Source organism: Photobacterium sp. DNB23_23_1, from assembly GCF_052873815.1.
Genome location: NZ_JBNNXT010000037.1, coordinates 1 through 52,607, shown reverse-complemented (window position 1 = coordinate 52,607; position 52,607 = coordinate 1). Strand labels below are relative to the sequence as shown.

Below are 52,607 nucleotides of genomic sequence, written 5' to 3'. Positions count from 1 at the left end.
CCATCGCCCATCGCCCATCGCCCATCGCCCATCGCCCATCGCCCATCGCCCATCGCCCATCGCCCATCGCCCATCGTTTTGTTATAATCCCCCCTTAATTTGAAAATCGGCCTTTGGCCGCCAGCAAGACGAAGAATATTATGCGAATAGCTTTAGGTATTGAGTACGACGGTGCGAAATACTACGGTTGGCAACGCCAGCGTGACGTAGACAGTGTCCAAGAGCGCTTGGAAAAGGCGCTGAGCAAGATTGCCAATAAGCCGATTGAGGTGCAGTGTGCGGGACGGACTGATGCTGGGGTTCATGGCACCGGTCAGGTGGTTCACTTTGATGTTGACGTTGACCGTAAAATGGCTGCGTGGACCATGGGGGTGAATGCCCACTTACCTAAAGATATTGCGGTTCGTTGGGCCAAGGTTGTAGATGACGAGTTCCACGCCCGTTTTACGGCGACGGCACGTCGTTACCGCTATATTATTTATAATCATGCTTTGCGTCCTGCAATTTTAGCCAAAGGTGTGAGCCATTATCACGGTGAACTCGATGAAAAGGCGATGCACGAAGCGGGTCAATACTTGTTGGGTGAGAATGACTTCACATCCTTCCGTGCTGTGTATTGTCAATCTCGTAGCCCATGGCGTAACCTAATGCACTTGAACGTGTCGCGTCAGGGTAACTTTGTGATCATTGATATCAAGGCTAATGCCTTTGTTCATCATATGGTTCGCAACATAACTGGTAGCCTGATTAAAGTCGGCCGAGGCGAAGAAAAGCCGGAATGGATCCAGTGGTTGCTGGCCCAGAAAAATCGTACTTTGGCAGGAGCAACGGCAAAAGCGGAAGGTTTGTACTTGGTGGATGTTGACTACCCTCAAGAGCATGACTTGCCGAAAGTACCGGTCGGACCGCTGTTTTTACCCGATTAATCTGTTAGGTAACGGTCATATCTGCCTCGGGCTAACTTGTAGTACCAGTTTTTTATCTACAGTTAGACGAGTTTGTGCTTTAATTCCACCTTGGTAAATTAACGAATTTGTATTCTCTGCTGCAAAGACCCTAAGGGCAGGGAAATAAAAGATAAAAGGTCATTCATGAGCTGGCTGGAAAAGATCCTTACTAAAAGCAATATTGTTTCTTCTCGCAAAGCGTCTATCCCTGAAGGGGTGTGGACCAAATGTACTTCTTGCGAACAAGTGCTTTATCACGCCGATCTAGAACGTAACTTGGAAGTTTGCCCTAAATGTGACCATCACATGCGCATGAAAGCGCGTCGTCGCTTGGAAACATTCCTGGATGAAGAAGGGCAGGTTGAAATTGCCGCTGAGCTTGAGCCAAAAGATAAGCTTAAGTTCCGTGATTCCAAGAAATATAAAGACCGTCTATCTTCTGCTCAGAAAGCGAGTGGCGAGAAAGATGCACTGGTCGTGAAGAAAGGAACCTTGCTAGGCCAGCCGTTGGTTGCCTGTGCATTTGAATTCTCTTTCATGGGCGGCTCCATGGGCTCTGTCGTCGGCGCCAAGTTCGTTCACGCTGTTGACGAGGCGATTGCCAATAACTGTGGTTTGGTATGTTTTTCTGCCAGTGGTGGTGCCCGCATGCAAGAAGCGCTGATGTCGCTGATGCAGATGGCAAAAACCAGTGCTGCGCTTGAGCGCCTATCTAATGAAGGCTTGCCTTTCATTTCGGTACTGACTGACCCGACAATGGGTGGTGTGTCGGCAAGTTTGGCGATGCTGGGTGATATTAATATCGGTGAGCCAAAAGCCCTTATTGGCTTTGCCGGTCAGCGTGTTATTGAGCAAACGGTGCGTGAGAAGCTTCCTGAAGGCTTCCAGCGCAGTGAGTTCCTGCTTGATCATGGTGCGATTGACATGATTGTTGACCGTCGTGAAATGCGCCAGCGTATCGGCGGCATAGTTGCCAAGCTGACTCAGGTTGAATCACCGATGGTGGTACCTGTCCCTGTCGAGCAGCCGGTAAAAGAGGTAGAAGAGCCAGCTGAAGAGCAGAACGAGCAAGCAAAAAAGTAAGCGTATCGCTTGCTAATATTGACAGAAAACGGGGCTTAGGCCCCGTTTTGTTTTTGTATAAGCCCCTAACTATCAAGAATCAATACATTGCGGTTTGGTCTGGCCGCGTTCAATGGTAAATTAGGGCTCATATTGTTATAGCGAAATGAAATATGATGTCCGGACTGACAGCACCTCAAGCAAACTCCTCTTTGGCCTCATGGCTGACTTATCTTGAACAACTTCACACCAGTGCCATTGACCTTGGCCTTGATCGTGCCCAGGCGGTGGCTAAGAAAGCCGAGCTAATTAAGCCTGCTCCTTGCGTGATCACTGTCGCGGGGACCAATGGCAAGGGGTCGACCTGTGCCATGATGGAAGCGATCCTGCTTAAGGCCGGTTATCGTGTTGGGGTATACAGCTCTCCTCACCTTGTGCGTTATAACGAGCGGGTCCGCATCAACGGTGTTGAACTTCCAGACAGTGCCCATAGTGAAGCCTTCTCTTCAATTGAACAGCTGCGTGGTGAAACCAGCTTGAGCTTGTTTGAGTTTGGCACTTTAGCTGCCCTGCAGTTATTCAAGTCTCGCCAGGTTGATGTCGTTTTACTAGAGGTAGGACTTGGCGGTCGTTTGGATGCCACGAATATTGTTGATCATGATGTATCGGTGATCACCAGCTTGGCGGTTGATCATGTTGACTGGTTAGGTGATGACATCAATGTTATCGGTTACGAAAAGGCCGGTATTTTCCGTGGCGGCAAGCCAGCGGTCTGTGGTCAACCAAACCCCCCGGCAACCGTACCAGCTCATGCCGATGATATCGGCGCCAAGCTGTTTCAGGTTGGTTACCAGTTCGAGTACAGTGTCGAAGCTGATCATTGGAACTGGCAAAGCGGTTCCTTTACATTAGACCAACTTCCGCTTCCATCGCTACCTCTTCCCAATGCGGCAACAGCATTGATGGCACTGGCCGTTGCTGAGCTCAACATCACTGATGAAAACGTCATTGAGGGGTTGGCGGACGCGACGTTGCCGGGACGGATGCAGACAGTGTCAGAGCAGCCTTTGGTGATCATGGATGTGGCTCATAATCCACATTCGGCACAGTATTTTACCGCGCAGCTAGAGGGCATTAAGAACAAGCTCGGCAAGAGACAGCTGCATGCCGTAGTGGCGATGCTTCACGACAAAGATATTGCTGCTACCATTGCTGAGATGAAAGAAGTGGTTGATTGTTGGTATCCGGCCTCGCTGACAGGCCCGAGAGCGGCGACAGCCGAAGAGATCCTCGCTTATTTACCATCGGGAACCGATACATACCAAACGCCTGAGGCCGCTTATGACAAAGCGCTGACACAGGCTCAGGCTGACGATATGGTAATTGTATTTGGCTCCTTTTACACTGTAGGTCAGATAACCAGTCACATTGAAGCAAAGAACCAGGAGTAACAGTGGCAAGTAAATTTCAGAGCCGGTTGGTCGGGACAATCATTTTGGTGGCAATCGGAGTGATATTCCTTCCCGATTTGTTCGACGGCAAAAAACAGCATTACCAAGAGCAATTTGCCAGTATTCCGCTACAGCCTGAAACCACCGCTGAAGTAGAGTATGAAACGATCCCTGCTCCGGAGTTTGCAGAGGTGGATTTACCTCCAGAACCCGTAACAGTCGTGATAGATGAGCCGAAGTCGGAAGAAGTGACAGCGGAGGCTATCGAGGCGGTTAATCAACCATTGAAGGTTGAACCTCAGCCAGTTACTGAGCCTCAAGTGGGTAATCAAGACACTGCTTGGGTGGTGCAATTGGGGGTTTTCCGCAATTTTGATAACGCCAACCAGTTGGTTGAGCGTCTTCGCAAGGCGGGTTATCAAGCGCATGTCTTTCCAAAGCAGCCGCAACAAGGCGCTCTTGCCAGAGTTGTTGTTGGTCCTGATGTGTCGAAGCAGAAGCTTTCGGCTGACATCAAGAAATTGGAAGAATTGACCGGATTAAAAGGCCGATTGGTCAGATTTAATCCACTTAACCCTTAGGTAAACGTTTGCGTTCTCATTTTTTCTGTTAGAATACGCATCAACAAAATGAATACAACCAATGATGATCTGGATTGATTACGTAATTTTAGGCGTAATAGGCTTCTCGGCTCTGATTAGTGTGATCCGAGGTTTTGTCAAGGAAGCACTTTCGTTAGTGATATGGTTTGCAGCCTTTTTTGTCGCAAGCAATTTTTATACTCAGCTGGCGGCTTACTTCACTAACATTGACGACGAGATGCTTCGTAACGGCAGCGCAATCGCTGCCTTGTTCATTGCCACGCTGATAGTCGGCGCAGTAGTGAACTATGTGATTGGACAACTGGTACAGAAAACAGGTCTGTCAGGGACAGATCGGGTACTGGGCATAGTGTTCGGAGGGATACGCGGCGTATTGATTGTTGCCGCGGTACTGTTCTTCATCGACGCCTTTACGGGGTTTGCAGATTCAGACTGGTGGTTACAGTCCCAGTTGATCCCCCAGTTTGGTGTGGTGATTGAATGGTTCTTCACGTACTTGAAGGACACATCAAGCTTTTTACCGGGCGCACTTTAGCGAACGGTGTGGAATGTAACGGGTTCAGTGTCTTAGTGTACTGATACCCAATGGAAAAGCTTTCAGCGGGTATTTGACACAGTCGAATACCCGCTGAAATTCAATTAAAGCGTGACGAGGATTTAGGACATGTGTGGTATTGTCGGAATCGTGGGTTCAACCCCGGTTAACCAGTCTATTTATGATGCATTGACCGTGTTGCAACACCGCGGCCAAGATGCGGCTGGTATTGTTACCTTAGAAAGCAATCGTTTTCGTCTGCGTAAAGCGAACGGTCTGGTCCGTGATGTGTTTGAAGCCAAGCACATGCAACGTTTGCAGGGTAATGTAGGGATCGGCCATGTGCGCTATCCGACTGCAGGTAGCTCTAGCGCCTCAGAAGCCCAGCCATTCTATGTTAATTCACCTTACGGTATTTCACTGGCTCACAATGGTAACCTGACCAACGCAGCCGAAATCAAAGAGCAGTTGTTCGAAAAAGCACGTCGTCACGTCAATACAACGTCTGACTCTGAAATTTTGCTGAACGTATTGGCAAACCAGCTGGAAAGTGCTCAAACCTATCCAATTACGCCTGAAGAAATCTTTGATGCGGTTGGCGAAGTGCACCGCATGGTTAAAGGTGCTTATGCCGTCGTTTCTATGGTGATTGGCCACGGTATGATCGCTTTTCGCGACCCGTATGGTATTCGTCCGTTGTGTCTGGGTAAACGTGAAATTGAAGGCCAGGTTGAATACATGGTTGCCTCAGAATCTGTTGCATTGGATGCGGTTGGTTTTGACTTCATGCGTGACGTTGCGCCGGGTGAAGCCGTTTACGTGACCTTTGATGGCCAACTGTTTACCCAGCAGTGTGCTGATAACCCAACCTTAAACCCTTGTGTGTTTGAATTCGTTTACTTTGCACGTCCTGATTCGTTTATCGATAAGGTATCGGTATACAGCGCACGCGTTTGCATGGGCCAGAAACTGGGTGAGAAGATCAAGCGCGAGTGGGCTGATGTAGATATCGATGTCGTTATCCCAATCCCTGAAACATCTTGTGATAGTGCATTGGAAATTGCTCGTACGCTAGACAAGCCATACCGTCAGGGCTTTGTGAAAAACCGCTATGTGGGCCGTACTTTCATTATGCCAGGCCAGCAAATGCGCCGTAAATCGGTGCGCCGTAAGCTTAATGCTATCCGCTCTGAGTTCAAGGGCAAGAGTGTACTGCTGGTGGACGATTCGATTGTCCGCGGAACAACATCAGAGCAGATTATCGAAATGGCCCGTGAAGCTGGTGCTCGCAAGGTTTACTTGGCTTCTGCTGCCCCTGAGGTACGCTTCCCGAACGTTTACGGTATCGATATGCCAACGGCAAACGAGCTGATTGCTCATGGTCGTGAAGTGGATGAGATCAGCAAGATGATCGGCGCTGACGGCTTGATCTTCCAAGATCTGCAAGATCTGGTTGATGCCGTAGCCGAAGGCAATCCTGAGATCCAAAAATTCGAAACATCTGTATTCAGTGGCTCTTATGTAACGGGTGATATTAATCAGTCGTATTTGGATTACCTGGAATCACTGCGCAGTGAAGATTCGAAAATACAGCGTGAAATCCAACAGGACTTGGCGAACCTAGAGTTGCACAACGAAGGGGTGTAATAGGCAGGCGAGAGCGGCTATCGGCACGGGCTCTAGGAAGAGATAAAACAAAAGCGAGAGCAACGTGCTCTCGCTTTTTTGTCTCTGAATCAAAAGGTATAACGAGTGAATTTTAATCTTGTTGTAAGAGTTACTAGCCTCTAGCCTCTAGCCTAATGACTAAACTGTGGCCCTATGCCCAAGTTCCACAAAATCACCGAGCCTGCGATAATGGATACCAATAGCACCAGCCCGCATGTCACGATAGAGCTGGCATAAATAAACCCTCGTTCTTCAGGAATGTGCATCAGGATAGGGACGCCGGTATACAGTAAGTAGACCGAGTATGCGATCCCAACAAGGCCGGCAATCATCAAGAACCAAACTTGCGGATAAATCGCCGCGATGCTGACCATGAAAAGTGGTGTTGCCGTATAAGCTGCCAGCTCAAGTGCTTGTGTGTATGTCGGCGTGGAGCCAAAGGTATGGCTCATCCAGTAGGTGAGATAGGCGAGGGCAAAGACCCCGGCGATTAGGGCAAAATACATGGCTACCGACATTGCCAACGCGCTGCTTTGGGTTAGGTAAATAGGTGAACCAACACCGATACGCCAACCAATAAAGACGCTGGAGATGAAGGCAAACGCTGGTGGCAGTAAGGCAACCAGTAAGATATGGCTTAAACTGCTTTGGACCCCTTCATGTTCCTTGTCAATTGCCCGCCACTCTTGCTTGGGGTGGGTGTACAAACCGAATAAATGTCCCAGAATCATAACGCTTCCTCATCGAGTCGTGCTTATTTTCGTCGGTTATCGAAGAACACAGCGTCAGTTCATCTCGTGCTATGGGTGCTCTTCTTGCTAGTTATGGCTTTGCCTACCAATAATACCCAACCTACATAAGTATTTGATTAATCTTGCTGGTTAAAATCGCTGTTAGCTGCGTTAGAGGTTTTGTAATTAGAGCCACTAGTTACTGCAACCTCCGCCTTGATAACAACAATTTTTCCTGTGCAATCTATAGATCAACTACTTATCCAGATTGGTATAAACACAAATTCAGGAAGGCTTTCGTGCCAGTACTATTAACATTTAGTCGGGGTTGAAACACTTCGCAAGGAAGTGCGGCATCTTATGGGAATTTATCCACTATGTGGGTATCTAGAATGAAGAAGGGGGGATTGGAGGAGTGCTCCCTTCCCGCATAATAAGCTGATACGGGAAGGTGGTTTTTACGGCTGAGAATCTAGAGTTTGAAGTACTCGCTGGCAAACTCAATGAAAATCCGCAGTTTCTCTGGCTGATAATCGCGGTGGTTATACATCAGGTATACATCACGCTGGTTCGATGACCAGTTTTCGAGGATTTGTACTAACTCGCCGGAGGAGATGTATTTCTCCAGCATCACGTCTGGCATTAGGGTAATCCCTAGTCCTGCCATACAGGCCTTGCGCACAACATTGAGTTCGTTAGCTTCATAACGGCCACGATCTGACACTGTCACAGTCTCACCATCACAGTTGGTCAGGCGCCAACGCAGCAGCGGTTTACCCTTTAGTAATGGGTGCTGATGTAGATCTTGAGCGTGCTTGGGTTCGGAGTTGTGGTTAAGGTAATTTGGGCTGGCGACCAAAATGTCTTTCACCGCATTGATTTTTCGTGCAATCAAGGTGGAGTCGCGCTGTGGACCGACCCGGAAAATGACATCCCAATCTGTTGGGTCGAGAACTTCTGGATCATTGCTCATCATCAGCTGGATATGGATCGCTGGATGCTCTTGCATGAAGGCATTGAGCAAAGGCTGTAGCATTACCTTGGTCAGGTTTGACGGGGCGGCAATCTTTAGCCTACCAGCTGCTCCTTTGCACTCTTCGCTGACATGCTCGGCCGTATCGACCAAACTCTGTAGCAACGGGCTGCATTCATCGTAAAATTTTTGTCCGGCTTCGGTCAGTGATAGCTTCCTTGCATGACGGTTTAGTAGGCGGATACTCAAACACTCTTCAAGTGCTTGGATACGCCGGGTCAGGGTGGCAACGGGCACCTGGGTCTTACGAGACGTCGCTGTGTAACTGCCATTTTCCACAACCATGCGGAATAAATTTAAATCGTCAAGCTTCATAACTTTACAACACTGAAAACTTATAATGGGGAATTGTATAACAAAACATATTAAAAGATGACGCTTTCAAGGCAACTTTTGCTGTAAATCAAGATAACGGGTATTTTTCTTTCAGCTATCTTCAAGCCACTTGAGGTTACTTTAGGGACAAATCTTAGTAATTGATAAATTTAAATTTTGATACTGTTAACAATTTCCAATATTTTCGTCACAGAACGTATTAATCCCCTGACGATCTGCGGATTTCGACCTATGCTTTTGATAGGTTAGTCAAGCCTGTGGTTAGCGTTGTCATGAGTACACATTCCCAGCAAGGCGGCACACGAGGTATCAAGCACCATTACCATTCTTCAGTCAGGGAGCAGGCTTTGCTTGAAGATAAAGACGTTCTGATCGTCGAAGATGATCCAGTATTTAGAACCATGCTTTCTGGCTTTCTTATCAGCCAGGGCTGCCGAGTGCGTGAGGCGGAAAATGGCTTGGAGGGGCTACAGGCATTACGAAATGATATGCCTGACATTTTGCTATGTGATTTAGCCATGCCAATATTGACGGGGATGGAGTTTGTTGAGGAGGTCTCCCTACATTATCCGATGGTACCCATCATCGTTATCTCCGGTACCGGGGATATGTCGGATGTGGCAGCAGCTTTGCGTCATGGGGTGAAGGATTTTCTCATTAAACCGCTCGATAACATCATGGTGCTTAAATCAGCGATTATGTCGGTACTTAAATCGGAAGATTCCGTGACGGAAAATCTTGGCTTTTCTAGCCAGTGGGTAAACATTGAAGAAGAAACCGTCGTTGATGAAGAGCTTGAGTGGCACATTGAAGAGCTTAAGGTTAACCCGAGAGCCGCTCGGGAGTTGCTGATCGGGCTGATGCCTGAAACACAGTCTTCACTCGGAGATTGGCAATTGAATTATTGTATATTGCAGGCAACCGATGTTCAGCCTGTTTTACTCGATTATACCTGGCTGATAGATGGCCGTTTGGCGTTTTATTTGGTCGACTCGGCAACGGGGGGCGACAACGGTACGGCAACAACGTTGTTGATACGAGCCTTCTTTAATGATTATTTACGTACCCGAATGGGCGATCAAAGCTCTATCTCAGGGCTCATTAAGCTAATTGAAAAAGGGATGCGCCACTCCGGCTATGCCTCTCCGATAAAGGCTATTTTTGGTATTTTTGATGTAACAGATAGAACGTTGAACATTGCGTCAGCGGGCCTCTCTGCACGGCTGCAAACCAGCGACGGGGAACAAGTTGTGACAGCCCAGCCATGGTTGGGTAACCAAGCGAGTAGCAATGATAGTGTGAGCCTCAAGCTTTCAGACTCTGGCGGGCGGCTGTCACTAAGCGAAACAGGCTCGGCCAGCTTTAGCTTAACCTTCAAGAGAAAAACCAAGAACTAATTTTGTTCAACCAAGTACCTCAAAATTAATTGGATGTCGCTGCCATAACCATCATATGAAAACGGAGAGCCATGGCTCTCCGTTTATTGTATGTTGCTCTTTATGATAAACAGCTTGTTGCGAAGAAATTACGCCTCTACTGGCTGAGGCTCCATCTCTTCTTCAATAACTTTACCTTCTGCACCGTGCATCCAGCGGATCAGTTGGTTAGAGCATAGTAGAAGAAGGACACCAGCAACGGTTGCAGCAATAGCAATACCACTAAAGATAGCCATAGGACCCGCTTCACCAACGTGGGCACCAATGATACCTGCCACATAGTTAGCGATAGCGTTGAAGCCGAACCATGCTCCCATCATCAAAGAAGCAAGACGTAGTGGAGCCAGCTTAGTGACCATTGATAGACCGATTGGCGACAGGCAAAGCTCACCCAAGGTATGGAAGAAGTATGCCGCGACTAGCCAGAACATGGATGTCTTCACAGTGATATCGCCACCTTGCTGCATCACAGCGCCCATCATGCAAACAAAGCCTGCTGCTAGGAAGAAAAGGCCCATAGCAAACTTGACTGGAGAGCTTGGCTCTTTAGGGCCCATTTTCACCCAGATAGACGCAATAAGTGGTGCGAGGGTGATAACAAAGAATGGGTTTAGAGACTGGAACCAGGCTGCAGGTACTTCAAAGCTACCGATCATACGGTCGGTGTATTGTTGCGAGAAGATGTTCATCAGGCCACCGGCTTGCTCGAAGCCTGCCCAGAAGATAACCACGAACAGACCCATGATCATGATAACTTTCAGACGATCTTTTTCCTGCTTGGTCAATGGCTCTTGTTTACCTGACTTGTTCATCGCTGCTGCACGTTTTGCCGCTGGCTCTTTGCCGATATCACCCAGTAGGCGCTCGGCAAAAATCATCTGAGTTACCAGGCTGATCAGCATACCGATACCTGCTGTCAGGAAACCAGCTTTCCAGCCGTAAGCGGCAGACGCGGTACCCGCAATAATACCGGCTAGCAATGAGCCAAGGTTGATACCCATGTAGAAGATAGTGAACGCACCGTCACGACGGTTATCACCGTCTTGGTAGAGATCGCCCACCATGGTTGAAATGTTCGGCTTAAACATACCATTACCAATGATCAGCAAGCCAAGGCCGAGATAAAAGGCTGTCACAGAATGTGGGTCGACCATGCTGTTTGGTAGTGCAAGGGTAAACTGGCCTAGGGCCATCAAGATACCACCAATGATTATTGAGCGGCGCTGGCCAAGGAAGTTATCGGCAATATAACCACCAATAAGCGGGGTGATATAAACCAAGCCAGTATAAATACCATAAAGGTTAAGGGCGTCTTGTGTCGACCAGCCAAGACCACCATTGATGGTTTTGTCGGTGAGGTAAAGCACCAGAATGGCACGCATTGCATAGTAAGAAAAACGTTCCCACAGTTCGGTTCCAAACAGTAAGAACAAACCTTTAGGGTGGCCTAACAACGTGCCACTGTTAAGATTGCTCATAATTATTCTCTAAATTTAATTGATTTTGTGTTTGCTAATGTCGCCCCTGTTATAAATGACAAATTATTAAACTGCAAATCGTTACAGAATGAATACAAAACAAAAACAATGTAACATTTTGATTAATAGGCAGTTGTTTGCTATTTGCTCAAAATTGAAATTTCAGATTTACTATACATGCTATAAATAAAATTCTTTCTGCAAGTGATTTTGTGGTGTTTTCATCCAAACTAGATCTTTTCTATGGGTTTTAATGTCGCAGCAGTTTTCTGTTAATGGTTGTTACATATTTGGCTGGTTATGCACTTGGGAGGTGAAGTGCTGACATATTGGCCTTGCAGATAGGCAAAACATTGTCGGTGAGAGTGGCTTAGGTATAATTAATGAATGCAAGAGGATTAACTGACTGAGATTGCTATGAAAGATTGGTACTTACTATATTGCAAGCGCAGTGAACAGGAACGTGCGGTGATCAATCTTGATCGTCAAGGTGTTGAGTGTTACTACCCTCAAGTGACAGTGGAGAAAATAGTTCGTGGAAAACGGATGACTACTTTTGAGCCCCTGTTCCCGAGCTATATGTTTGTCTATTTTGACCCAGAAAATATCAGTTATACCACAGTACGATCTACTCGTGGTGTTGCTGATTTTATTCGTCAAGGCGCGAGGCCACAGACTGTAAACCCGGACCTTATCTATAGCTTGATGATTAATGAAGACTCTGAAGAACAACAAACAAAATTATCAGCCCTTCCGAAGCCGGGTGAATCACTTAAGCTGACACAAGGCCAGTTCAAAGGGATTGAGGCTATTTATCAAGAACCTGACGGTGAAAAGCGCTCATTTATGATGATTCAACTACTGGGTAAACCGGTCAAGGTCAGTGTACAGAATGAAGATCTGGTGAAAAAGTAATCCACTCTTATTACAAGGTTGGATTCGTTTGCAGTGATTTTGTTATAGTGGCTTGAATAATTTTAAATGGAATAAAATATGTCTACATCTTCCCCTGTACGTAAAGCGGTTATCCCCGTTGCTGGTTTGGGGACCCGGATGCTTCCGGCAACCAAGGCGATCCCGAAGGAAATGCTGCCGATTGTTGATAAGCCGCTGATCCAGTATGTGGTGAACGAATGTGTGGCAGCTGGTATCAAAGAAATTGTATTGGTTACCCACTCATCGAAGAATTCAATCGAAAACCATTTCGATACCTCTTTCGAGCTTGAAGCGACGCTTGAAAAGCGTGTTAAACGTCAGCTGTTGGATGAAGTACAACAGATTTGCCCGAGAGATGTCACTATTATGCATGTGCGCCAGGGGCAGGCGAAAGGCCTAGGTCATGCAGTTCTTTGTGCCCGCCCTTTGGTTGGTGATGAGCCATTTGCTGTTGTGCTGCCAGATGTTATTTTGGATGACGTTGCTAGTGATCTTCGCCGTGAAAATATGGCAGCCATGGTCAATGCGTTTAATGATACCCAGATCAGCCAGGTTATGGTTGAGCCGGTACCTATGTCTGAGGTTTCTAACTACGGTGTGGCTGACATCAATGGTACAGCACTGAAACCGGGTGAAACGGCGGCGATGACAAAAGTGGTAGAAAAGCCAGCTCTTGAAGATGCGCCATCTAACTTGGCCATTGTTGGCCGCTATGTGCTACCCGCTGAAATTTGGTCTTTGTTAGCGCGTACGCCTATCGGTGCAGGTGATGAGATTCAGTTGACAGATGCGATCGATATGTTGATGGAAGATCAGCAAGTAAATGCTTTCCATATGTCGGGTAAGAGCCATGACTGCGGCAGCAAGCTAGGCTATATGCAGGCATTTGTTGAATACGGTATGCGTCATGAATCTCTTGGTGAAGACTTTACAGCGTTCTTGAAGGAACGACTTGGGGCTAAAGGCTAGGGGCCACAGGCTTTAGGAAAGATCAAAAGCAGGAGCATATTGCTCCTGCTTTTTCGTAAAGGCAATAATACTGTTGAAGTGAATCTTTACCTTGGTAAATTTCCAATCGCCACTAAATCACTTCTCGTGATACTGCTCACAGGCAAGCAGTGTATTCTCAATCAAGGTCGCCACTGTCATTGGGCCAACGCCACCCGGTACTGGGGTGATATGGCGGGCTCGCGCACGGGCAATATCATACTCAACATCACCGGCTAGCTTGCCATTGTCCAAGCGGTTGATGCCAACATCTACGATTGTCGCTCCTTCTTTGACCCAATCGCCGGGAATAAAGTTAGGCTTACCCACCGCGACGACCAGAATATCAGCTTGGCGAACGTGGCTTTCGAGATCTTGAGTGAAGCGATGACAAGTGGTGGTGGTCGCTCCTGCTAGTAATAATTCAAGCGTCATAGGACGGCCGACAATATTGGACGCGCCGACAATGACCGCATGCTTGCCACGAAGAGCAATATTATAGCGCTCAAGCAAGGTGATGATTCCTTTCGGGGTGCACGAGCGTAGCTTGGGGATACGCTGGCATAGTCGTCCGACATTGTAGGGATGGAAGCCATCGACGTCTTTTTCTGGCTCTATTCTCTCAAGTACTTTGGTGGTATCAATGCCTGCAGGGAGAGGAAGTTGGACCAAGATACCATCCACTTCGTTGTCATTGTTTAACTCGTCGATAAGAGCTAGCAATTCCGTTTCCGTTGTTGTGGCAGGAAAATCAAAGGACTTGGACACAAAACCCACCTCATCACAGGCTTTACGTTTGCTGCCGACGTAAATTTGCGAGGCGGGATCCTGACCTACCAGAACAACGGCTAACCCCGGAGCACGAAGGCCTGCATCGAGGCGCGCTTTGACTCGGGCGGCAACTTCTTGACGAACTGTTTGCGAAATGAGTTTCCCATCAATGATTTGAGCGGCCATGTTTATCCTTTGGACTTAAATTGATTGAACGTGAAGCGGGCAACGCGGGTCGTTGATTCCACTCTTGAGGGGAGCGGCACGAGTGCTGCCTAATTGTTGTATTGTCGCAGAGAATGTTACGAAGATCTATAGCGCAATCGTTTGCGTGTTGGTTTTGTTTACGTTTTGGTAATAGTTGCTGCTTCAGTGTGGGTATTTGTAATTTGTATGGATACGCCTAATGCTATATCACCATATCAAAAGGCACCATAGCCCATAGCCCATAGCCCATAGCCCATAGCCCATAGCCCATCCAATTTGCTCTATGTTTAGTCAGTTGAGCGCAAATGCAGAGAAAATAGGGGAAAAGGCATTGACGTTCGAATGTTGGGACGTATAATTCGTTCGGTAACTTAACGTTATGACTTATAAAGCGCCCTTAGCTCAGCTGGATAGAGCACGTCCCTTCTAAGGATGTGGTCGTAGGTTCGAATCCTACAGGGCGTGCCACTTCCCCCTCTATTTTTCTCTGTTATATCCATTTCTGTTATTTCTAGCGAATCAATCTTCCTGTATCAAAACCTGTTTTTCCTGTGCCTCCTTGGTGTTGCCTGCTACATCCCGCTATTTCATTAAGCAGGAATTGTTTCAGTGCTTGTTTTTCTCGCTCGTTAGTGGGTTGCCATGAGACAATCACAGTCGCTTTGTTCCTTCTCATTGTTTTTATCCTTACCTTGTACACAATATTGCAAATGAATGCCTTTAATGATTAAGCAACTGGTATCATAATGGTTGTGCGAATGTTTTTTGTGCTATCCATCGGCAATTTAGAATCTTTTAGTTTGTTTTTTGTCGCCGGAGTTTGGCTTTCCTTTTGCTCTATATCCTTAATACCAATCTGAATAAGTCGTTGATCAAGTATTTTAACCTGCAAGACTGATCAAATATTTATGTAGGTTGGTATAAGTCTGTAGCTAGTTTCAAATCTTCTCACCACGGAAGTGTTGTTCCATCCCAATGGAAAAACTGACCGGTATCTGCAGGAGTAAGGGTTGATAGCACTCGATAAATGCGCTCGGCCGAGAGCTGTGGTGAATAAAGCTTGTCACTATTAATATTATGCTGGAAAGGTGCTGAGAGTGATGTATTCGTTGTACCTGGGTGAATTGCGGCAATACAAGCTTGGGGAAAACGTCTTTGCCACTCAATACTTAGGGTTTTGACAAACATGTTTAGGGCTGCTTTGCTCATCCGGTAGCTGTACCAACCTCCTGAATCGTTGTCGGAGATAGAGCCGACCATGGCGGACAAGCACAAGAAGTGAAAAGGGTCTTTACGTTTGTATAGGGTGTCGAGAAGTTGGGCAATAGCGACATTGGTGTAGGCATTGGCATGGATGTTGTCTACCAGAAATGATTCGGTGATCTGCGACAGGCGTTTTTCCGGCATTTTGGCTTTGGGTGATTGCTTTGATTGAGGAGCATGTAATAGTCCTGCCGCATTAATGGTCCAGTCTGGGAGGCCATACTGCTCGAAAATGGCCATGAGCTGCGATTGGGTGTTAGAGCGTTGCTGACATAGATCACCCAAAACACAGGTCATTTGGGTGCTATGGCTTGCCTGTAACTGCAGCAGGGCTTGTGAGGTATGGCGTGTAGACACTGTGACCAAATGGCCCTGAGCGAGGATATGCTCGGTCAGAGCGAGTCCTAATCCACCGTTTGCCCCGGCAATCCAAACTTTCTTTTTCCCTTCGAACATCGTTAATTCCACTGGCTAAGGACATAATTTATTACGCATCACCATGCATCACTGATCACTGTTCATTCTAACTATCCAGTTGGATGATATTTATGCGGCAAAAATTCGGCGTTTAGGCGGGAAAAGAGACAGTTAAAACCGCGTACGGTCAAAAAAACGTAAAAGGAAACGTTTTTTTTGGGGTTTTCCCTTGTAAATGGAATTTTTGCCCCTATCTTGTGTGAAAGGTTTGATTGCGGTGCGGCCACTCTGTCTCGACGACAGGGCTGAGGACCGTTATAATACCGCGCTTCACAGAATTAAGGCGTTATGGTTTGGCCGTGGTTGCTGGCCATAACACGAAAGGATGCCACCGTCAGCATGACTGATCGGCAACATCACTCAGAGAATACTGAGTAAGTTTTGAGGTTAAATAAAATGCAAGTTACCGTTGAAACCACTGAAGGTCTAGAACGCCATCTAACTATCACAGTTCCAGCTGCAAACATCGAAGATGCTGTTGCTGCTGAGCTGAAGAAAATTGCTAAGAATCGTCGTTTCGATGGTTTCCGTCCTGGTAAAGCACCAATTAAAATGGTTGCTCGTATGTTCGGCGCTTCTGTACGCCAGGACATCCTAGGTGAAGTGATGCAGCGTCACTACATCGAGGCGATCGTTAAAGAAAAGATCAACCCAGCAGGCGCACCAACTTTCACTCCAGTTGAGATCGCTGAAGGTAAAGACCTTGTATTCAAAGCGTCTTTCGAAATCTTCCCAGAAATCGAGCTAGCTGGTCTAGAAAACATTACTGTTGAAAAACCAGCGGTAGAAGTGAAAGACGAAGACGTTGACACTATGCTAGACACGCTTCGCAAGCAACAAGCAACTTGGAGCGACGTTGAAGACGCTGCAGCTGCTGACAGCCGCGTAACTATCGACTTCACTGGCTCTATCGACGGTGAAGAATTCGAAGGCGGTAAAGCTGAAGGTTTCGCTCTTGCAATGGGCCAGGGCCGCATGATCCCAGGTTTTGAAGACGGTATCGTTGGTAAGAAAGCGGGCGAAGAGTTCTCTCTAGAAGTGACTTTCCCTGAAGATTACCACGCTGAAAACCTAAAAGGTAAAGCAGCGACTTTCGCTATCAAACTACACAAAGTTGAAGCTCAGGAACTACCAGAGTTGACTGAAGAGTTTGTTGCTAAGTTCGGTGTTGAAGACGGTTCTGTTGAAGGCCTGAAAGCTGAAGTTCGTAAGAACATGCAGCGTGAGCTGAAGCAAGCTGTTAAGAACCGCATCAAAGATCAGGTTCTAAATGGCCTAGTTGAGCAGAACGACATCGCTGTTCCTGCTGCTCTTATCGACCAAGAAATCAACGTTCTACGCCAGCAGGCAACTCAGCGCTTCGGCGGTGATGCTGCTAACGCACCTGAGCTTCCACGTGAGCTTTTCGAAGAGCAAGCGAAGCGTCGCGTAGTTGTTGGCCTACTTCTAGGTGAAGTGATCAAGTCTGAAGAGCTAAAAGCTGATGAAGAGCGCGTTAAAGCTATCATCGCTGAAATGGCTTCTGCTTACGAAGATCCAACAGAAGTAGTTTCTTACTACGAGAAGAACGAGCAGATGATGAACAACATGCGTAACGTTGCTCTAGAAGAGCAAGCTATCGATGCGCTACTAGCTAAAGCTCAGGTTTCAGATAAAGAAGTTAGCTTCAACGATCTGATGAACCAACAGCCAGCTGCATAATTTGCTGAAATTACTGTAGAGATTTGACTTTACTTCAAATCTTCTGCTAACAATGGTCCGTGTGAGAGTAATTTCATTCGGGCCATTTATTTTAGGGAAATAACGTTATGAGCTACCAAGAAAAAAACGCCATGTCGCCAATTTTGGATGCGCTGGTTCCTATGGTGGTCGAGCAGACTTCTCGTGGTGAACGTTCCTACGACATCTATTCCCGACTACTGAAAGAGCGTGTGATCTTCCTGACCGGTCAGGTAGAAGATCATATGGCCAATCTAGTCGTTGCGCAGCTTTTGTTCCTTGAGTCTGAAAACCCTGACAAGGACATTTTCCTGTATATCAATTCACCGGGCGGCTCGGTTACTGCAGGGATGTCTATCTACGACACCATGCAGTTCATCAAGCCAAACGTCAGCACCGTATGTATGGGTCAGGCATGCTCTATGGGTGCATTCCTGCTGGCTGGCGGCGCTAAAGGTAAGCGTTACTGTCTACCTAACTCCCGCGTGATGATCCACCAGCCACTAGGTGGCTTCCAGGGCCAGGCTTCTGATATCCAGATCCATGCTCAGGAAATTCTGACGATCAAACAGCGTTTGAACGGTTTGCTTGCAGAGCACACCGGCCAACCACTTGAAGTGGTTGAACGTGATACCGATCGTGATAACTTTATGTCATCAGAGCAGGCTGTAGAATACGGTTTGGTTGATGCAGTTTTGAGTCACCGTGATTAAGTTTTTTAGCCTCCGTGCAGCGACTTAGCCGTTTGCGCGGAGCAAAAAGACTTGAGTTGTTATACACTCAAAACAAAGGCAATGATGGGGTAAGACCCGAATAGAGGTTAGCGAATGACAGATAAGCGAAAAGAGAGTGGTAGTGGAAAACTGCTGTACTGCTCTTTCTGCGGCAAAAGTCAGCATGAAGTTCGCAAGCTGATTGCAGGCCCTTCTGTGTATATTTGCGATGAATGTGTTGACCTGTGCAACGACATCATTCGTGAAGAAATCAAAGAAGTAATGCCAAAGCGTGATGGCAATGAACTTCCGACACCACAGGAAATTCGTACAAACTTGGATGAATACGTTATTGGTCAGTCTCATGCGAAGAAAGTTCTCGCGGTAGCGGTATACAACCACTACAAGCGTCTTCGTAATGGCGATACCAATAGTGACGGTGTTGAGTTGGGCAAGAGTAACATCTTGTTGATCGGCCCAACGGGTAGCGGTAAGACGTTACTCGCAGAAACATTGGCACGCATGCTGGATGTACCGTTTACTATGGCGGATGCGACCACCCTGACCGAAGCCGGTTATGTGGGTGAGGATGTTGAAAACATCATCCAGAAGCTGCTGCAGAAATGTGATTACGATGTAGCCAAGGCCGAGCGCGGTATTGTATACATCGATGAGATCGACAAGATCTCTCGTAAGTCCGACAACCCATCAATTACTCGTGATGTTTCGGGTGAAGGTGTTCAGCAGGCGTTGCTGAAGCTGATTGAAGGTACGGTCGCATCGGTTCCGCCGCAAGGTGGCCGTAAGCATCCACAGCAGGAATTCCTGCAAGTGGATACGTCAAAAATCCTGTTCATCTGTGGCGGTGCATTCGCTGGGCTGGACAAGGTAGTTGACCAGCGTGTTGCAACCGGCACTGGTATTGGTTTCGGTGCGGATGTACGCTCGAAAGATCAGTCTCGTACTCTGAGTGATTTGTTCGAGAAGGTTGAGCCTGAAGATTTGGTTAAATACGGCCTGATCCCAGAGTTCATCGGTCGTCTTCCGGTAACAGCGATCCTTAGTGAGCTGGATGAAGACGCGCTGGTACAAATCCTGCGTGAACCGAAGAATGCCCTTACTAAGCAGTATGCGGCACTTCTTGAGCTTGAAAATGTTGAGCTTGAGTTCCGTGACGATGCGCTTGTCGCTATTGCCCGTAAGGCAATGGAACGCAAGACGGGTGCACGTGGTCTTCGTTCGATTGTTGAAGCAGTTCTGCTTGATACTATGTATGAGCTACCTTCAGCAGAGGGCGTAAGTAAGGTTGTTATTGATGAATCAGTTATCAAAGGCGAGTCTGAGCCTTTGCTGATTTATGAAAACACCGAAAGCCAAGCAGCAGGCGCTGAGTAAAATCTGCCCACAGCGGTTAAAAAAAGGAGGCAATCGCCTCCTTTTTTATTTTCTGCTACATATCCCGTTGAATCTTGCGCCCAAGCCCCCATATACTCATTAATAAGAGTGAACGGAAGAGAGAATAATATGAACCTGGAGCGTTCGGAACGCCTTGAGATCCCCGTTCTGCCACTGCGTGATGTGGTGGTCTACCCGCATATGGTCATTCCATTGTTTGTAGGCCGGGATAAATCTATTCGCTGCCTTGAAGCGGCGATGGATGATAACAAACAGATTTTGTTGGTTGCCCAGAAAGAAGCGGCGACCGACGAACCTTCAATTACCGACCTATACGATGTCGGTACGGTTGCGACTATTCTACAGCTACTTAAACTGCCTGACGGTACGGTGAAGGTGCTGGTGGAAGGTCAGCAGCGTGCTAAAGTCGAAAACCTGCGTGATGATGAGTTCTTCAGTGCTGAAGCCGAGTTTCTGGTTACCGAGGAAATGGATGAGCGCGAGCAGGAAGTGCTAGTTCGAACTGCAATCAACCAGTTCGAAGGGTTTATCAAGCTCAACAAGAAAATCCCGCCAGAGGTTCTAACCTCGCTAAATGGTATCGATGAAGCTGCCCGTCTGGCTGATACTATTGCTGCTCATATGCCGCTGAAGCTGGCAGATAAACAAAAAGTACTTGAAATTGTCGATGTCGTAGAGCGTCTAGAGTTCTTGATGGCGATGATGGAATCTGAAATTGATCTGCTGCAGGTGGAGAAACGTATCCGCGGCCGCGTTAAAAAGCAGATGGAAAAGAGCCAGCGCGAGTACTACCTCAATGAGCAGATGAAGGCTATCCAGAAAGAGTTGGGTGAGCTGGATGACGCGCCGGATGAATTCGAATCTTTGAAGAAGAAAATCGAAGAGTCGAAGATGCCAAAAGAGGCACGCGAGAAGACAGAGCAAGAGCTGCAGAAGCTTAAGATGATGTCGCCGATGTCTGCCGAGGCAACGGTTGTGCGTGGCTACATTGATTGGATGCTGAGTGTGCCATGGTTCAAGCGCTCCAAGGTGAAGAAGAACCTTGCCAAGGCAGAAGAAGTGCTGAATGCCGACCATTACGGCCTTGAGCGCGTCAAGGAGCGCATCCTTGAGTACTTGGCAGTGCAGAGCCGCATCAACAAGCTTAAAGGTCCTATCCTGTGTCTTGTTGGTCCTCCTGGTGTTGGTAAGACCTCGCTGGGTCAGTCTATTGCTGCTGCGACCGGACGTAAATATACCCGTATGGCGCTGGGCGGCGTGCGTGACGAAGCGGAAATCCGTGGTCACCGCCGTACCTATATCGGTTCGATGCCGGGCAAGCTGATCCAGAAAATGTCCAAGGTTGAGGTTAAGAACCCGCTGTTCCTGCTTGATGAAATCGACAAGATGTCATCAGACATGCGTGGCGATCCGTCTTCAGCGCTGCTAGAAGTTTTGGATCCGGAGCAAAACAACGCGTTCAATGACCACTACCTAGAAGTCGACTATGACCTTTCTGATGTCATGTTCGTGGCGACATCGAACTCGATGAACATCCCGGGACCTTTGCTTGACCGTATGGAAGTGATCCGTCTGTCGGGCTACACCGAAGATGAAAAGCTGAATATTGCCAAGCGCCACTTGCTAGAGAAGCAGGTTCAGCGCAATGGCCTTAAGCCACACGAGATCGAAGTGGATGACTCGGCACTGATTGGCATCATTCGTTACTACACCCGTGAAGCGGGCGTACGTAGCCTTGAGCGTGAAGTGTCTAAACTGTGCCGCAAAGCTGTAAAAGAGATCCTGCTGAATCCTGAGACCAAGAAAGTCGTTATTACTCAGGACAACCTGAAAGAATACTTAGGTGTCCAGCGTTTTGACTACGGTAAAGCCGAAGAGAACAACCGTATTGGCCAGGTTACTGGTTTGGCTTGGACTGAAGTGGGCGGCGATCTGCTAACCATCGAGACCGAGTCGATGCCGGGTAAAGGCAAGCTTGCCTACACCGGTTCACTGGGTGATGTGATGCAGGAGTCGATTCAGGCTGCGATGACGGTGGTACGTACCCGTGCTGAGCGTCTGGGTGTTGCGCCTGATTTTTACGAGAAGCGTGATATCCATGTCCATGTTCCAGAAGGGGCGACCCCGAAAGACGGCCCGAGTGCGGGTATCGCCATGTGTACGGCGCTGGTCTCTAGCCTGACAGGCAACCCTGTTCGCGGCGATGTTGCCATGACGGGTGAAATCACCCTACGTGGTGAGGTGCTACCAATCGGTGGCCTGAAAGAGAAACTGCTTGCCGCGCACCGAGGTGGGATCAAAACGGTGTTGATTCCGAAGGAAAACGAACGTGATCTGGAGGAAATTCCGGATAACGTGATTGCGGATCTGGAAGTGCGCCCAGTGCGTTGGATTGATGAAGTGCTAACCGTTGCATTGCAGAATAATCCAACGGGAATTGAGCTGGTAAACGCCCAAAACAGTGACGTGCAGCAAAGTTAAGATATGAAAAAACGCTTTCGAGGATAAAAACCTTGTCAGCGTTTTTTTGTGTGGCTATAAGTGAGTTCTAATTTGCCGTTAGCTCAATAAAATCAATGTCTACACGTGAACCTGTGTTCGCTGTAGATATAATGAAACTGATTCTTTTTTATCCGTGATGTAAATTTTGCCATGAGGCTGCAAACGGATAACGTTCTTAGAGGGGATAGATCGTGAACAAAACTCAACTAGTTGATAAAATCGCTGAAAATGCAGATATTTCTAAAGCGTCTGCGGGTCGTGCGCTAGATGCATTCATCGACGCTGTATCTGATAGCCTGAAAGAGGGTGATCAGGTTGCGCTTGTTGGCTTCGGCACTTTCTCTGTACGTGAGCGTGCAGCGCGTACTGGCCGTAACCCACAGACGGGTGCTGAAATTCAAATCGCTGCAGCGAAAGTACCTGGCTTTAAAGCAGGTAAAGCGCTTAAAGATTCTGTAAACTAAGCGCAGGGCTTAGCCCGCCGGTTTGTGTGAACAAACGAACATTCAGGTTGTCTTAATGGGCAATCTGGCATGATAAAGGGCGCATCCTGTCGGTGCGCTTTTTTTACTTTGGAAAAGTGTGAATTTTTCAGGTCTTCGCCTGTTAGCATTCTTCACTAATATCAATACAGTTAAGCGATAGTTTCGAAGCCAATCAGGCTTCATGAATCTTTATTTAGGCTTATCACAGATTGGTATTACCATGCCAAATCGAATAGGTAGGAGATACGGCAAATTATGATGGAGCGTATGCGCGAAGGCGCGAGCAGTATTTGGGTTAAGATTATTCTTGGTCTGATTATTTTTTCTTTTGTTTTCGCAGGGGTAGGTAGCTACCTAGCAGGCGGAAGCGAGCAAGTTGCCGCGAAAGTGGATGATCGTGAAATTAGTCAGCGCGAGTTCGAAATGGCTTATCAGAACGAGCGTAACCGCATGCAGGCGCAGTTGGGCGATTATTTCTCGACCCTGATGGGTGACCCAGCTTACGTGCAGCAGTTCCGCCGCAGTGTGCTAGACCGCATGGTCAATGACCTGCTGATTGAGCAGCGTGCCAATGAACTTGGTCTGCGTATCAGCGATCAGCAGGTAACTCAGGTTATTCTTTCTATGCCTGAGTTCCAGCGCGATGGTGCCTTTGATAATGAACAGTACAACGCACTGCTGCGTCGCTCAGGTCTAACACCTGATATGTTTGCGGAATCTATGCGAACCGATTTGCTGCGTCAGCAGCTGTTGTTGGCTATCCAAGGCAGTGATTTCGCGTTGGGTAACGAAGTGGCTGCATTGACTAAGCTTGAGCGCCAGGAGCGTGAAATTCGCACCCTGACACTGGATGTGGCTGAGTTTACCAACAAAGCCGAGGTTACTGATGAGGAAGCACTCGCATACTACGAGCAGAACCCGCAGCAGTTCACCCGCCCAGATCAAGTGAAAGCGGCTTACATCGAGTTGTCTGGCACCAACCTGAAAGAGACGCTAAGCGTTTCTGAAGATGATGCTAAAGCAAGCTATGACGAGAACCAAAATAAATACGGTACTGCTGAGCAACGCCAAGCAAGCCATATTCTGGTTCAAGGTAAAGGTAGCGAAGCGAAGACTAAAGCTGAAGATTTACTGGCAGAGCTAAACAGCGGTGCTGACTTTGCTGAATTAGCGAAGACATCTTCTGATGACACCTTCAGCGGTAAAGATGGCGGTAAGCTAGATTGGTTTGAACGCGGTGTGATGGATCCTGCCTTTGAAGATGCAGCATTTGCCCTGAACAAAGGTGAAGTTTCTGGTGTTGTTGAGTCTGACTTCGGTTACCACATCATCAAACTGGACGATATCAAAGAGCCGACAGTGAAGCCATTTGCTGAGGTTCGTGATGAAATCTTTGCTGAACTGCGTGAGCAGCGTGCGGCAGAAGCGTTTTACGATCTGCAGACCCAGCTAGCTGAGAAAGCGTTCGAAATGCCAGACACACTAGAGGATGCGGCGACAGCGGTTGATGCGACGATTCAGACCACTGACTTTATTTCTCAGTCAGATGCGCCGGGTGTGCTGGCCAACCCAGCGGTACTGCAGGCGTTGTACAGCCCTGAAGTGCGTGAAGATGGCCTGAACTCCGATATTATCGAGCTCGGTCCTGAGCATGTTGTTGTTGTACGTGTTGATGACTCTCGCCCTGAAATGGTATTGCCATTTGACGAGGTATCAGCAAACGTTAAACAGCAGCTATCAGCTGTCAAAGGCGAGGAAGCGGCTAACGCGAAAGCGGATGAACTGGTTGCCGCCCTACGAGCTGGCAACACACAAGTGTTGGCAGACGAAGGCCTGAGCTTCTCTGAGCCTGAAACCATCAACCGTATGGGGGCAGATCGCCAGATTGCTCAAGTTGCGTTTGGTCTTGCTAAGCCAGCAGACGATGCACCGGTATACGGTGTGACACGTGATATGACTGGCAACATGCTAATTATCGCGCTGGACAATGTGGTTGAAGCAGATGTTGATGGTGTTGATCAGCAGATGTCACAGCAGCTTGAGCAAATGCATGCTCAGCAGGATGTTATGGCTACCCTGGATGTACTGCGTAATGCAGCCAAGGTATCTTACCCAGTGTTGGATACAACAACGAATTAAGTGTAATTAATACGTTGCTAGACGGGCCGCCATTGTGCGGCCCGTCGTTTTTTTGTGCAAAGAAAAACATTCCCCATATACAGCCAGCGAGTGCTTCGCCACTCTAACCCCTGAATGTATACAAGGAGAAAAAGGATGAAGAAAGCGATTGTATCTATGTCGTTGGTTGTTGCGCTGGGGGTAGGCTTGGCATTACCTGCGGTTGCCAATGGTGAGAGTCATGAGGGCATTGAAATTACGATTAATATTAATGATGCCAATGCAGAAGAGCTGGATAAGTTACTGGTGGGAATTGGGCCGGACAAAGCTGCCAGTATTATTGAATATCGTGATACCAATGGGCCTTTTGCTACACCGGAAGATCTCATCAAAGTGAAGGGTATTGGTACGTCCACGGTTGAAAAGAATCGCGAGCGGATCAAGCTCCAATAATGGTTGCTGTACCTAACCTGCCGTAAGTTACCTAAAGGAGAGAGGTTAGTCGTTCTCCTTTATTTGTGAGCTATTAGCACGCACTGAAGGTAAAGCGTGGTCTGGCTGGAGTAAGATGGATCTGATAGCCATCATCTTCATAGGCTTTGGCTATTTGCTTAGCGGCTTCAAGTGGGAATTTGTATTTTCCTCTTGAACCCACTCTCACAATACCTGTCGGCAGAGAGACATTGATGCGATATAAAATTTCAGATTCCAAAGCCATTTTGATTCTCACTCATAAATACACTTAGCCAAACAAGACCGATACCATTAAGGTGTATTTTAAGTGCAACTAATTCTCAATTGCAATCTTCTTTTTAATTAGCTCCGCCGCGGCAAAGAGCAAGCCGCCTAAAACACCTGCTAGGTGAGCCTCTACAGCCACCCTGGCGCCAATCAGCTCGGCTGAGCTGGCTGAACCGCCTGCTATCTGTTCCCATAACACTTTGCCGATAACCGCTACCAGCAGTACCCAGCCGAATTTATCTTTCGCTTTCACATCCTGTATCGCGCCCCAGGCAAACAGTCCGTGGAGCACGCCTGACAGTCCTGCATACCAGCCCATCGGGCTGAGCCATAGGGTGACGCCAATAAATCCAGATATGGACAGGATCAGCAAGGCAAGGTGCGTTGAGGTAAGATAGCGGCGAAAGATGAAGGTAATGATTGCCAAGCCGAGACTGTTCATTATCATGTGTGGCCAATTGGTATGGGTTAGGTTGCCGCTGACGAGTCGCCAAATTTCACCATGCGCGATGTCAGGGCGCTGCCAGACGAGCAGTGGTTGGAGGCTGGGTAATTGGGCAACGGCCATTATACCGATGATAATGAAAACGAAGATGCGAATAGACAAGGCTACCTCGATGAGTCGATATTGTGAAAAGTGCGGTAAAGCAACCAAGGCATGTATTTGCCGCTGGATCCAACAGCTTGATGCTAAAACTGAATTGTGGATTTTACAACATCCAACGGAAGTAAAGCGTCCGATTGGTACCGCAAGGATCCTGACTTTATCGCTTCCTAACGCCAAACTGTGGGTGGGCGAAGACTTTTCACACCATGAAGAAATCAACCAATTGCTGGCCGAACAAGACCGTCAGGCCTGGGTGGTTTACCCGGGGGAAGAAGCTGTCCCTATTTCGAGCCTTGCTGGGTCTAATCAAACTCAAGCTGCGTTAACCAAACGGACGTTGATTATACTTGATGGTACCTGGAAGAAAGCCTATAAGATGTGGCAACTATCGACCAACTTGCAGCAGTTGCCTACGGTGGCGCTTGATAATGTCGATCAGGGTAACTACCGAATTCGAAAATCACCTAAATCAGAGGGGGTATCGACGGTAGAAGCCGGCTACCTCGCTCTTACCGCCTTGGAAGGGGAGGGTGATAAATTCGCCCCACTGCTCGAAGCGTTCAATCAAATGATCGAGTTCCAGATCCAGCAGATGCCTGAAGGGGTGTTTGAGAAAAATTATGGGAAGTAGCTTGGCGAGGGGCTAAAAGCGCCTATCGCCTGAAGCTTAATCCCCTCCGTGAAAACCAATGCCACTGGCCGAAGTGGGTTGGAATAAGGTGCTGTATAGCCGCTGGGCAAAGCCGTCGGTCATGCCTGAAATATAATCGGCGATGATCCGGTGGGAATTTTCCCCCTTGTCATTGCTTTGGCGCCAGCGTTCGCGGGTATTTTCCGGCAGTAAGCGCTCAGGATCCGACGCAAAGGCTTCGAACAACTCCATCACCAATTGTTGGCCTTTATACTCCAATAGCTGGATATCTGGCTTATGGACTACATATTGGCTGACGAACTGTTTGAGCACCTCCAGCACTTGCTCCATCGGCTCTGATAGAAAGGCGTTCCACTGTAAAAGGGGAGCTTCGAAGCTATCGATACCATTTTGGATCGTTGGGGCAATATGGATCGAGGTTAGCAGGGTATTGACCATCGCCCCAATTGAATCCTTGCGCTGGTGGTGGGTGCCAAACAATTGGTCACTCAATACCCCGATCCGCTCTTCCAGCCACGGCTCGCCGCAATCGGCCAGCTTGCTGGCAACCGCTTCTTGCCATTGCTCACGGGTGACAATTCCCATCACAATCGCATCTTCCAAGTCATGGACGCCGTAGGCGATGTCATCGGCCAGCTCCATGATAGAGCAGTCCAGTGATTTGTATTGGGTTTTCAAGTGCTCATTCGGCTTGGTGCGCTCACTGCGCATTTGGCTAAAGAGCTGGCGATCATGGTTGGATAATGGTGCCAATACCCAGTCAAAGGTCGTACTGTCATCATTGTAGATCCCCTTGGCGGGGTACCAATCCTTGGCCTTGAGGTGGCGGAAATGATGGACATCCGCAGGTAGCTCTGTCGCCCGGGTATGGCTAATAAAAGCGGGGTATTTCAGTAGCCCGAGCAAGGTTCGCCGTGACAGGTTCATACCAAAGTGCTCAGTATACGGTTCAAGCAGGGTGACTATTCTAAACGTCTGGGCATTGCCCTCGAACCCACCGTGCTCTCGCATCATGTAGTTAAGAGCAACTTCACCTCCGTGTCCGAAAGGGGGATGACCGATATCATGGGCAAGGCAAATACTTTCCATCAGGCTATTTGATGGAAGCAGTTCTCGAAATTTAGGCTGTTTGATCTTCAACTGGGCCACAATACCGGTGCCAATTTGTGAGGCTTCCAGTGAGTGGGTCAGGCGGGTACGGTAGAAGTCATGATGCCCGGCACCGTGGACTTGGGTTTTCGCTTGCAAACGACGAAACGCGGCGGAATGAAGGATCCTTGCTCGGTCACGCTGGTAAGCCGAGCGGTGGTCGTTGCGCCGCATTTTTTGCTCATTGCTTTTGCGTGCTTCCCACTGTTGGTTAAATTCAGGAGAGAGGGAGATAACTGTCATTAGCTGATCTCATCAAGGGTTAGATTAAAGCTGTCGACAAATGTCTTTAGGAAATATTCCATCTCTGGGGTCGTTCGGTTATGCAAGGTCTGCTCAAGATTGTTTTTGGCCGAGGTAAATTCGTGGTTCCCCGCATTGAGCTCTTCGAGGCATTTGAGGTAAGCACACAGGCTGTCTGCTTGCTTGACGATAGCGTAATCGTCTTTGTCTACCTGATGGCTATCGAGTAGCGGGGCGTAGTCATCACGAAATTCTTCGGGCAGCATAGACAGTAACTTCTTCTCGGCTGCGAGCTCTATTTTTTTATACTCCTCGGCAATAGCCGGATTGTAGTACTTGATAGGGGTTGGCATATCCCCAGTTAATACTTCGCTGCAGTCGTGGAACATGGCCAGTAGTGCTATCCGCTCAGGATTGGTATTGCCACTGAATTTACGGTTTTTGATCAAAGCGAGGGCATGGGCGACAAAAGCGACTTGAAGGCTATGCTCTGAGATGTTTTCGGTTTCGACACTGCGCATCAACGGCCAGCGTTGGATTAATTTCATTCGAGCAAGGTGAGCAAAAAAATGGCTTTGATTCATAGCGATACTTCTTGGCGGTGAGGACAGGGAACAAAATCAGATATCTATTAAAGGTAACAGAATTTACCGCGAAGCAAACGATAAAATGTTGGGAAGCAGGCTAGAGGCCAGGGGCAAGAGCGGCCAGAGGCTCTGGGTAAAAGAGCCCAAGATCTGTTATTTGTTAAGTAAAAGGGCAGGGTGTTGATTTTGACATCCTGCCCTATAGTTTTCTGAATCGCCAATCGCCAATCGCCAATCGCCAATCGCCAATCGCCAATCGCCAATCGCCAATCGCCAATCGCCAATCGCCACGTTACTGACGGTAACCGTGTAGGAAGCGCTCCAAACGTCCCATCGCCATTTCCAAGTCATCGACCCGTGGCAGGGTAACGATGCGGAAATGATCCGGTTGCTTCCAGTTGAAGCCGGTACCGTGAACAACCAGCACCTTCTCCTGCTGGAGGAAATCCAAGGCGAAGCGCTGGTCATCGGTGATGTTGAATTTTTTCTGATCCAGTTTCGGGAACAGGTACAAAGCCCCTTTAGGCTTCACACAGGACACACCCGGAATCGATGTCAGTAAATCATAGGCACGGTCACGCTGTTCTAGCAAACGGCCGCCCGGCAAGATCAGCTCATTGATACTCTGGTAGCCACCCAGTGCGGTCTGGATGGCGTGCTGCATCGGCACATTGGCACACAAGCGCATCGATGAGAGCATCTCTAGCCCTTCAATATAGCTTTTGGCCATATGCTTAGGGCCGGACAAGACCATCCACCCGGCCCGGAAGCCACATACCCGGTATGATTTGGATAGACCGTTGAAGGTCACACAGAATACGTCTTCGGCTAGTGGTGCAATCGAGGTGTGCTGGGCACCCTCGTATAAGATCTTGTCATAGATCTCATCGGCAAAAATGATCAGCTTGTGCTGGCGGGCGATTTCTACCACTTCCAGCAGGAAGTCTCGGCTGTAAACAGCCCCTGTCGGGTTGTTCGGGTTGATCAGTACAATCCCGCGGGTGTTCGGGGTGATTTTGCTGCGGATATCGTCGAGATCTGGATACCAGTCGGATTGCTCGTCACAGGTATAGTGTACGGCTTTGCCGCCAGATAGCGAGACTGCGGCAGTCCATAGCGGGTAATCCGGTGATGGAACCAGCATTTCATCATTGTTGTTGAGCAGCGCTTGCATCGCCATCACAATCAATTCGGAAACACCGTTGCCGATGTAGACATCTTCCACATCCAGATCAAGCATTCCGCGTTTTTGGTAATGCTGGACTACCGCTTTTCGGGCCGAGTAGATACCCTTGGAGTCACAGTAGCCTTGAGATGTCGGCAGGTTACGGATCACGTCCACCAGAATTTCATCAGGGGCATCAAAACCGAACGGCGCAGGGTTGCCGATATTAAGTTTGAGTATTTTATGCCCTTCCTCTTCCATGCGCTTGGCATGCTTCAGAACGGGACCTCGAATGTCGTAACAGACATTGTTGAGTTTTGATGACATCCCGATGTTTTGCATTAGTGGTGGTATCCTGTTTCAAGCCGTTAATTACAACAAATTACACTATAAAACCTTAATAAATAAACACCCAGCAGGAATAAGTAGCGTAAAATAGTTGTTTGTATAATTAAATTCTAACTTGTCAGGTGGGATCCACTGGATGGGTGACAAAACAGGGGGTATTCACCTCTTTGAGTAGAATAAAATATTACAATGCAGGGATTTGCTGGAGATTTAAACAAAAAATGCCGCTATTTGAGCCTGAATTGTCGAAATTGACGGCAAAATAATATCTCGTTCGCCTGCTATCAGCACTGCTCGGTCATTATGGGGCCGATGCATTGAGTTGTGATGAGATATGAAGACTCATGTTGAGTCATTACTTTATTAGTCAGAATAGGAGTTCTGAGGTAGAATGCCAGCATTCGTATGTGGTCTATTGTTTGCAGCTGTTTGATTTGCTGGAGGACCACATATAGGGCGAAAGATGCTAATTGATTAGCCATTTACCGTCAGCCAGGGATGAGCCAATTTTGTGCTTGAGAGCTGAGTGAGGTTACCTTGACCGCGTTACAAAAAGCCGTTGAGTTACTACTTGAAAAAATTCGACAATCCACGCCAACAACTCAACGAATCACGGTAAAGCTGGATCTGCCGGCTAATACCGATCTGATTGATTGGATGGAATCCCAACCCCTGTTTCCTAAGTTTTACTGGCAGTCCCGTGATTGCCGCGAGGAAGTAGTGGCGCTCGGGCAAATTAAAACATTTACCGATCCTAAAGCTGCCGAGAAAATCCTGGCAGATGATCAGCGTATTTGGGGAGGCCGCTCATTTGATGGTCGTACCCAGCGCAACAGACGATGCATGCCTTCTTTTTTCTTCCTGCCGTTGTTGGAAATCTTCCGTTTGGACGGTGGCTGGAATATTGCTGTGAACCTGTCTGCTGAGAGCCAAGTAAAAGTGGTTGAGGCGTTGGCCCAGCTAACGCTTGATGCAGTTGAAGTCCCGCTGATCACCAGCAAGATTTTAGGCCGGACATATAGCCCGGACTTCGCGGGCTGGTCACAGATGATAGGTAACGCCCTCGATGCAATTTCTCAGAAAGTGTTCGAGAAGGTGGTCTTGGCGCGTAAAACGACCCTAACCCTCGATACGCCTGTCTCTCCGGCCCAGTTGTTAAAAGCGAGCCGTGACAGTAACCATAACAGCTTCCATTTTATGATGGCACTCGATGCCAAGCATTGTTTTGTCGGCTCGACCCCTGAGCGGTTGTTCCTGCGCCAAGAGCAAGACCTGCTCACCGAGGCATTGGCAGGCACTATCGGCCGTGGTGTAGACATGGCGGAAGATAATCGCTTGGCACAATGGCTGCTTGATGACAACAAGAACCGTTATGAAAACCGCTTGGTGGTAGATGATATCGTTGACCGTTTGGTTCCTCGTTGCATCAGCATGAATGTGGCTCAGACGCCAGAGCTTATTCGCCTGCGCAAGGTACAGCACCTTAAGCGGGGAATCGATGCCCAACTTAATGACGGCGTTGAAAACTCGGAACTGCTCGATAGCTTACAGCCTACGGCGGCCATTGCGGGTCTGCCAAGGGATAAAGCGCTGGACTTTATCAGCGAGCATGAGCCCTTTGCCCGTGGTTGGTACAGTGGTGCGGTTGGTTTTCTGGGCGCGCGGCGCAGTGAATTTTGTGTCGCTATCCGTAGTGCGTTGATTATGGGTGACGAGTTACACCTGTTTGCCGGAGCCGGTATCGTTCCGGGATCGACCGCAGACAGTGAGTGGAAAGAGCTGGATCGTAAAACATCGACGCTTTGCAGTTTACTGGCCAGTGATGAGCCTGATTGGGAGCGCCAGACGGCATGAGCAATGGGGTTTCGACAAGAGCTGCCTTGAACCAGTTGTGGGCAGGGCTCATGCTTGAAGAGTTAGTACGCCATGGGGTCAAGCATATCTGTATTGCCCCTGGGTCTCGTTCTACACCGCTGACACTGGCTGCCGCTAAAAACGGTAAACTGGTCATTCACACTCACTTCGACGAGCGTGGGTTGGGTTTTCTCGCCCTTGGCCTCGCCAAAGCAACCAATGAGCCTGTCGCGGTAGTGGTTACATCCGGTACCGCCGTGGCCAACCTGCTACCTTCAGTCGCTGAAAGCGGCTTGACTGGGGAAAAGCTTGTGTTGCTCACTTCAGATCGCCCGGTTGAGCTGATCGATTGTGGGGCCAACCAAGCTATCCGTCAGCACGGGATATTCTCTACCCATGTCACCGCGTTTGAAGATATTCCTTCTCCGACCCAGGACATCAGTCCTGCATGGCTACTATCTACTGTAGATAAAGCCATGTACCAGCAGGCACAGCGTGGTGGTGCGGTCCATTTCAATTGTCATTACCCCGAGCCGCTCTATGGTGATGAAAGGGATTTTTCCGATTACCTCCAACCTGTCCAATATTGGCAAGAGAGCCATTCGCGCTTTACCCAGTACGTGGATGCCGAACGAAACGGCGTTGCTTTCGATGCTAAGCAGTGGCAAGACATGCAAGGTAAGAAAGGGATCGTGATTGCTGGCCGGGTAGCACCGGGTGAACTTGCCGCTGTGAGTGCGCTGGCGCAGGCGCTTGGCTGGCCGCTGCTAGCCGATCCACAAGCCGGTGGCAGCAGTGACTGGGCTGGATTCGATGTCTGGTTACAAAACGAAGCATGCCATCAGCATTTGTTGCAAGCGGACAATATTATTCAGTTTGGCGGTCGCTTGGTGTCCAAGCGATTAGGGCAGTTTATTAGCGCCAAGCACTGGCAGCATTATTGGCTGGTGGACCCATTGGCAGTAACGCTTGATCCAAGCTGTGCTGCAACGGCGCGCATTCAAGCCAATATCGCTGATTTTTCAGGTTTACTGACGGAACATACTGTCAGTGCTGCACACCTCAACCCGAATAGTGGCTGGGCGGATAGCCTTAAAGTCGCTTCGAACCATTGCCTGACAACGATCCGGAACAAGTACTCGGCATTGAATGAAGTGAGTCTGGCGGCCAATATGATGGATTGGGTTGGCCAATACACGACATTGTTTTTGGGCAATAGCTTGATTGTTCGCTTGTTGGACATGTGTGGCCGTATGCCGCAAAGCGCGACGTTTGCCAACCGCGGTGCATCGGGTATCGATGGTTTGATAGCCACAGCTGCCGGTGTGCAACGTGCGGGTAAGCAGCCTATGCTTTGTGTCTTGGGCGATACCTCGTTGCTTTATGACCTCAATTCGTTGGCTTTACTTAAAGAGATCGAACAGCCAGTAGTGGTATTGGTGACCAACAACGACGGTGGGGCGATTTTTGATTTGCTACCGGTACCGGATGCCCAGAAAGACAGCCTGTACCGCATGCCCCATGGCCTCAGCTTTGGTCATGCAGCGGCAATGTTTGGGTTGGAGTATGCCTGCCCGATCACCCTGGTTGACGCCAAGCTGTCTATTGAAAATGGTTTAGCAACGGTTGGCACGACGCTGATCGAAGTACAGACGCCGGCAGGAGAGAGTGGCGACTTGCTGCGCGAGATGTTTAGCGAGATCAAACATGCGACTTTATTCTGAAACTTTTTACTCTAAAGCCCCCGATTCCAAAGCTCAGGACCTGAGCCCCGAAGTCGCGCTGACTCCACCGACCCTGGTGTTTCTGCATGGCTTGTTGGGTTCTGGCCGTGACTGGTTACAGGTTACCAATCAACTGAGCGGGCAGTATCCCTGCCTGACTGTTGATTTACCCGGTCATGGTCATAGCCGACTAGCCCAAGCTGAAGGCTTTGAGCAAACCAGCCAATGGCTAACTGATACCTTGGTCGCTCGTGGTGTGAAACACTATATCCTGATTGGCTACTCGTTGGGCGCGAGGGTGGCGATGTACCATGCCTGTCATCAAGGTGTTGAACAGAAAGCAAAACTGGTTGGTTTGGTTTTGGAAGGAGGGCATTTCGGGCTACCGCAAAGCGAGCGGACTGCCAGGTTGGACAATGATCAGACGTGGGCGCAACGATTTTCTTCCTTGCCGATTGCTGATGTACTGGCCGATTGGTACCAGCAACCGGTCTTTTCATCGCTGAATCATGACCAAAGACAAGGTTTGATCGCTAAGCGCAGTGATAATCTTGGCTCATCTATAGCACATATGCTACTGGCTACATCGTTAGCCAAACAACCTCTCCTGCAGCCTCAGTTAACCGGGTTGACCATACCTGTGCATTATCTTTGCGGAGAGAAAGATCAAAAGTTTACGCGTCTGGCCGAAGACTCCGACTTATCTTATCAGGTGATTGAAGACGCAGGCCATAATGTTCATGTTGAGCAGCCATACGCTTTTGCCAGAGCAGTAGACGATTTTATTTTAAGTACATTATTTTAAGAATAAGGCCGATGGAGTTTTATGATGCGTAGCGCGAAACTATACCAATACCAGCTTCCTATGGACTCCGGTGTGATCCTGCGTACCCAGCGGTTAGTTAACCGTGAGGGTTGGGTTGTCGAACTGCAAGACGGCGATCAAAAAGGCTACGGTGAAATTGCGCCATTGCCTGAGTTTAGCCAAGAGAGTGCAGAGCAAGCTGGTGAGCAGGCGGAAGCATTGCTGGAGCAGTGGGTAGCAGGTCAGGCTATCGATTTAGAAAAAGCGCTTCCATCTGTTGCGTTTGGTCTGAGTATGGCAGAGCTTGAACTTCAAGGCGGTTTGCCACAAGCCGGTAACTATACAGTTGCTCCGCTTTGTTCGGGTGATCCCGATGATCTGGTTATTGCATTGAATGACATGCCGGGCGAGAAAGTGGCCAAAATAAAAGTCGGCATGTACGAAGCCGTGCGTGATGGCATGGTCGCGAATATGTTTATCGACTCTATTCCAGGGATCCGCCTGCGTTTGGATGCCAACCGCCAGTGGACACCACTGAAAGCCCAGCAGTTTGCCAAGTACGTGAAACCGGAAAACCGTGGCGGTATCGCTTTTCTTGAAGAGCCTTGCCAGTCGCCAGCCGACAGCTTGGCCTTTGCTCAGGAAACCGGGATTAATATTGCCTGGGATGAAACTGTGCGTGATGAAGGCTTCGAGGTAAGAGCTGAGCCGGGTGTGGTGGCGATTGTGATTAAGCCGACATTGGTCGGTAGTGTACAGCGTTGTATCGAACTGGTTAAACAGGCGAACGAACAAGGTTTGACTGCTGTGATCAGCTCAAGCATGGAAACCAGCCTTGGCTTGAACCAGCTAGCCCGTTTTGCTGAATGGCAGACGCCGGATGTGATCCCTGGTCTTGATACCATGCAGTTGTTCCTCAGCCAGCTGGAAACACCGTGGCCGCAGTGTAAGTTGCCGCTGAAAACCTTGGCTGAGCTGGATGTGGCATGGTCGAAGTAAGGCAAACTGTTCATGTGGAGGCCATCGCGGACGTGACGTTTTCCACATGGCCATGGCAACATTGGGCAAAAGAGCGACCTTCAGCGGTCGCTCTCTCATTTGGCGAGCAGCAATTCAGCTGGGCTGAATTGGCTGAACGAACTGATGAATATGCCCAAGGCTTGGTAGAGCAGGGCCTGAAACGAGATCAGCTGGTGGCCGTTATGGCACCTAACTCGGTATCGGTGATCTGGTTATTGTTGGCCATATTGCGAGCCGGGGCGCGCTATGTTGGGTTAAACCCACGCTTGAGTCAGCAGGAGCTATCTAACCAATTGGCACAACTTGAGTGTGACTTTGTTTGGTATCCGGCTAAATCCGGTATTGCGTTGGACAGTGTTCAAGGCTATGAACCGGACAGTAAACAAGCGCTACCACCGCGTTTACAACTGCTGCCACCGCAAACGCCGCGTATGGTGCCGGTTACTTGGCAAGCTTCTCGTGCCGCGACCATGACCATGACCTCAGGATCGACAGGTAACCCAAAAGCCGTAGTGCATAATGCGCAAAGTCATTTGGCTAGCGCAGCAGGTTTGCTGCAATGGATGTCGTTTGATGCTGAGGATAGTTGGCTGTTGTCACTGCCGTTATTTCATATATCCGGTATGGCGATTGTTTGGCGCTGGCTGTATCGCGGCGCGAAACTCGTTGTTGCCTCCTCGCAGGGTTTGGACGTGGCACTGGGGAAAGTTACCCACGCATCATTGGTACCTACCCAGCTCCAGCGGCTGCTGGAGAATAACCGTGGTGCATCTCTTTCATTGAAGCGAGTATTGCTGGGCGGGGCAGCGATCCCGGTTAGCCTTACAGAGTGTGCGAAACAAGCCGGTATTGAGTGCTGGTGCGGTTATGGTATGACTGAAATGGCCTCGACGGTCACGGTTAAGCCTGCCGATGGCAGTGCGGGTGTCGGCGCAGTATTGCCAAACCGTGAGCTAACGCTTAAAGATGGCGAAGTGCTGGTCAAAGGGCAGACCTTGGGAATGGGGTATTACCGCAACCGCACTATCTTTCCTTTTTCTGATCAAGAATGGTTTGCCACTAAAGATCTAGCCGATTGGCAAGATGAAGAGCTGTTCATCCGTGGCCGCAAGGACAATATGTTCATTTCCGGCGGTGAGAATATCCAGCCAGAAGAGGTTGAGAAAGTGCTATTGGCACACCCTGCGGTACAACAAGCCTTTATATTGCCAACGGACGATGTGGTATATGGCCAGCGTCCAGTCGCGATAGTTGCAACCTCTTGTGAGCTTGAAGCATCACTAACGACGGAGCTTGTTGATTATATGAAACAGCAAGTGACTGGCTTTCGTCGCCCGGTGAAGTACCTGCCTTTACCTACGCACCTTAGTGCCGGCGGTATTAAAATATCTCGCAAGCAATTGGCACAATGGCTCGCTGAACAAATCTAATACCAATCTGGATAAGCAGTTGAACAAATATTTATAGATTGCTATAAGCCCTTCAAATTAAAAAGGCCCGCAGTAAACACTTCGGGCCTTATTCTGTTCGCTTATTTCTAGGTTCTAGATTCTAGGGGTTTACCTGTTATCCCCACGCAGAGTCAGTACTTCTTCCCTAAGGTGGACACTGTTAGTCTCTTCAGGTGAAATAGGCTCACCGGCCACAATCGTCACTTTTGACCAGAAGCGCTTCGGTACCTTCAACAAAGCCCGGCCGCCTTCTCGGCTGAAAATACTTCCCCACAAACCCTGGATAGCCACGGGTATTACCGGAACGGGAGAGCGCTTGATAATAAGATCAATCCCCCGCATGAAAGGCCCCATTTCGCCATCATAGGTTAATTGGCCCTCGGGAAAGACACAGACCACATCACCACGTTCAAGCTGTTTACTGACATCAACGAAGGCTTTCATGATCGATCTTCTATCCGTTGCATCAATAGGTACCACTTTACAGGCACGGCAAAAGCTACGGATCATCGGTAAGTTATAGATGTCCCTATCCATCAAAAAGCGAATAGGGCGCGGACAAGCGCCGGCTAGCAGTAGGGCATCCATATAACTTACATGGTTACAAACAATCAGCGCGCCGCCTTTCTCTGGAATGTTGGTGAGGTTTTTATGGGTCACCCGGTACATGGTGTGACTGACGAGCCAAACCATAAAGCGCCAGAAAAAATCAGGTGCCTGAGCGTATAGGTAGATCACTACGACAAGGTTCAGCACCGAGAGGATCAGGAAGAACTGAGGTATGGTGAACTCCAGAACCGCCAGCACCACAATCCCACTGATTGCACTGATAACCATGAAAATCGCATTCCAAATATTGTTGGCCGCAATCACCTGGGCACGCTCGGTTTCCTTGGCTCGGTGTTGCATCATGGCATACAGCGGCACAATAAATATCCCGCCTGACACTCCAAGCATGGTTAGGCAAACAAAGACACTGAGCAATTGGGGATCTGTCACAAACGCGACAATGGATTGGGTTTCTGGCAGTGAACTTGGTGTACTGAACATCAGACCGGCACCAAAGAGGGTTATCCCCATGCTGCCCAGTGGAACGATACCCGGTTCGATGCGATGGCCCGACATGCGGTCACACAGTAGCGATCCGATAGCGATGCCTATTGAAAACAGTGTTAGTAGAAAAGAAACCGAGGCAGCATTACCGCCTAAGTGTAGTTTGGCAAAGTTCGGAAATTGTGTCAGGTAGCTGGCCCCGAGGAACCAGAACCAGCTGATCCCCAAAATGCATTGGAAAACGGTTTTATCTTTGCGGGCAATAGCCAAGGTTTTACGGGTCTGCCGTACCGGTTGCCATTTGAATTTCAGATCCGGGTTTCTCGGTTTAGTCGCGGGGATCCCTTGTGAACACAAATAGCCAATAACCGCAAAGCTAACCACACTGATTGCGGCGATATAGATTGCCTGCTCTTGATTGGCAATGACGCCGGCGAGCAAAGTACCAATAAGGATAGCCAGGAAGGTGCCGGTTTCGACCAAGGCGTTACCTGAGACCAGCTCTTCTTTTTTCAGCTGCTCGGGAAGCAGAGCATACTTGGCGGGGCCAAAAAATGCTGATTGGGTACCCATCAGGAACAGCAGGATCAGCAACATCAGGTAGTTTTCGCTGATAAAGGCAAAGGCTGCCAGTGACATTATGACAATCTCTGCCATTTTCACCACCCGCATGATGGTGGCCTTGTCGTACTTATCGGTGATCACACCTGCGGTCGCGGAGAATAGGAAAAATGGCAAAATAAATAAGCCCGCAGCCAAGTTGATGATCAGATCGCTATCTACCGGCAAGGCGCCAGGTGCCGCAAAGGCGAACAGAATAAGCAAAACATTTTTGTAGATATTGTCGTTGAAGGCCCCAAAGGCCTGTGTAAGGAAGTAGGGCAAGAAGCGCCGCTGGGTTAGAAGTCTAGACTGATCTGACATGAATGCTTTAGCCTGAGTTCGAATTGAGCATCGAAAGTAATCACCGCAGGTATTGCGGGTTGAAAAATGACGTTATCACTTGTTGACATGGGAGTATAGATATCTGGCCTTAAAGAAGGCCAGTAATAGCATAATTAAGCGTTGTTAATTAGCCTTTCCAAGCATTAAGGTAAGTGCTTAGTAGGTTATTAATTAATGCTTTGCCATCGACAGGGACTGAGGTGAACAGCTTGTCGTCAACTGACAGCAAGGTGATCCCATGTACACCAGACCAGATCACACGGCTTGCCTCAAGGGTTTCATCGCTGCTGAGCTGAGGGTTGATTTGTTGAATAAGGGTTTCCAACATACCTGTCATGTTGTTGATACGTTCCGACTGCCACTCAGGCAGTTCTTCACCGTTCATGGTGTGTTGGAAAATCAACTGCCAGCGGTATGGGTTTCGCGAGGCAAAGTTAAGGTAACAAAAGGCAAGGCGCTTTAGGGCATCTTCCGCTGATGAGGCTTCTTTCATTTCTGCTTCTGCTTCTGCGAACAGCTCATCAAGAGTCTGAGCAACAGCGTGTAGCAGTAGCAGGTTGTAGTTGCCGAACACGTTAACCAAAGTACTTGGCACATAACCAATCATAGCTGCGACTTTGCGCAGGCTAAGTTCATGGTGGGGGTGCTGGGCGAGAAAGTTTTTGACTTGCTCCAGTGTCATACTTACCAACTCTTCGCGAGTATGGTCGTTTCGTCTTGCCATCGAAGTTACTCTTAATCGAATAAGTCTTATTTTGCTTAATTGTAATATGCCCCACTCAAGTGGGTATGATGCAAAATAAGTTTTTTTGCAGAAAGGCAAAAAATAATTAGAACATTGTTCGATATTCTAGTGTTAACCACAATAATAGGTCAAGTACCTTATCTTTCTCGACAACTATTTCTAACAATTACTTGGTGAGTTGTGAGCCTAGTCATGGCAAATGCCAGCACTTTTCTGAATGCTAGCATCATTATTCACGACTTTGGCAGCGCAGTTAAGCCCGGCGCCGCTCTTGGTTTTGCATCGAGACTTGATCGTTGAGGGTCCAGAAATCGACCAAGATACCGATGAGGAAAAAGCCGAAGGTGCATAGGTACAAAATACCGGTGAGCCATTTCCCCATGTACATTCGGTGTAGGCCAAACACACCAAGGAACGTCAGCAGTAGCCAGGCGACGGTATAGTCGATCTCTCCGCCCTGGAAGCGCAGGTCTGCTTCTCTGTCCATGGAAGGGATCAGGAACAGGTCAATTAGCCACCCGATGCCTAACAGCCCCAGCGTGAAAAACCAGATAGTGCCGGTAACCGGCTTGCCGTAGTAAAAGCGGTGGGCACCGGTAAAACCGAAAATCCACAATAGATATCCGATCAGTTTGCTGTGAGTATCTTGCATATATGATCCCGTCTATATAAAAATTATTAACACTTTGAAGTTATTAAGGTTAAACCTTAGCCCAGTCTAGCATGACAAGACAGAATTTCATGGATACTAAATATTAGTAACAATTTGCTTATGTGGTTTGGTTGACATTCAGTTGAAGCGGTTTACGATGCAACGTTCAATATAAGGCAAAGGTAATTCATTCAAATGAAACGCATCTTCACAATATTTGCCCTGATCTTAACGGTCGCGTTTATCGCGCCAGAGGTTGAGGCAAAGAGATTTGGTGGCGGTAAATCATTTGGCAAAAGCTTTAAAACTGCGCCAGTGAAAAAGCAGCAACCGCAACAAACGGACAACTTGAGACAGCAGCAGCAACCTGGTGCTAATCAAGCAGCAAACTCAAGCAGGAAAGGACTGATGGGCGGCCTGATGGGCGGACTATTAGCGGGTGGATTGCTTGCAGCCTTCTTTGGCGGTGCGTTTGAAGGTATCCAGTTTATGGATATTTTGATTATGGGCTTGATTGCCTATGTTATCCTCAAATTATTCAAAACTATGCGCAGCGCGAAATCGACCCCAATGGGTCACCGCGAAGCGTATTCTGGTAACTCCCCGCGTCAGCCGCAGCAACCGAACCAGTTCCGCCAGCAGGCGAATCAGGGTGGTCAAGGTGGCATGGCACAGGATGAGTACGTATCAACCGATAGCGATGTACCATTCAATCTGCCTCCGGGCTTTAATATGAATGCATTCCTAAACGGTTCTCGCGAGCACTACCGTGTTCTCCAGGGTGCGTGGAACCATAATGAGCTAGACACAATCCGTGAGTATGTCAGCCCAGCATTGCTTGATGACTTGATTGCCGAACGTGCCAAGCTTGACGGCGAACAGCATACCGAAGTGATGTACGTTGATGCCGAGTTGGTGCGTGCTGACTACGATGCGAATATCGCGCAGTTGAGCATTAAGTTCTCTGGCCGTTACAAAGACCGACAGGACGGTGTTGAAGAGGATATTACTGATATCTGGCACCTTGAGCGTGATTTGCGTGCACCAAATGCACCTTGGTTGATTGTAGGTATCCAAGCATAACGGTTAAATGCAAAATTGAATAAGCCGCCCCTCCGGGCGGTTTTTTTATAGCAAAAATATGATCTTGCTCGCTTTCGCGATGTCACTGAATTGATCTCAACACCTACAAATATTCTGCCAAGCCGCTAGTATTATTGTTAGGTTAATTCAGTAAGAGAGAGAAGCATGCCGTACAATGCCGATTTAGTTCATGAGATGAATTTGCTAGTTAAATTCCCAATGCACAGTGATTTGGAGGGGATAAAAGTACGCAGTGATGCCATGCCTGAGCTGGTGCAAGCTGCACAGCGGTTGTATGCGAAAGGGTTGGTTACACAGGAAGATGGCGGTTACCTTACGCATTCTGGTCACCAGGCCGTTGAGCACGCCAAGTCTGTTTTGCGTATCTTAACCGGCAAGGTTGCGGTTTAGGTCAGAGTTTCCAATTCGGTAATATTATCCAATGCCTGCTTGTTACTGCTTCCACACAGTGACGGGCAGGCTTTAAATTGATGACAGACGGCAGGACGCTCTGGCTTACCGAAAATCTTACACAGGTTGTTATCATTGAGTTGAATGCAGCGAACGCCCGCGGGTTTACCTTTTGGCATACCGGGGATCGGCGAAGAAATACTTGGTGCAATACAGCACGCTCCACAGCCTAATCGACATTCCATCACTAACCACTCATCTACACTAATTAAAACGGTTGCGAACGTTACCACTCTCTCCGCTAGGGATCAAAAAAATGTAGCTTTATCGGCTATGGATAGGAGTGATTCTTATTACACGATGATATTGGTGCTAAAGGGGCGGAAGTACTTGCACTTTGTGGGTGTGAAAGCTATAAAACCGCCTCAATGATAGGCCTTGGCCCGTCGCAAGGTGAGAGCAACAGAAGGCAGAGTGATGACGCACTATTGGCAAGAGAAAGATTTAAAGGAAATGACCGACCAGGAGTGGGAAGCGCTCTGTGACGGCTGCGGTAAATGCTGCCTGCACAAACTGATCGATGATGATACCGATGAAATCTACTACACCAATGTTGCCTGTAGCTTGCTGGACAACAAGACCTGTTCTTGTAAAGACTACTCAAACCGCTTTGAATCCGGTGAAGAGTGCCTTAAGCTGACCCGCGACCGCATCGACGAGTTTGTCTGGCTACCGGAAACGTGTGCCTACCGTTTGCTGGCTGAAGGCAAAGCACTGCCTGAATGGCACCCATTGCTCACTGGCTCAAAAGATGCCATGCATGCCGCGAATGAGTCGGTACGTGATAGCGTGGTGTATGAGATTGATGTTATCGATTGGGAGGACCACATACAAAACCATCCTAATCGCTAACCTCAACGCTAATTTACCTTCCCTCTTTTATTGCGAATGATGCTCTGAGGGGAGGTGATGAGTCGGTGTAACCCCTCCTTCCTAGACTAAAAGCGTTCTAAGTCACATAACTACACACCTTCTTATATATTTTCTTTACCATCAAACTCTTGAAAAAATTGTCTGCATATGGATACTTACTCGAAATGATGATGTAGGGTAAGTGCAATGAGTGCTCTGAGGCGGGCATACAAGCCAAGAATTCCAATGCCAAGCCACCAGTGCTCAATGGTCAATCGGGAGACACTGCCGCGGGAGTGTGGGGTGTACGCCATTTCGCAGGGGTTCGAGTGCCTGCTGGTGGGGAGTGCGACTGATGTGGGGAAAGCATTGCAATCTCTGCATAAGGTGGGTGATGTCCAGATCACCCATGGTTGCACAGCACAATTCTGGCGTTGTCGGGAAGAAAACAGGCAAGCGATGGAGTTGTCGTTTATCTATTCGATGGATCCCAAGTTCAATATCCACCTGCCGGATGACTTCGTGAGAATTATGACGGACTACCTCAAGCCGGAATCGAGCTTGGCGGTAGAAGATATCGAACGTTTCTTCCAGCATTTTCAAGCCAACCGGGCGTACAAAGTGCATGAGCAGGAAGAGCGCCATCGTAAAACAGAAGTGACCCGACTTGCTTACTTGGCCGCGTTTAGTGAGCTGACTGATGATGAGTTGGATACGGTCCAAGACGCATTGGATCAGATCCGGCGTGAGCGCCGAGCGTAAAAAAAGCCAGCACATAGTTATGTCGCTGGCTTTTTTGTCTCTGGGTGCTGATTGAAATCAAGCAGCCAAACTGGCGTAGCTGCGCTGGAGAATATCAATAATAGGGGCCGCTTTGTTGTGCTTGCGGATATCGGCAAACAGCTCTTTGGCCTGCGGGTATTCATGGCGCAGGTAGGCAAACCACTGTTTGATACGGTTCGGGTAATACAGCCCTTTGTCCCCTTTGATTTCATAGGTCGAGTACTTCAGCAAAAGTTGAAGTACCGCCTCCCACTCCATGTGCTCTTCATTGTGTTTGATCACATTGCCAAGGTTTGGCAGGTTAATCGCACCGCGGCACACCATCAGGGCATCACTGCCAGTGGTCTCCATGCAGCGCTGGCCATCCTGGTAATTCCAGACCTCGCCATTGGCAATGATTGGTGTGGTGATTTTTTCTTTTAGCTGGTGGATGTAATCCCACTTAATGGTCTCTGCCTTGTAGCCATCGGTTTTGGTACGGGCATGGACTGCTATCTCATCGGCACCAGCTTGGGCTACGGCATCGGCAATTTCAAAGCAATGGTTAGGATCATCCCAGCCCAAACGGACTTTGGCCGTAACAGGAAAGCGGGGATCAGTGGCGGCACGTACCGCTTTGACAATGTCGTACATCAAGTCTGGGTCTTGGAGCAGCACTGCACCGCCACGGCTTTTATTTACCGACTTGGCCGGGCAGCCGAAGTTGATATCAATACCGGGAGAGCCAAGCGAAACGGCGCGGTGGGCGTTTTCGGCCAGCCAGTTTGGGTCTTGCCCCAAAAGCTGGACGCGAACCGGCGTACCCGAAACGGTTTTTCCGCCTTGGTGTAACTCGGGGCACAAGCGGTAGAACACACTGTTTGGCAAGAGCTGATCAACCACACGGATAAACTCCGTGACGCACAGATCATAATCATTGATGTCTGTCAGCATTTCCCGCATCAGATGATCAAGAACACCTTCCATCGGGCCTAGAATTACTCGCATGTGATTTCTCTTTTGTGCCAATGTGCAAAAGTATAGGCGAGGGCTGATCCGGTTTGTCAGCGCAGAGCCTGTTGGGAGCGAGATTCTAGTGGGTAATGACCGGCTTGTCCAATTCCAGAATATGACTCAACTTGAGGCAAGCATCCGACCCGAGAGGGTAAATACTTTCGGTAGTTCGTGCCTTTGGGCTTCTTGGGCAAGCGCTAACATTTTCTGGGCAACTTGTTCTGCTGGGATAGGGTCAAGATTAGCGAGAGGGCCAACAGCCAGCGGGTGCAAGGCATCGAAGATCCCTTGAACTAGCAGCTCGTCTTTTCTTGGTTTGCTGCGATCTCCCCTGAGTGGGCCAGGACGGACAAAGATGCAATGTTCAAAGCCCATTTTTACCAGTGCTTGCTCCATTTTCCCTTTGCAGCGCAGGTAGTGAGAGGGGGACCAAGGGCTGGCAAGTAGGCTGGATATCACCACGATATGCCTGACGCCCAGCATCTTCATGGTTTTTGCCACGTCTTTGACCAGCTGGAAATCCACCGCTTCCAGGGCTTTTTTGGTCCCTGCCTGCTTTTTGGTGGTACCTAGACAGATAAAACCCACGGTGGGAGTCGGGGAGGTATCTTCCCATTCGGTGATACGTAATTCGGGATGGATGATCTGACGTAGCTTGCTGCCATGCAGGGGCAGTTCACGCCGGGAAAGGGCGTAAACCGTCATTATTTCCGGTTGCTTGAGAAGAAGATGTAAAAGCTCATCACCGACCAACCCACTGCCGCCAGCGATGATTGCACTGCTACCTGTCATTTATTTCCACCATCCTGATGATAACTCCTTCTTTTTGCCACCAATTGCTGCAAAGTTCAACAGGTTTGTTTTTTTGTCAGCATTTTCCTGTTCTGGCGCAAAAAGCGATATGGACAAGTCAACTTTGAATCCTGCAACTTGCCGTGACTTGGGTATATAATCAGCCCACGAAACAGACAACGAGAACCGATCATGACAGAACTAATGACATTACCTGAAGCTTGGGAAGGAATGCCGGCAACCTTTATAGAAGGTGCCTTGCTGGCAGCCAATGCTAACCCAAAACCGCTAGCGCCAGAAACTTGGCTACCAGTACTGCTTACAGGTGGTGTTGACGAAGATGAGCCGGTTGCGCTGGGCCAAGACGACAAAATGGCGGTGTTGAACCATTTTGAACTGCAGTATCGCCATATCAAGGCTGGTGAGTACGTATTGCCATCAGAGTTGAACTTCGAAGAGGTGGGTGAACTGACTGAAGCCATGCAGCAATTTGCCGAAGGTTTCTTGTCCGTGTGGCCGCATATTGAGCCAAACTGGGCTGAGCAGCCACTAACCGACGGCACAATGCGAATGCTATCGGCGTTGATCACCACAGTGATGCTGATGATGGACGAGCAAAACACGCAAGCCCAGATGCAAGAGGCCGGTGTCACTGGGATGCCAGCTCCTGCAGAGCTGTATGTTCAGTTGCCGTTGATGTTAACTGAAGTCGTTATGGCGGCGGATGATCTACAACAGGGGAATGCCGCTAAAGCAGTGAATCCTTATAAAGAGATCGGCCGAAACGACCCTTGTCTGTGTGGTAGTGGCAAGAAATTCAAACAGTGCTGTGGTAAATAACATAATGGCACCTGAGTCAAAGATTGATAAATCCGTCATTTTGGTGGTGGCTGGCGTGATAGAGAAGCAGGGGAAGTACCTGCTTACTCAGCGTCATGATCACGCCAGCCAAGGTGGGTTGTGGGAATTTCCTGGTGGTAAAGTGGAAGCCGGAGAAAGTGAGACACAAGCACTGGAGCGTGAATTACACGAAGAGTTGGCAATTGAAACGATGACTGGAGAGTTTCTTGCCGACAGTGTGTTTGACTACGGTGATAAAGTCGTTCACCTGAAAGGCTATTTGACCCATTGGGTATCCGGTGAGCTGGTACTCCATAGTCATCAGGATGTGGCATGGGTTGAGCGTGATGAAATTAATGACTTTACGCTCTGTCCGGCAGATTACCCCATCGTTGAGGTACTTCTATCACTGCCACTAGAGTGACAGCTTGCATATCACGGCCCACACCCCAAGCCCTAGCTTTTACTGGGGCTTTTTATTGAATCATCCATGGCGAAAATCGACTAAATATTCTCACCTACCCTAAAGAGTTAACTGCCTTTTATTGCAGTTTGAGTTTGTTCTTTGCTCATAGGGTGAATAAATGATTACCTTTTATGTTTTTATTACCTGATATATGTAGCTTAAATTAGGGGAATTGACTGAAGTGAGCTATCCCTTGGAAGCATGGTTTGTTTTTATCTATATACTCTATATTAATCAGATGTTTAAATCTTAACCTTGCTATCCTATATAGCGTGATTGTTACTTTGCTTTCTAACCAGTCTTCATTGGTATCTTTACTGTAACCTTCAAAACAATGATCAAAAAGCTTCTTAAAGTACTTAAATTACCCAGTAAATGTTGATTTTTGAGTGCCAGAGATGCTGCTGATACAAGTTGTGGCACGTCAGTGGTGCCAGTGTAGCGTATCGTGCCAAATATTGAGCCAAAATCAGTTGTAAACTTACAAACAATAACGATCTTTGGTGTGTAATTCTTTAAATTTACTGTTCTAATACGCACATCAACTGGCTGGAAGTTAATTATCTAGTTCATCTAGCTGCTCAGATTTGAATGTCTGGTTATATTTACTGTTTTTGAGGTTTTGTTATGTCTGTTAAAGGGCAATTTAACGTAAGAAGTGCTGCCGCCGATACTTTTGCGATGGTAATTTTTAGTTTTATTACAGGCATGATGATAGAAGTGTTCATTTCTGGAATGACATTCGAACAGTCACTTGCATCAAGAACTCTGTCTATTCCGGTAAATATTGCGATAGCTTGGCCATACGGTGTTTTCCGCGACATGATGATCAGACAAGGAATGAAACTGTCATCCGCTGGTTGGATGAAAGGGCTATCAGACATGTTGGCCTATGTGATGTTCCAGTCGCCGGTTTATGCATGTATCTTGTTGGTCGTTGGAGCCGACATCGATCAGATCATAACAGCGGTTACAAGTAATGCTTTTGTATCCGGTGCACTAGGCGTGGTTTATGGTCAATTCCTCGAAATGTGTCGCCGTATGTTCCGAGTTCCGGGCTACTACCAGCAAGCGTAAAAGACAAAAAACAGCAATTTATATTTGCCCCTGAAGGTTTATGCCTTCAGGGGTTTTTTGCATTTATGTCTACAATGTCTGTAAATACCCCCTTGCTCACCATCTAAGTACGCATAAAAGCGCTCGGTTAAGCATTGAGCAAGCTATTTCTGTTTGTAAAAACATATCTCTGTTTGTAAAAACATATCTCTGTTTGTAAAAACATATCTCTGTTTGTGATGATTATTAAAGGATTTAAAGTTGATTTACATCAATGAAATGGTTGTCGTTATATCGAGTTGTTATGCACTTGTTGCCTTGATTTTGGGGGGTGGATTTTTTATTCCGAGTTAAATCAATTATTTATCCATGTTGTGCTGTTTTGTGTTAATGGTTTGTTTTCTTTCCATGTGTGAGATCTTTGATTTCATAAATGATTGGGCGTGAGCGGAAGTGATCAGTTCAGGATAAATTCAGTTACAGCCATAGGCATATTATTCATTAATTTATTGGCATAGTTACCTCAGTCAGTTCTGCAAGCAAAACAATAAAAAGTGGGGAAGTAAAATGATTGAGGTACATTGGTCGCTAGCAGCAATGTTAGGCGTTAGTCAGTTTGTCTTATGGTTGAAAATTGGCCTTTTCGGTCGCTTCTTTTCTTGGGTAGACCGCTGTTGCCAAGGCGTTGCGAGTAACATGATTCGTGTTCTCTACGTGCGGATGCGTCCGGCAAGCAAAGCGGCCGTAGCTCCTTCTGAGTTACCCTATATTCTGCGAGGCAAGCCCGCCTCGATGCATTTGGGTAGTTATATTCAAATGCAAAATGAACGCGCTGCAGGGCGAAGCAAGAATTAAAAAAAGCCCCGAAAGGGGCTTTTTTGATATTGGTGCAATCAAACCTACGATGTCGTCGTACGGCGACGCTTCATCTGTATTTCAAGCTGCGGGTTGGCTATTTGGATACCATGCAGGTTGAACTTCTCTTTGATTCGGTTGTGTAAGTCATGCGTCAAACTCAGGCGGTGCGACGTTTCTGCTGCATAGGCTCTGACCTCGAAGTTCTGGCTATCAGCGGTTAGGGTCAGGAAAAAGACTTCAGGAGCAGGATTGTCTAATACGAGATCGCACTCTTCTGTGGCTTCGAACAATAGCTTGGTGACCAGATCGGTATTGGCTGAGTAATTCACACTGATTGACAGGGTGACTCGGGTGATTGGATCTGACAGTGACCAGTTGACGAACTGCTCAGTAACAAATGCCTTGTTTGGCACGATCACTTCTTTACGGTCAAAGTCGACAATCGTTGTGGCGCGGGTATTGATCTTGGCAATGATCCCAGTCAGGTTGCGGATTGTGATGGTATCCCCGATCCGAATCGGCCGTTCGAATAAGATAATTAGGCCAGAAATAAAGTTGGCGAAGATTTCCTGAAGGCCAAAGCCCAAGCCGACACCGAGTGCAGCGACAAGCCATTGCATTTTGGACCAGTCAAATCCCACCAACCCCGAACTAATCAGGATCCCCATGATGATCGCGATATAACGTGTTAAAGAGGTAATGGCATAGCCCGTCCCCGGAGATAGTTCCAGGTGCTGGAGGATCAATAACTCCATTGCACCGGGCAGGTCGCGGGCAACGATAGCCGTCAGCCAAACAGCAATAAGCCCCAGCAATACGCTACTGACCGAAATGGCGCTGATCTCATTGATACCATCAATCTTGTTGGTCACGTCCCATAGTGTCACCTCACCAAGGTAGGATATTGCCTGATAGAAGTCGGCCCATACTGTAGAGAGGCAGGCTAAATAAATCAGTAGCAACAGCGAGCGTAACAAGCGAAGTGACTGGGCACTGATTTTATCTAAATCGACTTCCGGCTCTTCGATTTCAATTTGCATTTCGTTACTACCGAAATGCTCTTCTTTATCCTCTTCCACCTCTGCGATCCGCTGAGCGATGATTTCCTGACGTTTGGCTTTGGCGCGCTCAAAAGCCAGTCGTCGTTTTTGGATCAGCATCAGCCGCTTGACGAGGTAGTAAATCAAGATGGTGATCACCCCAATGACCGCCGAGAACTCCAGTTTGTGCATTACATCTTGCGATGAGGAAAGATAGCCTTTAAGCGCCGTGTAATTCAGTCCTTGTGGGACCAAGATCAGTGTCCACCAAAACAGGTGGTGGCCAATATGGGCTTTACCTTCCGGCAGGTTGCCGTAGGTCATCGGCAGCTTTTCCTTGCACATCCGCCACAAGAAATAACTGATCGAGATATTGCTGATGATAAATGCCAACCGACCCAAGGTGGCATTCACATCAATATCGCTGTAGAGGTGGGCAAATTGCTGGATCACCATCATCGGCAGATAGACCCATAGCAGTTGCTTGTAATGGGTAAAGCAGCGACCAATAAGGTCGTGCTCCCATTCGAAGTGGCTGACCAGCAAACCATTAGGGCGTACTAATTCACGTATGAAGCAGAACATGACAAGAGCCATCGGTAGTGTCAGGGCCTGGCCGAGGTGGTAGACAAACGGGTATTGCCAGCCACTGGAGAAAATCTGTCCCACTAAACCAACAATGATCGGGACCGGCCATGCCAGCAAAAACGAGAAGAAGACATTGTTATAGCTGTAGCGAAAACTATCTTGTGTGACCTTGCCGATTTTCTTACTGGTATAGGTAAGGTAGCGCTTCCAGGATTTGCGGCACCAGCTCAAGCCTAGGATGATGGCGGCAATAATGGTCAGTGCGAATGACAGTTTTACTTTGTCGACAACTACTGGAAACTTGATAAAGCCAACCCACTGATAAGGAGAAAAGAACCACTTGAGCTTTTCCCAGGTGACAATAACAAAGTTTATGTTGACCGGGTTGGTATCAGGCGCCCAGAACAACTGCTTGTTTGCCGAGGCATGCAAATCGTTGATATTACTGTTTAGCTGCTCGTAGGAGACTTTCAGTGTTGCTTGTTGATAGATCAGGGTATCGGTTTGGTCAATCAGCTTTTCGAGCAATATCTGATTGGCTTCAATGAGCGCGTGTTCTTGCAAGAGTTGCTCTTCATTCAAGTTGCCAGTACTTGGGGAAGAGTTGCTTTCTTTTAGAGAATCGGCCAGTTGCTGGTATTCGTATTTTTTTATTTGGTTTTGGGCGATATCTTTGTCCAGCTGCTCAATGGGCGGGTTGGCCGGTAAGCGGCTGATACGGGTACGTAAGTTTTCACTGAATGCGGGGCTGAGTTTGAGCCATTCCGCCATGGTTTCCAGATCGTCGGCAGTGCTTTCGACGTCGCGGATTTGTTGGCGGCTGGTGGTGAGACCTTGTTGGACCTGCTCGCTGAGTGATGAGATGCCCTTTAACGCCTCAATGTAACGTTTGTTGCTGATGGTCAACTGGCGAAGGCTATCAGGCTGGTTATCAAGGTCCAAATTAAACTGGCCGTTCTCCTCCGAGGTTATATCGGTATCAAGGCGTTGCTGGCGGGATAACTCACGTTGTAACGTATTTCGGTAAGCCAGCCGTGCATCGATTTCTAGATTTTGTAGCTGGATGTGTTGCTTGACTAGAGTGCGGCGGTTACCGGCACTGAGTTGCTCCGCTTCCAGCATGTACAGTTCACTGACATAATATTGATGGGATATTTGATGGACCAGTTGCTGGTTTGTGGTATTTGGCTGGTTTTCAATTTGCCTTAGCGCTTGTTCTTCTTGCTTGATCAAGTCACGCAGTTGGGTAGAGCGGCTAGAAAACTCATCAATCCCATTTTCAATCGACCCTAACTCGTTTTTGCTGCTGTTACGGTTTTGCTCTAGCTGCTTTATTTTAGCGTCTTGCTGTTTAATGGCATCTGCCAACTCTTTTTGCGACAGTTCCCTGAAGTCTGGAAATTTGGTGGTGGCAAAGTTATCGACTTGCTGTTTTAGTTTGTCACTCAGTGCCGGAAATTCTTCGATCAGTTGGCGGTAGCTTTGGGTTTTTTCATCAAAATCGACCGCGTTCTCAATCATCCCTTTAGCATTTTGTAGGGTATCAAGCTCTTTGACTATTTCTGGTGTGTTGTCTTGAGCACTGAGTTGTTTGATTTGCTCATCCAGCGTTTGGTTCCAAACGTCGTAATGCCCCTCTAGCGCATGGCTGAGGGGGGCTGCAAGGCTAAGCGTGAGGAAGACGAGAGCAGAAAATAGCCGGAAGATCATAACACTCCAAAAAGACAGAGACTCAAGCTTGAGTGAGATAGTTAAGTAAAATAGACTTGATAGATAATAGATTGATAATACGTGTTAAATTGTAGTGTATCTTGCGTATATAGCACATGCCATAGATATTTGGATTAGCGTTTTGCTGGACATTGGTACAATTTGATCCATTCCTCGCCACTTGAAAAAGAATTCGGTAAAAGCACTTGACCCTGAAACGCTAAGTGATTACATTAGCCGCCGTTGAGACGCAAGGCGTCAAAGCAACAATGTGGTGAGGTGTCCGAGTGGCTGAAGGAGCACGCCTGGAAAGTGTGTATACGGCAACGTATCGAGGGTTCGAATCCCTCCCTCACCGCCATCATCTTTTAAGGTGATACAATTCGGAGAGATGGCTGAGTGGTTGAAAGCACCGGTCTTGAAAACCGGCATACGTTTGTAGCGTATCTAGGGTTCAAATC

Annotated in this window: 48 protein-coding genes, 2 tRNA genes and 1 pseudogene; 32 read left to right on the top strand and 19 right to left on the bottom strand. The window is 48.2% G+C overall.

What is annotated here, in order from left to right; genetic code table 11:
• A pseudogene (locus tag ACVA53_RS19395) lies at positions 1-75 on the bottom strand (hypothetical protein); the annotation flags it as partial.
• Between the two features lie 65 nt (positions 76-140).
• On the opposite strand from ACVA53_RS19395, the gene truA reads away from it, so the two are divergent.
• The 6 genes from truA to purF all read left to right on the top strand — a co-directional run bounded on the left by truA (position 141) and on the right by purF (position 6,244).
• Positions 141-926, top strand: a complete 786-nt coding sequence (gene truA, locus ACVA53_RS19390) for a tRNA pseudouridine(38-40) synthase TruA (RefSeq protein WP_255043468.1) — start codon at positions 141-143, stop codon at positions 924-926.
• Between the two features lie 165 nt (positions 927-1,091).
• Positions 1,092-2,030 carry an acetyl-CoA carboxylase, carboxyltransferase subunit beta gene (gene accD, locus ACVA53_RS19385; protein WP_446505983.1) on the top strand — a complete coding sequence of 313 codons (939 nt, stop codon included), beginning with the start codon at positions 1,092-1,094 and terminating at the stop codon, positions 2,028-2,030.
• A 155-nt stretch (positions 2,031-2,185) separates the two neighbouring features.
• Positions 2,186-3,460: a bifunctional tetrahydrofolate synthase/dihydrofolate synthase gene (gene folC, locus ACVA53_RS19380; protein ID WP_446505986.1), complete on the top strand. Its 1,275-nt coding sequence runs from the start codon at positions 2,186-2,188 to the stop codon at positions 3,458-3,460.
• Between the two features lie 2 nt (positions 3,461-3,462).
• On the top strand, positions 3,463-4,041 hold the full coding sequence (locus tag ACVA53_RS19375) for an SPOR domain-containing protein (protein WP_446505982.1): 579 nt from the start codon (positions 3,463-3,465) through the stop codon (positions 4,039-4,041).
• Positions 4,042-4,105: 64 nt separating this feature from the next.
• A complete protein-coding gene (locus ACVA53_RS19370) occupies positions 4,106-4,597 on the top strand; it encodes a CvpA family protein (protein WP_255043474.1) in 492 nt (163 codons plus the stop codon).
• 129 nt (positions 4,598-4,726) lie between these two features.
• Positions 4,727-6,244: an amidophosphoribosyltransferase gene (gene purF, locus ACVA53_RS19365; RefSeq protein ID WP_446505981.1), complete on the top strand. Its 1,518-nt coding sequence runs from the start codon at positions 4,727-4,729 to the stop codon at positions 6,242-6,244.
• A 152-nt stretch (positions 6,245-6,396) separates the two neighbouring features.
• Here the strand turns inward: purF and ACVA53_RS19360 are convergent, their stop codons facing one another.
• Positions 6,397-6,996: a Yip1 family protein gene (locus tag ACVA53_RS19360; protein WP_255043464.1), complete on the bottom strand. Its 600-nt coding sequence runs from the start codon at positions 6,994-6,996 to the stop codon at positions 6,397-6,399.
• 472 nt (positions 6,997-7,468) lie between these two features.
• Positions 7,469-8,344 carry a LysR family transcriptional regulator gene (locus ACVA53_RS19355; protein ID WP_255043463.1) on the bottom strand — a complete coding sequence of 292 codons (876 nt, stop codon included), beginning with the start codon at positions 8,342-8,344 and terminating at the stop codon, positions 7,469-7,471.
• 368 nt (positions 8,345-8,712) lie between these two features.
• Here ACVA53_RS19355 and ACVA53_RS19350 point away from each other — a divergent pair, with 368 nt between their 5' ends.
• On the top strand, positions 8,713-9,762 hold the full coding sequence (locus tag ACVA53_RS19350; protein WP_255043473.1) for a response regulator: 1,050 nt from the start codon (positions 8,713-8,715) through the stop codon (positions 9,760-9,762).
• Positions 9,763-9,890: 128 nt separating this feature from the next.
• Here ACVA53_RS19350 and ACVA53_RS19345 read toward each other — a convergent pair whose 3' ends face one another.
• Complete coding sequence (locus ACVA53_RS19345; protein WP_255043462.1) at positions 9,891-11,279, bottom strand: peptide MFS transporter; 1,389 nt, start codon at positions 11,277-11,279, stop codon at positions 9,891-9,893.
• A 417-nt stretch (positions 11,280-11,696) separates the two neighbouring features.
• On the opposite strand from ACVA53_RS19345, the gene rfaH reads away from it, so the two are divergent.
• Positions 11,697-12,194 (top strand): transcription/translation regulatory transformer protein RfaH, encoded by a 498-nt coding sequence (rfaH, locus tag ACVA53_RS19340; RefSeq protein WP_255043461.1) that lies wholly within the window; start codon positions 11,697-11,699, stop codon positions 12,192-12,194.
• 78 nt (positions 12,195-12,272) lie between these two features.
• Positions 12,273-13,184, top strand: coding sequence for a UTP--glucose-1-phosphate uridylyltransferase GalU (gene galU / locus ACVA53_RS19335; protein WP_446505980.1), 912 nt, complete (start codon positions 12,273-12,275; stop codon positions 13,182-13,184).
• Between the two features lie 117 nt (positions 13,185-13,301).
• On the opposite strand, the gene folD is transcribed toward galU, so the two are convergent.
• Entirely contained in the window at positions 13,302-14,159 is an 858-nt protein-coding gene (folD, locus tag ACVA53_RS19330) for a bifunctional methylenetetrahydrofolate dehydrogenase/methenyltetrahydrofolate cyclohydrolase FolD (protein WP_446505979.1), read from the bottom strand.
• A gap of 412 nt (positions 14,160-14,571) precedes the next feature.
• Here folD and ACVA53_RS19325 point away from each other — a divergent pair.
• Positions 14,572-14,648: transfer RNA gene (locus tag ACVA53_RS19325), tRNA-Arg, on the top strand.
• A gap of 43 nt (positions 14,649-14,691) precedes the next feature.
• On the opposite strand, the gene ACVA53_RS19320 is transcribed toward ACVA53_RS19325, so the two are convergent.
• Together ACVA53_RS19320 and ACVA53_RS19315 are read right to left on the bottom strand one after the other, a co-directional pair.
• A complete protein-coding gene (locus ACVA53_RS19320; RefSeq protein ID WP_255043458.1) occupies positions 14,692-14,856 on the bottom strand; it encodes a hypothetical protein in 165 nt (54 codons plus the stop codon).
• Between the two features lie 272 nt (positions 14,857-15,128).
• Positions 15,129-15,899 carry an SDR family NAD(P)-dependent oxidoreductase gene (locus tag ACVA53_RS19315; RefSeq protein ID WP_446505978.1) on the bottom strand — a complete coding sequence of 257 codons (771 nt, stop codon included), beginning with the start codon at positions 15,897-15,899 and terminating at the stop codon, positions 15,129-15,131.
• Positions 15,900-16,316: 417 nt separating this feature from the next.
• Here ACVA53_RS19315 and tig point away from each other — a divergent pair, with 417 nt between their 5' ends.
• The 7 genes from tig to ACVA53_RS19280 all read left to right on the top strand — a co-directional run bounded on the left by tig (position 16,317) and on the right by ACVA53_RS19280 (position 25,326).
• On the top strand, positions 16,317-17,621 hold the full coding sequence (gene tig / locus ACVA53_RS19310; RefSeq protein ID WP_255043456.1) for a trigger factor: 1,305 nt from the start codon (positions 16,317-16,319) through the stop codon (positions 17,619-17,621).
• A 107-nt stretch (positions 17,622-17,728) separates the two neighbouring features.
• Positions 17,729-18,352 carry an ATP-dependent Clp endopeptidase proteolytic subunit ClpP gene (clpP, locus tag ACVA53_RS19305; RefSeq protein ID WP_255043454.1) on the top strand — a complete coding sequence of 208 codons (624 nt, stop codon included), beginning with the start codon at positions 17,729-17,731 and terminating at the stop codon, positions 18,350-18,352.
• A 114-nt stretch (positions 18,353-18,466) separates the two neighbouring features.
• Positions 18,467-19,747 carry an ATP-dependent protease ATP-binding subunit ClpX gene (gene clpX, locus ACVA53_RS19300; RefSeq protein ID WP_255043453.1) on the top strand — a complete coding sequence of 427 codons (1,281 nt, stop codon included), beginning with the start codon at positions 18,467-18,469 and terminating at the stop codon, positions 19,745-19,747.
• A gap of 129 nt (positions 19,748-19,876) precedes the next feature.
• On the top strand, positions 19,877-22,249 hold the full coding sequence (lon, locus tag ACVA53_RS19295; protein ID WP_255043452.1) for an endopeptidase La: 2,373 nt from the start codon (positions 19,877-19,879) through the stop codon (positions 22,247-22,249).
• A gap of 212 nt (positions 22,250-22,461) precedes the next feature.
• The gene (hupB, locus tag ACVA53_RS19290; protein WP_255043451.1) at positions 22,462-22,734 is read left to right on the top strand and encodes a nucleoid-associated protein HU-beta; all 273 of its coding nucleotides are present in this window, start codon (positions 22,462-22,464) and stop codon (positions 22,732-22,734) included.
• A 276-nt stretch (positions 22,735-23,010) separates the two neighbouring features.
• Positions 23,011-24,894: a peptidylprolyl isomerase gene (ppiD, locus tag ACVA53_RS19285; RefSeq protein WP_446505977.1), complete on the top strand. Its 1,884-nt coding sequence runs from the start codon at positions 23,011-23,013 to the stop codon at positions 24,892-24,894.
• 135 nt (positions 24,895-25,029) lie between these two features.
• Entirely contained in the window at positions 25,030-25,326 is a 297-nt protein-coding gene (locus ACVA53_RS19280) for a ComEA family DNA-binding protein (protein WP_446505976.1), read from the top strand.
• A 73-nt stretch (positions 25,327-25,399) separates the two neighbouring features.
• Here ACVA53_RS19280 and ACVA53_RS19275 read toward each other — a convergent pair whose 3' ends face one another.
• Together ACVA53_RS19275 and rrtA are read right to left on the bottom strand one after the other, a co-directional pair.
• Entirely contained in the window at positions 25,400-25,591 is a 192-nt protein-coding gene (locus ACVA53_RS19275; protein WP_446505975.1) for a hypothetical protein, read from the bottom strand.
• Between the two features lie 69 nt (positions 25,592-25,660).
• The gene (rrtA, locus tag ACVA53_RS19270; protein WP_446505974.1) at positions 25,661-26,221 is read right to left on the bottom strand and encodes a rhombosortase; all 561 of its coding nucleotides are present in this window, start codon (positions 26,219-26,221) and stop codon (positions 25,661-25,663) included.
• Between the two features lie 10 nt (positions 26,222-26,231).
• Between rrtA and ACVA53_RS19265 the strand changes: the two genes are divergently transcribed.
• Complete coding sequence (locus ACVA53_RS19265) at positions 26,232-26,852, top strand: tRNA-uridine aminocarboxypropyltransferase (protein ID WP_446505973.1); 621 nt, start codon at positions 26,232-26,234, stop codon at positions 26,850-26,852.
• Between the two features lie 36 nt (positions 26,853-26,888).
• On the opposite strand, the gene ACVA53_RS19260 is transcribed toward ACVA53_RS19265, so the two are convergent.
• The 3 genes from ACVA53_RS19260 to ACVA53_RS19250 form a co-directional block, all read right to left on the bottom strand.
• On the bottom strand, positions 26,889-28,265 hold the full coding sequence (locus ACVA53_RS19260; RefSeq protein ID WP_446505972.1) for an anti-phage deoxyguanosine triphosphatase: 1,377 nt from the start codon (positions 28,263-28,265) through the stop codon (positions 26,889-26,891).
• Positions 28,265-28,849, bottom strand: a complete 585-nt coding sequence (yfbR, locus tag ACVA53_RS19255) for a 5'-deoxynucleotidase (protein WP_446505971.1) — start codon at positions 28,847-28,849, stop codon at positions 28,265-28,267. The genes ACVA53_RS19260 and yfbR overlap by 1 nt, the downstream gene beginning before the upstream one ends.
• A gap of 295 nt (positions 28,850-29,144) precedes the next feature.
• Complete coding sequence (locus ACVA53_RS19250; RefSeq protein WP_255043443.1) at positions 29,145-30,359, bottom strand: pyridoxal phosphate-dependent aminotransferase; 1,215 nt, start codon at positions 30,357-30,359, stop codon at positions 29,145-29,147.
• 543 nt (positions 30,360-30,902) lie between these two features.
• Between ACVA53_RS19250 and ACVA53_RS19245 the strand changes: the two genes are divergently transcribed.
• Genes ACVA53_RS19245 through menE form a run of 5 tightly spaced genes read left to right on the top strand, consistent with a single transcriptional unit; the run spans position 30,903 to position 37,198 of the window.
• Positions 30,903-32,219, top strand: a complete 1,317-nt coding sequence (locus ACVA53_RS19245; RefSeq protein WP_255043442.1) for an isochorismate synthase — start codon at positions 30,903-30,905, stop codon at positions 32,217-32,219.
• Positions 32,216-33,943 (top strand): 2-succinyl-5-enolpyruvyl-6-hydroxy-3-cyclohexene-1-carboxylic-acid synthase, encoded by a 1,728-nt coding sequence (menD, locus tag ACVA53_RS19240; RefSeq protein ID WP_255043441.1) that lies wholly within the window; start codon positions 32,216-32,218, stop codon positions 33,941-33,943. Before ACVA53_RS19245 ends, menD begins: the two co-directional genes overlap by 4 nt.
• Positions 33,927-34,748 carry a 2-succinyl-6-hydroxy-2,4-cyclohexadiene-1-carboxylate synthase gene (gene menH / locus ACVA53_RS19235; protein WP_446505970.1) on the top strand — a complete coding sequence of 274 codons (822 nt, stop codon included), beginning with the start codon at positions 33,927-33,929 and terminating at the stop codon, positions 34,746-34,748. The genes menD and menH overlap by 17 nt, the downstream gene beginning before the upstream one ends.
• A gap of 24 nt (positions 34,749-34,772) precedes the next feature.
• Positions 34,773-35,747, top strand: a complete 975-nt coding sequence (gene menC / locus ACVA53_RS19230) for an o-succinylbenzoate synthase (RefSeq protein WP_446505985.1) — start codon at positions 34,773-34,775, stop codon at positions 35,745-35,747.
• Between the two features lie 32 nt (positions 35,748-35,779).
• Positions 35,780-37,198 carry an o-succinylbenzoate--CoA ligase gene (gene menE / locus ACVA53_RS19225; protein ID WP_446505969.1) on the top strand — a complete coding sequence of 473 codons (1,419 nt, stop codon included), beginning with the start codon at positions 35,780-35,782 and terminating at the stop codon, positions 37,196-37,198.
• Positions 37,199-37,327: 129 nt separating this feature from the next.
• Here the strand turns inward: menE and ACVA53_RS19220 are convergent, their stop codons facing one another.
• The 3 genes from ACVA53_RS19220 to ACVA53_RS19210 all read right to left on the bottom strand — a co-directional run bounded on the left by ACVA53_RS19220 (position 37,328) and on the right by ACVA53_RS19210 (position 40,614).
• Positions 37,328-39,196: an MFS transporter gene (locus ACVA53_RS19220; RefSeq protein ID WP_446505968.1), complete on the bottom strand. Its 1,869-nt coding sequence runs from the start codon at positions 39,194-39,196 to the stop codon at positions 37,328-37,330.
• 148 nt (positions 39,197-39,344) lie between these two features.
• Positions 39,345-39,941, bottom strand: coding sequence for a TetR/AcrR family transcriptional regulator (locus tag ACVA53_RS19215; RefSeq protein WP_255043437.1), 597 nt, complete (start codon positions 39,939-39,941; stop codon positions 39,345-39,347).
• A 274-nt stretch (positions 39,942-40,215) separates the two neighbouring features.
• Positions 40,216-40,614, bottom strand: a complete 399-nt coding sequence (locus tag ACVA53_RS19210; protein ID WP_255043436.1) for an NINE protein — start codon at positions 40,612-40,614, stop codon at positions 40,216-40,218.
• A gap of 195 nt (positions 40,615-40,809) precedes the next feature.
• On the opposite strand from ACVA53_RS19210, the gene ACVA53_RS19205 reads away from it, so the two are divergent.
• Together ACVA53_RS19205 and ACVA53_RS19200 are read left to right on the top strand one after the other, a co-directional pair.
• Positions 40,810-41,697: a Tim44 domain-containing protein gene (locus ACVA53_RS19205; RefSeq protein WP_255043435.1), complete on the top strand. Its 888-nt coding sequence runs from the start codon at positions 40,810-40,812 to the stop codon at positions 41,695-41,697.
• 165 nt (positions 41,698-41,862) lie between these two features.
• Positions 41,863-42,108, top strand: coding sequence for a TIGR02647 family protein (locus tag ACVA53_RS19200; protein ID WP_255043433.1), 246 nt, complete (start codon positions 41,863-41,865; stop codon positions 42,106-42,108).
• Here ACVA53_RS19200 and ACVA53_RS19195 read toward each other — a convergent pair.
• On the bottom strand, positions 42,105-42,353 hold the full coding sequence (locus tag ACVA53_RS19195) for a YkgJ family cysteine cluster protein (protein ID WP_446505984.1): 249 nt from the start codon (positions 42,351-42,353) through the stop codon (positions 42,105-42,107). The two genes, ACVA53_RS19200 and ACVA53_RS19195, sit on opposite strands and share 4 nt — an antisense overlap.
• Positions 42,354-42,585: 232 nt before the next feature.
• Here ACVA53_RS19195 and ACVA53_RS19190 point away from each other — a divergent pair, with 232 nt between their 5' ends.
• Positions 42,586-43,020 (top strand): YcgN family cysteine cluster protein, encoded by a 435-nt coding sequence (locus ACVA53_RS19190; RefSeq protein ID WP_446505967.1) that lies wholly within the window; start codon positions 42,586-42,588, stop codon positions 43,018-43,020.
• A 207-nt stretch (positions 43,021-43,227) separates the two neighbouring features.
• On the top strand, positions 43,228-43,782 hold the full coding sequence (locus ACVA53_RS19185) for a hypothetical protein (protein ID WP_255044989.1): 555 nt from the start codon (positions 43,228-43,230) through the stop codon (positions 43,780-43,782).
• Between the two features lie 57 nt (positions 43,783-43,839).
• Here ACVA53_RS19185 and dusC read toward each other — a convergent pair whose 3' ends face one another.
• Together dusC and ACVA53_RS19175 are read right to left on the bottom strand one after the other, a co-directional pair.
• The gene (gene dusC / locus ACVA53_RS19180; RefSeq protein ID WP_255044990.1) at positions 43,840-44,790 is read right to left on the bottom strand and encodes a tRNA dihydrouridine(16) synthase DusC; all 951 of its coding nucleotides are present in this window, start codon (positions 44,788-44,790) and stop codon (positions 43,840-43,842) included.
• Positions 44,791-44,916: 126 nt separating this feature from the next.
• Positions 44,917-45,588 carry an NAD(P)H-binding protein gene (locus tag ACVA53_RS19175; RefSeq protein ID WP_255044991.1) on the bottom strand — a complete coding sequence of 224 codons (672 nt, stop codon included), beginning with the start codon at positions 45,586-45,588 and terminating at the stop codon, positions 44,917-44,919.
• A 192-nt stretch (positions 45,589-45,780) separates the two neighbouring features.
• On the opposite strand from ACVA53_RS19175, the gene ACVA53_RS19170 reads away from it, so the two are divergent.
• From ACVA53_RS19170 to ACVA53_RS19155, 4 genes are all read left to right on the top strand, one after another.
• A complete protein-coding gene (locus ACVA53_RS19170) occupies positions 45,781-46,428 on the top strand; it encodes a YecA family protein (protein WP_446505966.1) in 648 nt (215 codons plus the stop codon).
• Between the two features lie 4 nt (positions 46,429-46,432).
• Positions 46,433-46,852, top strand: coding sequence for a (deoxy)nucleoside triphosphate pyrophosphohydrolase (locus ACVA53_RS19165; protein ID WP_255044993.1), 420 nt, complete (start codon positions 46,433-46,435; stop codon positions 46,850-46,852).
• Between the two features lie 669 nt (positions 46,853-47,521).
• Complete coding sequence (locus tag ACVA53_RS19160) at positions 47,522-47,971, top strand: L-alanine exporter AlaE (protein WP_255044994.1); 450 nt, start codon at positions 47,522-47,524, stop codon at positions 47,969-47,971.
• Positions 47,972-48,517: 546 nt separating this feature from the next.
• Positions 48,518-48,805, top strand: a complete 288-nt coding sequence (locus tag ACVA53_RS19155) for a hypothetical protein (RefSeq protein ID WP_255044995.1) — start codon at positions 48,518-48,520, stop codon at positions 48,803-48,805.
• 44 nt (positions 48,806-48,849) lie between these two features.
• Here the strand turns inward: ACVA53_RS19155 and mscM are convergent, their stop codons facing one another.
• On the bottom strand, positions 48,850-52,146 hold the full coding sequence (gene mscM / locus ACVA53_RS19150; RefSeq protein WP_446505965.1) for a miniconductance mechanosensitive channel MscM: 3,297 nt from the start codon (positions 52,144-52,146) through the stop codon (positions 48,850-48,852).
• Between the two features lie 273 nt (positions 52,147-52,419).
• On the opposite strand from mscM, the gene ACVA53_RS19145 reads away from it, so the two are divergent.
• Positions 52,420-52,507: transfer RNA gene (locus ACVA53_RS19145), tRNA-Ser, on the top strand.
• The last annotated feature ends 100 nt before the right edge of the window (positions 52,508-52,607 follow it).

What these genes read in the sequence shown, in the direction of transcription:
- truA (WP_255043468.1), top strand. Translation starts at nt 141, where the DNA reads ATGCGAATAGCTTTAGGTATTGAGTACGACGGTGCGAAATACTACGGT.
- accD (WP_446505983.1), top strand. Translation starts at nt 1,092, where the DNA reads ATGAGCTGGCTGGAAAAGATCCTTACTAAAAGCAATATTGTTTCTTCT.
- folC (WP_446505986.1), top strand. Translation starts at nt 2,186, where the DNA reads ATGTCCGGACTGACAGCACCTCAAGCAAACTCCTCTTTGGCCTCATGG.
- ACVA53_RS19370 (WP_255043474.1), top strand. Translation starts at nt 4,106, where the DNA reads ATGATCTGGATTGATTACGTAATTTTAGGCGTAATAGGCTTCTCGGCT.
- purF (WP_446505981.1), top strand. Translation starts at nt 4,727, where the DNA reads ATGTGTGGTATTGTCGGAATCGTGGGTTCAACCCCGGTTAACCAGTCT.
- ACVA53_RS19360 (WP_255043464.1), bottom strand. Translation starts at nt 6,996, where the DNA reads ATGATTCTGGGACATTTATTCGGTTTGTACACCCACCCCAAGCAAGAG.
- ACVA53_RS19355 (WP_255043463.1), bottom strand. Translation starts at nt 8,344, where the DNA reads ATGAAGCTTGACGATTTAAATTTATTCCGCATGGTTGTGGAAAATGGC.
- ACVA53_RS19345 (WP_255043462.1), bottom strand. Translation starts at nt 11,279, where the DNA reads ATGAGCAATCTTAACAGTGGCACGTTGTTAGGCCACCCTAAAGGTTTG.
- rfaH (WP_255043461.1), top strand. Translation starts at nt 11,697, where the DNA reads ATGAAAGATTGGTACTTACTATATTGCAAGCGCAGTGAACAGGAACGT.
- galU (WP_446505980.1), top strand. Translation starts at nt 12,273, where the DNA reads ATGTCTACATCTTCCCCTGTACGTAAAGCGGTTATCCCCGTTGCTGGT.
- folD (WP_446505979.1), bottom strand. Translation starts at nt 14,159, where the DNA reads ATGGCCGCTCAAATCATTGATGGGAAACTCATTTCGCAAACAGTTCGT.
- ACVA53_RS19320 (WP_255043458.1), bottom strand. Translation starts at nt 14,856, where the DNA reads ATGAGAAGGAACAAAGCGACTGTGATTGTCTCATGGCAACCCACTAAC.
- ACVA53_RS19315 (WP_446505978.1), bottom strand. Translation starts at nt 15,899, where the DNA reads ATGTTCGAAGGGAAAAAGAAAGTTTGGATTGCCGGGGCAAACGGTGGA.
- tig (WP_255043456.1), top strand. Translation starts at nt 16,317, where the DNA reads ATGCAAGTTACCGTTGAAACCACTGAAGGTCTAGAACGCCATCTAACT.
- clpP (WP_255043454.1), top strand. Translation starts at nt 17,729, where the DNA reads ATGAGCTACCAAGAAAAAAACGCCATGTCGCCAATTTTGGATGCGCTG.
- clpX (WP_255043453.1), top strand. Translation starts at nt 18,467, where the DNA reads ATGACAGATAAGCGAAAAGAGAGTGGTAGTGGAAAACTGCTGTACTGC.
- lon (WP_255043452.1), top strand. Translation starts at nt 19,877, where the DNA reads ATGAACCTGGAGCGTTCGGAACGCCTTGAGATCCCCGTTCTGCCACTG.
- ppiD (WP_446505977.1), top strand. Translation starts at nt 23,011, where the DNA reads ATGATGGAGCGTATGCGCGAAGGCGCGAGCAGTATTTGGGTTAAGATT.
- ACVA53_RS19280 (WP_446505976.1), top strand. Translation starts at nt 25,030, where the DNA reads ATGAAGAAAGCGATTGTATCTATGTCGTTGGTTGTTGCGCTGGGGGTA.
- ACVA53_RS19275 (WP_446505975.1), bottom strand. Translation starts at nt 25,591, where the DNA reads ATGGCTTTGGAATCTGAAATTTTATATCGCATCAATGTCTCTCTGCCG.
- ACVA53_RS19265 (WP_446505973.1), top strand. Translation starts at nt 26,232, where the DNA reads ATGAGTCGATATTGTGAAAAGTGCGGTAAAGCAACCAAGGCATGTATT.
- ACVA53_RS19260 (WP_446505972.1), bottom strand. Translation starts at nt 28,265, where the DNA reads ATGACAGTTATCTCCCTCTCTCCTGAATTTAACCAACAGTGGGAAGCA.
- yfbR (WP_446505971.1), bottom strand. Translation starts at nt 28,849, where the DNA reads ATGAATCAAAGCCATTTTTTTGCTCACCTTGCTCGAATGAAATTAATC.
- ACVA53_RS19250 (WP_255043443.1), bottom strand. Translation starts at nt 30,359, where the DNA reads ATGCAAAACATCGGGATGTCATCAAAACTCAACAATGTCTGTTACGAC.
- menD (WP_255043441.1), top strand. Translation starts at nt 32,216, where the DNA reads ATGAGCAATGGGGTTTCGACAAGAGCTGCCTTGAACCAGTTGTGGGCA.
- menH (WP_446505970.1), top strand. Translation starts at nt 33,927, where the DNA reads ATGCGACTTTATTCTGAAACTTTTTACTCTAAAGCCCCCGATTCCAAA.
- menC (WP_446505985.1), top strand. Translation starts at nt 34,773, where the DNA reads ATGCGTAGCGCGAAACTATACCAATACCAGCTTCCTATGGACTCCGGT.
- ACVA53_RS19220 (WP_446505968.1), bottom strand. Translation starts at nt 39,196, where the DNA reads ATGTCAGATCAGTCTAGACTTCTAACCCAGCGGCGCTTCTTGCCCTAC.
- ACVA53_RS19215 (WP_255043437.1), bottom strand. Translation starts at nt 39,941, where the DNA reads ATGGCAAGACGAAACGACCATACTCGCGAAGAGTTGGTAAGTATGACA.
- ACVA53_RS19210 (WP_255043436.1), bottom strand. Translation starts at nt 40,614, where the DNA reads ATGCAAGATACTCACAGCAAACTGATCGGATATCTATTGTGGATTTTC.
- ACVA53_RS19205 (WP_255043435.1), top strand. Translation starts at nt 40,810, where the DNA reads ATGAAACGCATCTTCACAATATTTGCCCTGATCTTAACGGTCGCGTTT.
- ACVA53_RS19200 (WP_255043433.1), top strand. Translation starts at nt 41,863, where the DNA reads ATGCCGTACAATGCCGATTTAGTTCATGAGATGAATTTGCTAGTTAAA.
- ACVA53_RS19195 (WP_446505984.1), bottom strand. Translation starts at nt 42,353, where the DNA reads ATGGAATGTCGATTAGGCTGTGGAGCGTGCTGTATTGCACCAAGTATT.
- ACVA53_RS19190 (WP_446505967.1), top strand. Translation starts at nt 42,586, where the DNA reads ATGACGCACTATTGGCAAGAGAAAGATTTAAAGGAAATGACCGACCAG.
- ACVA53_RS19185 (WP_255044989.1), top strand. Translation starts at nt 43,228, where the DNA reads ATGAGTGCTCTGAGGCGGGCATACAAGCCAAGAATTCCAATGCCAAGC.
- dusC (WP_255044990.1), bottom strand. Translation starts at nt 44,790, where the DNA reads ATGCGAGTAATTCTAGGCCCGATGGAAGGTGTTCTTGATCATCTGATG.
- ACVA53_RS19175 (WP_255044991.1), bottom strand. Translation starts at nt 45,588, where the DNA reads ATGACAGGTAGCAGTGCAATCATCGCTGGCGGCAGTGGGTTGGTCGGT.
- ACVA53_RS19170 (WP_446505966.1), top strand. Translation starts at nt 45,781, where the DNA reads ATGACAGAACTAATGACATTACCTGAAGCTTGGGAAGGAATGCCGGCA.
- ACVA53_RS19165 (WP_255044993.1), top strand. Translation starts at nt 46,433, where the DNA reads ATGGCACCTGAGTCAAAGATTGATAAATCCGTCATTTTGGTGGTGGCT.
- ACVA53_RS19160 (WP_255044994.1), top strand. Translation starts at nt 47,522, where the DNA reads ATGTCTGTTAAAGGGCAATTTAACGTAAGAAGTGCTGCCGCCGATACT.
- ACVA53_RS19155 (WP_255044995.1), top strand. Translation starts at nt 48,518, where the DNA reads ATGATTGAGGTACATTGGTCGCTAGCAGCAATGTTAGGCGTTAGTCAG.
- mscM (WP_446505965.1), bottom strand. Translation starts at nt 52,146, where the DNA reads ATGATCTTCCGGCTATTTTCTGCTCTCGTCTTCCTCACGCTTAGCCTT.